Origin of the sequence: Corynebacterium sp. HMSC05D03 (assembly GCF_001807205.1) — a bacterium.
GTDB lineage: Bacteria > Actinomycetota > Actinomycetes > Mycobacteriales > Mycobacteriaceae > Corynebacterium > Corynebacterium aurimucosum.
The window spans coordinates 1-57671 of sequence record NZ_KV788178.1; the positions used below are offsets into that span (position 1 = coordinate 1).

Here is a 57671-nt window from a genome sequence, read left to right on the forward strand (position 1 = left end):
ACGCCGCAAATCCACACAAAATGTCCCTTAAGCCCGTTCATACGCACCCACTGTACCGAGGCGAAAACCCCGTGACTCACCGGTCATTTCTGACAATGTGAAACACGGGGTTTCTATTTGTGCCCGAGGGGGGACTTGAACCCCCACGTCCGTTAATAGGACACTAGCACCTCAAGCTAGCGCGTCTGCCATTCCGCCACCCGGGCTAGGGTGTTTGTTCAGCCTCTCGGCTGGGCACTCGCATACTGTATCCCGAATGGGCATAACTTCACAAATCAGCAGCTCACGCGGTGTTTTAGGCTCGTGCAGTGTGCTGAAAACACAACGATGAAACTCGCTCGCCCCAACCGAGCGCTTACTGCCGCTGTCTAGGGCAGAAGACCATTCGTCGGCATGGGTTTTAGCTTTCCGGTACAAATGAATCTATGACTAAGAACACTTCAGATTCCGTTGAGAGCTACGCCACCGATTCCCGCTTTCCCGGCCCGGACCCTTATGCACCACTGGGGGATGTCCCCGCATTCACCGTAACGTCCACTGATATTGAAGAGGGGGCGGAAATCGCAGAGCGCTTCCGCGCTCCTGAGAACATCTCACCGCAACTCTCGTGGTCGGACGTACCCGAGGGAACCAAGTCCTTCGCTGTCACCTGCTTTGACCCGGACGCTCCGACGGGTTCCGGTTTCTGGCACTGGGCTGCGTTCAATATTCCGGCTGACGTACGTGAGCTTCCTACGGGAGCAGGCTCCGCGGAAGACCTTGGGCATGAAGGTGTCATCAGCTTGCGCGGAGACTCCGGCCAGCGCGTTTATTACGGGCCCCAGCCGCCAGCTGGTCATGCCCCGCACCGCTACCTCTTTGCGGTCCACGCCGTCGACGTTGAGCGCCTCGACATCGACCCGGAGGCAACGCCGACGGTCCTTGGGTTTAACCTTTTCTTCCACACCCTCGGCCGTGCGATTACGTGGGGCTGGTACGAGGCCCACTAATACGGCCCATTAGACTCGGCACAATGACTAGGAATTCGGATACTAACCCCACGACTGACGGAGTAGATATCCCCGCCGCCCTGCGCGTGGGCGGCGCTTTCATGTTGCTGGCCGCCGTGTTAGCACTATTTGGGCTCGTATCGATTTTCACCGACGGCTGGGGCGCCACCTTTGAATGGACATGGCGCCACCTCGCCATCGTTGGTGCCGCACTGCTCGTCGGTGCATTCAGCACCCAACGCCGCGATCAGCGCGGCAGCCGCGAGCAAATCATTGCGCTAGTCCTAGCGCTGGTGCTCATCATCGCTAGCCGCGCACTGCCCAGTACGGTCCTCACCACGATGGGGCAGTACGTGGTTTTCCTCTACGCCGTGGCTGCAGGCCTGTGCGCGGTCATTATCCGCCGCACACTGCGTTAAGTGAAACGCATGAAGCGCGGAAGCCCCTCATCCGTGCTTCTCTTCATCGACAGGGCTAAGCCCCCTCGAAGACTCTTCGGGGGCTTAGTCGATCCATCCCAGACCGGAGCCAACTGCCTCCGAGATGTTACTGAGGTCGTGCGCGCGAATCTGCTGGGCAATGCCGCGGTGAATGTCGCGAATCCAATCCAGTCCACCATAAATCAGTCCGGTGTAGCCCTGCAGCAGCGAGGCACCGGCAGTAATACGTTCCCATGCCTGCTCCGGCGTGGAAATTCCGCCCGCCGAAACCAGCACCAGTTCATCGCCTACGCGGGCGTGAAGTCGCTTGAGCACTTCCATCGAACGCTCAGCCACCGGGGGACCCGACACGCCACCCGCGCCCATGGCAGCAACCTCGTCGGCCGGGGTATTCAACCCCTCACGGGAAATAGTGGTGTTGGTAGCCACGATCCCGGCCAAGCCAACTTCCACGGCCATATCCGCCACGGCATCAATATCTTCATCGCTGAGATCGGGAGCAATCTTGACCAAGACCGGCGAGGAAGTCGATTCCACCACGGCTTCCATGATGGGGCGGAGGGACTCCACTGCCTGCAGGTCACGCAATCCTGGGGTATTAGGGGAGGACACATTAACCACGACATAATCGGCCAGATCCCCCAGCACAGATGCGCACTGACGGTAATCATCCACAGCATGCTCGGCGTCGGTGACCTTGTTCTTGCCAATGTTGATGCCCACGACATCGTTGTAGCGGCGCTTGCGTAGATTGCGCGCGGCGGCCAGCGCACCCTCATTGTTAAAGCCCATGCGGTTTAGGATCGCCTTGTCCGCCTTGAGTCGGAACAGGCGGGGAGTAGGGTTTCCGGGCTGCGCCTTCGGGGTGATGGTGCCCAGCTCGGCATAGCCGAAGCCAACGGGGGTCCAGACATCAGCAGCCGCCGCGTTCTTGTCGAAGCCGGCCGCCAACCCTAGCGGACGTGGGAAGCGCACCCCAAAGACTTCCTGTTCCAATACCGGATCATTAACCGGTACCACCTTTCCCAGCGCGCGATTGAGCGGGCCACCGGCTTGGAAGATAGCGAGCCCGCCGTTGATGATTCCGTGGATTCGCTCTGGGTCGAGTTTAAACATTCCCTTCAATGCTGCCTGGTAGGCAGCATGGCGGGCGCGGTCAAGAGCGGAGTACTGCATGAAGTGTCCTTAGCTGAGGTTGCGAATGAGGTCTTTGAGACCGGATGCTAGCGCGGTGATGTGTCGAGTTGCGGATCGGTGATGAACTGGAGGCCTTCACCGGATGCGGAGGCGGTGACGAGGGTGCCGTCGCCCAGCACAGCAATAGTGCGTGCATCAGCCACAGTGTCCATGGTGCCAACGTTTTCTGGGACGCCCGCGGAAACGGTATAGGCGTGGAGATGGTTGTTATCGGTGGTGGTTACCCACGCCAGTGTGCGGCCGGCATCCCAAGCCACGCCCCACGGTGTGCCGTCGGTGTTGCCGTATTGGTGCAGGCGAATAACGTCGCTGGAAGTGTAGATAGCCACGCGTTTGCCTACGGTGTCCGATGCTACGACCACGGCTCCTTCGCCGCCGGCGATCTGGCCGACGCCCTGGCCTACGCGCAGACGCCCGCCCGCACGGTCCTTTTCCCAATCGAGAGATTGAATCGTCGAGTCTTCCCTTAAGACGCGGACGATGCCGTCCGCACCATCAGAAACGGGAACGGAAATGAGCTGATCCGAACCGGCCTCCACCGTGATGCCGGTGCTGCGTTCCCCGTCGCGGTACACGCCGACGGTGGTCGAGTCCTTTGAACCAACGAATACTTCACCGCTGGAAGCCTCCGCGGCTACCGTTACTGGCTGCTCCTCATCCACTGCCAATTCCTGGGGGGAATCCGGCTGGGATGGATCAACAAGCAAGACTTTTTCCCCACACGCGAGGAGGAAATGCTTGTCGGAAGCAGTCAGGTCGCCGCACTTCTGATCGACGGAAATCTGCGTGGCCTTTTCTTCCTCAAAGTCTGCAGCCGAACCTACAGCGAGGGAGTCCTCGGTGCGCACGGCGAGGGTATCACCCACCGCCGCGAGGTCAGTCACGGCAGTGTAGGGCACGACGGTGCCCACTGGCTCCGATGACTCTGGGGAAGAAGCGGGTTCGGCCTTGCCATAGACCGCCGAGTTGGGGTCCCCGCCAACCCCTTCCGTGGGATTGCAGGCGGCAAGGGCGCATGTGCTGGCAAGAAGGGCAGAAGAAAGCAGGACTCGACGCATTTTCACGATCCCTCATCCTAGCAGTCAGCGTGGTGGAAACCGGAAGCCATGGAGCGCGCTAGTAGGCTGTCGCGGGTGACTACAACAGCTACAACTGACGCCATGACATGGGTACAGGTCATCGTCTTGTCTCTTGTCCAAGGCCTCACCGAATTCCTGCCCGTGAGCTCTTCGGGGCACCTACGCATCGTCTCCACGCTCTTTTGGGGGCAGGACGCCGGCGCCTCCTTTACTGCCGTTATCCAGCTCGGCACTGAGTTAGCAGTGATTGTGTACTTCGCGGGAATGATCTGGCAGATCCTCAAAGGGTGGTTCATAGGTCTCGTGCACAAGGAGCAGCGTGGCCAGGACTACCGCATGGGGTGGATGGTCATCGTCGGCTCAATCCCGATTGGCATCCTAGGCGTCCTGGGCAAGGACCTGATCAGGGATAACTTGCGCAACCTGTGGATTACAGCGTCCATGCTCGTGCTTTTCTCCGTTGTCTTCATCATCGCTGAGAGGGTGGGCAAAAAGGAGCGCAGCTTCGAGGACTTGACGATGCGCGATGCCATCGTCATGGGCCTATGCCAGTGCTTAGCTCTCATCCCAGGTGTCTCGCGCTCGGGAGGCACGATTTCGGGCGGCCTCTTTTTGGGCTTGGATCGCGAGGTGGCGACGCGCTTTAGCTTCCTCCTCGCCATTCCTGCGGTTATGGCTTCGGGCCTGTTTTCGCTTGGCGACGCCTTCGGCCCCACCGTGGGGCAATCTGCCACCGGCGCCCAACTGCTCGTCGGCACGCTCATCGCGTTCGTCGTCGGTTATGCGTCTATTGCGTGGCTGCTGAAGTTCGTGGGTAACCACTCCTTCGAGTGGTTTGCGGCCTACCGCATCCCTGTCGGGCTCCTCGTCATGCTCTTGCTGGGCCTCGGGGTGCTCGCCCCTTAATAACCGGGCATGCGCCAGTTGCGGAGTCAGTACACGTTAGGATGGTGCCCATGCACTCTTGGCCTGTCCCGCACATCGATTCCGTACCTGGCGCCCCGTCGCCGCTTCACCTCTATGATTCCGCTGATGAAGAGGTAAAAAAGCTCAACATCGAGGGGGAGACCGCCACCATGTATGTCTGTGGCATTACCCCGTATGATTCCACCCACCTGGGCCATGCGGCGACCTATCTCACCTTTGATCTGATCTACCGCCAGCTGCTGGATAACGGCTACAAGGTGAATTACGCCCAGAACATCACCGACGTGGATGATCCGCTCTTCGAACGCGCCGAGCGCGATGGCGTGGATTGGCGCGAGTTGGGTACCTCGCAGATCAATCTTTTCCGCTCCGACATGGAACTGCTCTCTGTGTTTCCTCCGCAGCACTTCGTTGGGGCGATGGAAGCCATCGATGAGATCACGGAGATGGTGCAGGCGCTTCTCGACGCAGGTGCAGCCTACGTCGTCGATGACCCCGACTATCCGGACGTCTACGCATCCATCGAGGCCACGAAGAACTTCGGCTACGAATCGAATTATTCCCGGGAGCAGATGGAGACCTTCTTTGCCGAGCGCGGCGGTGACCCGGACCGCCCCGGTAAGCGTGATCCGCTAGATGCCTTGATTTGGCGTGCCCACCGCGAGGGCGAACCTGCCTGGGAATCTCCTTTTGGCCCGGGGCGTCCGGGCTGGCACATTGAGTGTTCTGCCATCGCGACCAACCGGCTCGGCTCCAGCTTCGATATTCAGGGTGGGGGTTCGGATCTCAAGTTTCCGCACCACGAGTTTTCTGCGGCGCATGCTGAGGCCGCTCGTGGGGTCGAACGCATGGCCCAGTCCTATGTGCACACCGGCATGATTGGCTTGGAGGGCACCAAGATGTCCAAGTCTTTGGGTAACCTGGTCTTCGTCCACAAGCTTGTGGAGGCAGGCGTTGATCCCTCTGCGATTCGCCTTGGCGTATTCTCCGGCCACTACCGTGAGGACCGGGACTGGTCCGACGAGGTCCTGCGCACCGCGCAGGAGCGTTTGGAGCGCTGGCGTGCGGCCTCCCGAACCCCAGGCACCGTGGAAGAGATCAAGAACGTTGTCCACAACGTGCGGCTAGCGTTGGCGGATGATTTGGCTACCCCGCGCGCTATTGCGGTTCTGGATCAGTGGGCTGAGAAGGCCACAGGGGCAGTGGAAGCGTCCGAAGAAGCATCTAACGTTCTGCGCACTGCAGTTAATTCCTTGCTGGGCGTGCGCCTCTAGGAAACTTCAGGCATGATTTAGCTCATGACGATTCGTGCAGAATTCCAGCCCACCGTTGATGAGTTCATGTCCAACCTGCAGTCCTTCGCCACCGGGGATTACCTCAAGGAAGAGGAGAAGGAGTTCTGGGAGGCACCGTTTGATGCCTCGGTGCTCCCAGACCTCCGCTCTATCTTGGAGTCCTTCCTCGAGAACCTAGATAAACTTCCAGATGATCCAGATGGTGGTCTCCTGGGAGCCGCGGTACGTCCTTCCGTCGAGAAGCTCGCAGCTTTCAACCGCAAGAACGCCGACGCTGTACTTGAGCCAGAGGAGAAGGAGGAGCTCACCGAGCTTATTCACTCGGCCTCCGCAGCAACAGGTGCAGATGATGAAGCCCTCGCGCAGCTACCGGAGCTGGATTTCTAATTGACTGATACCGATCAGACCGCACATACCTGTCGTCCCGCCGCGATCTTCTGGGACATGGACGGCACACTCACCAACTCTGAACCACTATGGGAAGAGGCCACCTTTTACCTCTCTGAAACGTTGGGGCGCCGGCTAACGCCGACGGAGCGGTTGGCCACGGTAGGCGCGACCTTCGAGGACACGCTCGCCATCTGTGCCGACAAAGCCGGCGTCGAGCTCCAGCCTGGCGATAGCGAACGCTACCGCATGCTCATGTTCGACTACGTGAGGTCACTTTTTGCCGAACGCCTCGAGATCTTCCCGGGAATTTCGGAGCTGCTTGGTGAGCTCAAGGATGCGGGAATGCCGATGATGGTGACCACGAACACCGAGCGCTACGTGGCGGATTCCGCGATCGCGGCTTTGGGCCGAGATTATTTCGTCGACACAATCTGTGGCGACGAGATTCCCAACGGCAAGCCAGCTCCTGACATGTATGCCGAGGCCGCCCGCCGGGTGGGCGCTCGACCCCAGGATTGCCTCGTATTCGAAGATTCGGCGGCAGGTATGCGCGCGGCGGTCGCCGCTGGCTGCTCCGTCATTGGTTTGCCGGAAGGGGAGCACGTTACAGTCCCCGACGAGGTCACTGTCATCGCCGAATTACGAGGCAGTGGGCACCACCACCTAGACGGTGCCACGGCGCGCGACATTTATGAATGGTTCCAGCGCTTGCGCTCACTGTAAGCGGAGAATTTCGGCCGGGGTGCAGAATTTTATGCAGCGGTGTGGAAGAATATCCCTTTGTGAAGAATTTTGAAAGCCTGTTTGAGGAACTGTCCCAGAAGATCGCCGAACGCCCCGAAGGCTCCGGCACCGTGGAAGCCTTCGATAAAGGAATCCACCACTTGGGCAAGAAAATCATCGAAGAGGCTGGCGAAGTGTGGATTGCGGCCGAGTACCAGTCCGATGAGGAACTCGCTGAGGAGATGTCGCAACTGCTGTACTGGCTCCAGGTTATGGCGCATAAGCGCGGCCTGAAGCTCGAGGATATTTACTCCTACCTTTAGTCGGCCCCTTGCCGTTCTAGTACACAGCCAACATCGCAGTCAGCGTAGAAAGTACCGCACACCAATGATCAAAATTGCCGTCCCCAACAAGGGGTCCCTGTCCGAGGCCGCCCTCGAAATCCTGAAGGAAGCTGGATACAAAGGCCGTGGACACAACAAGTCACTCAACGTCGTGGATGAGGAGAACGGAGTCGAGTTCTTCTTCCTGCGCCCAAAGGATATTGCCATCTACGTGGCGCAGGGCGTCCTGGATCTGGGCATCACCGGCCGTGATTTGGCACTGGATTCCCGCGCAAAGTTCAACGAAGTTCTAGCCCTGAATTTTGGCGGCTCCACCTTCCGCTATGCCGCACCGGCGGGGGAGGAGTGGGACGTCGCCAAGCTGCAGGGCAAGCGTATTGCCACGTCTTATCCCAACGTGGTTCGTGATAACCTCGCAGCCAATGGCATCGACGCGCAAGTCATCCGCCTTGACGGTGCGGTCGAGATTTCGATTCACCTTGGTGTCGCAGATGTCATTGCCGATGTGGTTTCCACAGGCACCACACTGCGCCAGCAGGGCCTTGAGCCCTTCGGTGAGCCCATCGTGACTTCGGAGGCTGTGGTGATTAAGCGCGAAGGCGAAGACGTCACTGCAGATGAGAACGTTGTGCTCAGCCGCATCCGCGGAATCCTCAATGCACGCCACTTCGTCATGCTCGACTACAACGTGGCAGAGGAAAAGCTGCCTGAGGTCGAAGCAGTGACTCCTGGTCTGACGGGACCGACCATCTCTCCTTTGGCCCGGGAAGGCTGGGTCGCTGTGCGCGTCATGGTTCCCCGCAAGTTGGCGAATCAAGTTATGGACAGCCTCGAAGGGCTCGGAGCAGAAGCGATTCTCGCTTCAGATCTGCGCATTGCCCGCTTTTAGGGGGATATTCCAAACATTTTATTCGCGCACCTAGCTACTATGGTGGCTGACCATCATCGTTCTTCGATTTTTATGCAAGGAGTCAGCCCCGATGGCAAAGACAACAAAGAAGGATGCTCAGCCAGAGGCCAAGGAGACCAAGGACGTGAAGTCTCAGGTCGAGGAAAAGGCCACTAACAAGTCTTCGAAGGCCCCGTCTAGCAAGAAGACGCGTACTGAGACTGATCTTCTCGGCTCCGTGGAGGTTCCGAGTGATGCGTACTACGGCGTTCACACGCTGCGCGCTATCGAGAACTTCCAGATTTCCTACGTGACCATCAACACCATCCCGGATTTCATCCGCGGTATGGTGCAGGTCAAGAAGGCCACCGCGATGGCTAACCGCCGTCTGCACGTCCTTCCTAAGAAGAAGGCAGAGGCAATCATCTGGGCCTGTGACCAGATCCTGGAAGAGGGCCGCTGCATGGACCAGTTCCCGCTGGATGTCTTCCAGGGTGGCGCTGGTACCTCCCTCAACATGAACACCAACGAGGTTGTGGCCAACCTGGCGCTCGAGTACCTCGGTGAGGAAAAGGGTTCCTACGACGACATCAACCCGAACGATGATGTCAACATGTCCCAGTCCACCAATGACGCGTACCCCACCGGCTTCCGCTTGGGCATCTACTACGCCATGGAAGACCTCATCGAGCGCATCGATTCCCTGCAGGCAGCATTCCACGCCAAGGGCAATGAATTCGTTGACATCCTGAAGATGGGCCGCACCCAGCTGCAGGACGCCGTTCCGATGACCCTGGGGGATGAGTTCAAGGCCTTCGCGCATAACCTTGCGGAAGAGCAGGCCATCCTGCGTGACGCCCAGAAGCGTCTGCTGGAGATCAACCTCGGCGCAACCGCTATCGGTACCGGCGTGAACACCCCGGCCGGCTACCGCCACCAGGTGACCGCCGCACTGTCCGAGGTCACTGGTCTAGAGATTAAGACCGCCCGCGATCTCATCGAGGCAACCTCTGACTGTGGTGCTTATGTACTGCTGCACTCCACCATCAAGCGTGCGGCAATGAAGCTGGCCAAGATCTGTAACGACCTGCGACTGCTGTCCTCTGGTCCGCGCGCTGGCCTGGCAGAGATCAACCTGCCTCCGCGTCAGGCTGGTTCCTCCATCATGCCGGGTAAGGTCAACCCGGTTATCCCAGAGGTTGTCAACCAGGTCTGCTTCAAGATCTTCGGCAACGATCACGTCGTCACCATGGCCGCTGAGGCAGGCCAGCTGCAGCTCAACGTCATGGAGCCGGTCATCGGTGAGGCACTGTTCCAGTCCATCCGCATTATGGGCAACGCCGTCGATACCCTGCGCGAGAAGTGCGTCACGGGCATCACCGCAAACGCTGATGTGTGCCGCGCTTACGTGGAGAACTCCATTGGTATCGTCACTTACCTGAACCCGTTCATCGGCCACCACAACGGTGACATGATTGCTAAGGAGTCCCTCAAGACCGGCAAGGGAGTCAAGGACCTAGTTCTGGAGAAGGGCCTGCTCGACGAAGAGACTCTCAACAAGGTTCTGTCTGTAGAGAACCTCATGCACCCAGAATTCCGCGGTCAGCTCTACATCGACGAATAAAGCTGTGCCACAGCACTAGCGTATAGAAACGCTGATGCTGCACGCCACGCGCCCGCGCTACCTTCAACGAGGCAGCGCGGGCGCGTCGTTTTCTTTCAGTGGCTGTCCATCTCTCAAGCCCCTCGGCCCTCCTTCGAGCGAAGGGGGTGTGTAAACGGACACAATCGGGCCTGGAATCTCGCTAATGCCACATAAGTAGGGCAGAATAGAGACTGTCAGTTCTCGCGCCCAGGTCGTGTGCGGACCGTCGCGCGATTCACCCCATACTGCAGATCACCTGCACATATTGGAGTTACATAATGGTTGTTGTGCACATCATTATCGTCCTCGCGGCGATTTATCTCGGTGCCCGAATTGGTTCGATCGGCATTGGCATGGCCGGCGGCTTGGGTGTCCTGCTTCTCGGCCTGAGCGGCGTTCCCGTTACACGCGAAGACATTCCTTTCGATGTCATCGGCATCATCATGACTGTTATCGCGGCCATTGCTGCTATGCAACGCGCCGGCGGCATGGACTATCTGGTCTACCTCGCCGAGAAATTCCTTCGCAAGAATCCTAAGAAGATCACGTTCTATGCCCCTGTCGTGACCTGGCTTATGACCGTTCTGGCGGGTACCGGCCACACGGCATTTTCTACGCTTCCCGTCATCGTTGAGGTGGCCAAGGAAGGCAAGGTTCGCCCATCCCGTCCGCTGTCCATCTCTGTGGTGGCCTCACAAATGGCCATCTGTGCCTCGCCCATTTCCGCCGCCGTGGTGTTGCTAGCCTCCCTCTTGGAGCCGATGAACGTGGGCTACTTGCAGATCCTCGCTGTGCTCATTCCGGCGACATTTCTTTCCATTTTCCCTGCCGCGTGGATTGCCAACCGTTCCGGGGCGGAGCTAGAAGATGATCCCGTATACCAGGAACGCAAGACCCAAGGCCTGGTAAAGATGCCGCAGGGCTCCCACAATTACAGCCCGGTACAGGGCGCTAAGACCTCCGTCATCATCTTCCTCGTTGCCATCGTCATCGTTATGCTGTGGGCCACCCTGACATCTTCTCAGGTGGGACTCATCGAAGAGCCGACTCTGCCCCGCAATGAGGCCATCATGACGGTGATGCTCACTGCCGCAACCCTTATCGTGATGATCACCAAGATCTCCGCTGGCGACGTACTTAATACGCCAGTGTTCAAGTCGGGCATGTCCGCCTGTATCTGTGTGCTTGGTGTGGCCTGGTTGGGCACCACGCTCATTAACCACTACATGGAGGACATTCAGGCCATCTCCGGCTCCGTCATCGAATCCGCCCCTTGGCTGCTGGCCGTCGTGCTCTTCTTTGCTGCGGCGCTGCTGTACTCGCAAGCCGCGACCACCAAGGCTCTCATGCCGGCTGCTCTGGCCCTCGGCGTCAACCCACTGACCGCTGTGGCTGCCTTCCCTGCGGTATCCGCTCTGTTCATCCTGCCGACCTACCCGACCCTGTTGGCAGCCGTTGAGATGGATGACACCGGCTCGACGCGCATCGGCAAAGCTGTCTTCAATCACCCGTTCATCATCCCCGGCACCGTCAGCATCGCCTTGTCTGTCCTCCTGTGCTACGCCTTCGGTGCGGTCCTGCTTTAGCATCATCGAGAAATTATCTAATGTTGCTCAAGAGGCTTCTTTAGAGCGCTAAGCTGGTGGGCATGACTACGCAACCTTCTGATGTTGACATTGCCCAAGCCCACCAGCTCGAACCCATCACAGATATTGCCGCCCGCGCTGGAATCCCAGCGCCCGCCCTCATCCCTTATGGGCAGAACAAAGCCAAGGTGGATATCACCCAGGTTGGGGATGCCCCCGCCGATGGCAAGCTGGTACTCGTCACTGGCGTCTCTCCGACACCAGCCGGCGAGGGAAAGTCCACCGTACTTATCGGTTTGACCGATGCCCTCACACAGCTTGGTAAGAAGGCAATCGTCGCGCTTCGCGAACCTTCTCAAGGCCCCGTCATGGGTATCAAGGGCGGCGCTGCGGGCGGCGGCTACTCGCAGGTTGTGCCGATGGAGGATATCAACCTTCATTTCACCGGTGACTTCCACGCTATCGCCGCGGCCACCAACACCTTGGCCGCCATCATCGATAACCACATCCACCAAGGCAACGCCCTCAACATCGATCCGCGCCGCATCACCTGGCAGCGCTGCGTTGACGTCAATGACCGCGCTCTGCGCAACGTCGTCACCGGTCTTGGCGGCCCAGCGCACGGAGTGCCGGGGGAGACCGGATTCACCATTACTGCGGCGTCGGAAATCATGGCCATCCTCGGTCTCGCTACCGATTTGGCAGACCTGAAGAAACGCCTCGGTGATATCACTGTGGGCTACACCTATGACCAGCAACCGGTAACCGCCCGCGACTTGGGCGCAGAGGGCGCACTCACCGCCCTGATGCGCGATGCGCTGAACCCCAACCTAGTCCAGACCCTGGGCGGTACGCCGGCTTTCGTCCACGGCGGTCCTTTCGCCAACATCGCTCATGGCTGCAACACACTGTTGGCCACCCAAACTGCTATGCGCTTCGGCGATATCGTCCTCACGGAAGCAGGTTTCGGGGCGGACCTCGGTGGCGAGAAATTCATGGACATCAAGTCCCGCTTTGGTGAGCTTGATGTCGCTGGCGCGGTCGTCGTGGCAACGATCCGCTCCCAGAAGTACAACGGCGGGCAGCCGCGCGAGGAGCTCACCACGGAGAACCTGGAAGCCCTGAAGAAGGGCGTGGTCAACCTCGAGCGCCACGTGGAGAACCTGCGAAAGTTCGGGCTTCAGCCAGTGGTCGCTCTCAACCTCTTTGGGAGCGATACCGAGGCCGAGCGCGAGTTCATGCGTCAGTGGGCGGCCGACTTCGACGTGGCTCTTGAAGAAGCAGAGGTGTGGGCGAAGGGTGGTGCAGGGGCGACTGCGCTGGCTGAGCGCCTTCTGGACAACCTCTCCCAAGGCTCCTCCCGCCAGCTCTACGACCCCGCTGAAGGAATTGAGAGCTCCATCGACACTATCGCCAAGGAAATCTACCGCGCCGAGCGGGTGGAGTATTCTTCCAAGGCTCTCAAGGACTTGAAGTACATCAAGGACAATGGTTGGGAGCAGTTCCCAGTCGTCATTTCCAAGACCCAGTACTCCTTCTCGGATGATCCGAGCCAGCTCGGCGCTCCGGAAGGCCACGTCCTCCACGTCCGCGAACTGCAGCCGCGCACCGGCGCTGGTTTCATCGTTGCCCTAACCGGTGACGTCATGACCATGCCGGGCCTGCCAAAGAAGCCCGCAGCGAACAACATCGACGTTGCCGCTGACGGTTCGATCTCCGGCTTGTTCTAAGCCGCGGCACGGTCTTACGCAGCGCGACGGTCTACGAGGCCTGGTCGGGCCACCCGGGATACTCGGGTGGCGTACCGCCAAAAGCCGGGCAGAGGTCTTGGAACGAGCACCAACCACACAGCTTTGACGTCTTCGGCCTGAAATCTCCGGCCTTGCCATCGCCTTCGATTTTGGCCCAGAGCTCGCCTAGGTCACGCTCGAAGTACTCGAGCTCTTCTGGCCCAGGCGTGAGGAACATTGAATCCAAGACCTTGAGGTACATCAGCCGCAGCTGCGTGGGGATGGTGCCGAGAAGCCGCCAGTACACCAGCGCGTAGAAATTCATTTGGAATTGCGCGTCCTGGGAATACCGGGGAAGCGGCTTCTTTCCCGTCTTATAGTCCACCACGCGCACCTCGCCAGTGGGGGCAACGTCTACGCGGTCGATGAACCCGCGGACAGGCACACCGTTTGGCAAGACGGTATCGACGTACATCTCGCACTCGTGGGCGTCGAAACCTTGGGGGTTTTCCATCTGGAAGTAGCCCTTGATGAGCTGGCGTGCTTCGACGAAGAAATCCAGCTCCTCGGGCTCGGGTACCAATTCACGCAGCTCCGGATCGGAGTCGAGCATCACCGCCCATTCCGGCTTGATCATCTTCACCGCGGCCGGGTACTCACGTTGCTCACGGGGTAGCTGGTGCATCTTCTCCAGCACAGCGTGGACCAGCGTTCCCTTGACCTGGGCTTTTGTCTTAGGTTCAGGCAGCTTGTCAATGGCCCGGAAGCGATAGAGCAGAGGGCATTGCTTGTAATCGGAGGCACGGGAAGGGGAGAGGGCTAGTCTTTTCGGCATAATGTTCCTCAGCCTAGCGCATAGGCAACCTCGTTCCCGCCCGCATCTCCCGACGGTCCGTGGCAAGCTAGTAGGCATGAGCACTACGCAAGATTTTCTCGATTTCATCGCCGCCAGTCCCTCCTCTTATCACGCGGCTGAGGAGGTAGCGCGCGCACTCGTTGATGCGGGTTTTAGCCGCCAAGACGAGTCTGCCGAATGGTCGGCTGCACCAGGCGGTCACGTCATGGTCCGGGGAGGTGCGGTCATGGCATGGTTCGTCCCCGAAGGTGCTAGCCCGGATTCGGATTTCCGGATTATCGGCTCCCATACTGATTCGCCCGGTCTTGCTCTCAAGCCCACTCCGGATTTCGATTCCGCCGGATGGCAGCAAGTAGCCGTGGAAGTTTATGGCGGAGTCCTTCTCCACAGCTGGTTTGATCGCGAGCTCACCGTCGGTGGTCAAGTCGTCCTGCGTGATGGCACCCGCCACTTGGTCAACACCGGCCCGCTGCTTCGTCTTCCCTCGCTGGCGATTCACCTCTACCGCAAGGATGAGTTCAAGCCGGATCGCCAGCGCCACATGCAGCCAGTGCTCTCCGTGGGCACTCCGGAAACGTCGGTGATGGGGGTCGTCGGCAAGCAGCTGGGCGTCGCCCCGGAAGATATCGCTTCCTTCAACCTCATTACCGCCGATGCCCAGCGCGGTGAGGTCTTTGGCGCCGGCGAAAAGCTCATCGCTGCTGGACGCATGGATAACCTCTCTTCCGTCCACGCCTCTCTGAGGGCTCTTCTCGCCGCCGCGCACAACGCCGATACCATGGAGCACAAGGACATCCTCGTCATGGCGGCCTTCGATCATGAGGAGGTGGGCTCCTCCTCGCGTTATGGCGCGGGTGGCCCGATTCTGGGTGATATTTTGACCCGCACCGCACGGGCGCTCGGGGCGAACGAGGAGCAGCGCTTCCAGATGTTCACGCGCTCCAGTTGCGTGTCTGCCGATGCCGCCCACTCTGTACACCCCAACTACGCGGAGAAGCATGATCCCACGCACCACCCGATCATCGGCCAGGGACCTGTAACCAAGATTAACGGCAACCAGCGCTACGCCTCCGACGCTCACACCGTGGCCCTGTGGGAATCCGCCTGCCGCCGTGCGGACGTTCCGGTCCAGCGATTCGTGGGAAATAACGACGTGCCCTGTGGCTCCACCATCGGACCGATTTCCGCCACCCGTTTGGGCATCCCCACCGTCGACGTGGGAGTCCCAATGCTGTCCATGCACTCGGCCCGCGAGCTGGTGGGCGAGCGCGACCAACTATGGCTTGGTAACGCCCTTGAGGCATACTTGGTGGGTTAATCCTTGCCACCTTCAACTATGTGAAAGGTTCCCACGCCATGGCTTATTCCGGCCCCTTCCGCTACGGCGACCGCGTGCAGCTCACCGATGCCAAGCGGCGTCACTACACCATCGTCCTCGAGGAGGGAGGCCAGTTCCATTCGCACAAGGGCATCATCAACCACGATGATGTCGTCGGCATGGATGAAGGCTCCGTCATCGATTCGACTCTGGGTAGCTCCTTCCTCCTGTTCCGCCACCTCATGGTGGACCACGTCCTGTCGATGCCACGGGGTGCCGCGGTGATCTACCCCAAAGACTCCGCGCAGATTCTGGTCGAAGGCGATATCTTCATGGGCGCACGCGTGCTGGAGGCCGGCGCCGGTTCCGGCGCGCTCTCGATGACGCTGTTGCGCGCCGTGGGGCCGGAAGGCCACGTTTTCTCCTATGAGGTGCGCGATGACCACTTGGAATACGCCGTGGATAACGTCACCGAATACTTCGGTAAACAGCCCGAATGGTGGAGTCCCCGCCTTGGGGACTTGGCCGATGTCACCGTCGAGCAGCTGGGCGGCCCCGTGGACCGCGTCATCCTAGACATGCTCGAGCCCTGGGAGCACCTTGAGAAGGTACGCGACATCCTCATCCCGGGCGGCGTTTTCATGACCTACGTGGCCACCGTGCCGCAGCTGATGAAGGTCATGGAGGGCATCCGCGAGCTCAAGTGCTTTACGGAGCCGCGGGCCTGGGAGTCCCTCGTGCGTGAATGGAAGGTGGAAGGTTTGGCCACCCGCCCGGAGCATCGCATGAACGCGCACACCGCGTTTCTGATCTGGACGCGCCGGCTTGCCGACGGCGTCACTCCACCCCGCCCGCAGCGCCGCGCGCGAAAATAAGCCCCGAGGTTAAACGTGGCGCACTGCGCGCTAGGGTGGACTCTATGAACGATGCCACTCATTCCCAGGAACTTGGCCAGCAGCGTCGCCAGATAGAGCAGCTCGCTGAACGCAATGCCAAGCTTGCTGCCCTGTTGAAGGATGCGCGCACGAAGCTTCAGCAGATGCTCGCGGAGGTTGACGCCCTTGCGGAGCCTGCCTCCACATACGGTGTCTTTCTGGGCTATTCCGGGCGCGCGCATGATTCACGCCGTGACGCCGAGGTTTATACCAATGGCCGAGCCATGCGGGTCAAGATTTCGCCGAACCTGGAGCCCGGCTCCCTGAAAGTAGGGCAGCAGGTGCGCTTGGGCGAGGGCTTCGTCGTCGTGGAGGCCTGCGCCCCGGTAAATACGGGCGCGCTGGCGACGCTCCAAGAACGTCTCGGCACCGACCGCGCCGTGGTCATCAATTCCTCTGGTGAAGAGCAGGTTGTTCTCCTCGCTGCAGCGTTGCGGGATACCGTGCGCGCCGGCGATACCCTCTTGGTTGAGCCCAAATCTGGTGTAGCCACCGAACGCGTGCACAAGACTGAGGTAGCACAGCTCACGCTGGAGGAAGTTCCTGACGTCTCCTACGAGGACATCGGCGGTTTGGATGAGCAGATCTCCCTCATCCGTGACTCCGTCGAGCTGCCTTTCCTGCACCCGGAGCTCTACCGCCAGTACGATCTCCAGCCGCCCAAGGGCGTACTGCTCTACGGCCCGCCGGGCTGCGGAAAGACGCTTATCGCCAAGGCGGTGGCGCATTCGCTGTCCGCGTCGCTGGGAGCTAGTGCCCCCAGCTACTTCCTCAATGTGAAGGGCCCAGAACTGCTCAACAAGTTCGTGGGCGAGACTGAGCGCCGCATCCGCCTCATCTTCGAGCGCGCCCGCGAGCTAGCCTCCGAGCCCACCGAGGATGGCAGCCAGCGCCCGGTCATCATCTTCTTCGATGAGATGGAGTCCATCTTCCGCACCCGTGGTTCCGGCGTGTCCTCCGATATGGAAACCACCGTCGTCCCGCAGCTGTTGACGGAGCTGGACGGTGTGGAAAAGCTCAGCAACGTCATCGTCATCGGTGCCACCAACCGTGAGGAACTCATCGATCCCGCCATCATGCGCCCGGGGCGCCTCGACATCAAGATCCGCGTCAACCGCCCGACAAAGCAGGGTGCTCGGGAAATCTTCGCCCGTCACTTCCCGGAATCCGTCCCCCACGAGGGTGATCTTTCACAGCTCATCGATACCGCGGTGGACGCTCTCTACGCCGAGCGGCCCTTTGTCACTCTGCACTTCGCTAACGCGGATCCGCGCGTGCTGCACTACCGGGACTTCGTGTCTGGCGCCATGATTGCCAACATCGTCTCCCGTGCCAAGAAGCTAGCGATTAAGGAAGCGTTGGACGCAACAAACTCTGCTGGGGGAGCGCAGCCCGCAGGCATCACCGCCGCGCACCTGCACCAGGCCATCGCGGCCGAGCAGGCAGAATCTGAATACGTACCGACTTCTGCCAACCCGGAGGAGTGGGCGAAGATCGTCGCCGGTACCTCCGCTGGCGCGCATGTCACCGGGGTCGAATTGATGGGAGTACAACCGTGAGCCGTGTTCTAGGAACCGAAACTGAATATGGGATCTCCACGCCGTCCAACCCGGCGTTATCACCGATTGTGACCTCCACCCATGCTGTTGTGGCTTATGCCGCCCTGCATACCGGTGCGCGCTCCCGCTGGGATTTTCGGGAGGAGCACCCACTGCGCGATAGCCGCGGCTTCGATCTCAAGCGCTACCACACGGTGCCCGTGGTGGACCCGAATGCCTTGGGTGTGGCCAACGTGGTGACCGCTAATGGCGCGCGTTTCTACGTCGATCACGCCCATCCGGAGTACTCCTCGCCGGAGTGCACGAATGCCTGGGATGCCCTGCTTTACGACGCCTCCGGCGACCTGATCCTTCGTCGCGCAGGGGAGGCCGTAGCATCGCTGACCGCTCAGGGCACGTCCGTGTTGGCCACGCATGATCCCTGCCCACCGCTGAAGTTCTACAAGAACAACGTGGACGGTAAGGGGGCTTCCTATGGCAGCCACGAAAACTACCAGTACTCCAGGGATACTGACTTCGATGACATTGCCCAGGGATTGATTCCTTTCTTCGTCGCTCGCCAGGTGGTCACCGGTGCCGGACGCGTGGGATTGGGTGCTGATGGTGAAGAACCTGGTTTCCAGATCTCACAACGCGCGGACTATATCGAGCAGGAGATCTCCCTGGAAACCACCCTCAACCGCGGCATCATCAACACCCGTGATGAACCACATGCGGTCGCCGAGGACTTCGGTCGCCTGCACGTCATCATCGGTGATGCCACGATGTCCCATACCTCGACGCTGCTCAAGCTGGGCATGACCTCGCTGGTACTCGATGCCATCGAGAGCGGCGTGGACTTTAGTGACCTGCGCCTAGCAGAGCCGGTGGAGGAGGTGCAGCGGGTGAGCCGCGACCTCACTGTGACTCATAAGCTGGCGCTTCGCGACGGCCGCCACCTCACCGCCCTCGACATCCTCGCCGTCTACCGGGAGAGGGTCACCGCCACCACTGAGGCGGATGAAAAGGTGCTCGCCGCCTGGGATGAGGTTGTCGCGCTTTTGGCTGATAATCCGCTCAAGGCCGCCCACCTGCTGGATTGGGTGGCCAAGTATCGCTTGATTAAAGGCTACCTTGACCGCGGCGTCGCGGCCGATGATCCGAAGCTGGCTCTGATCGATTTGCAGTACACAGACATCGACCCCGCAAAATCCCTTTACCATGCGCTCGTGCGCAAGGGACAGATGCGCACCCTGGTCAGTGAGGAAGAGATCGCAGCGGCAGCAGAGACGCCGCCCAGCGACACCCGCGCCTACCTGCGCGGCCACGCTACCCGAAAGTTCGGGGAGGATGTCCTGGCTGCGTCCTGGCAGTCACTGACCTTCCGCATCGGTGAGGCCGAGGGAGCCAACTCTGGAACCGCCTGCGTGGCGCTCGACGACACCACAAGACTCGGGCAAGACGAGGTGGGCGCTCTACTGGAATCTGCGGGCAGTGCCGCCGACTTCGTTGATAGTTTGCGCCAGCTCGGGGTGCGAATCGAGTACCCTACACTGTATTAGCGCAGCATTCTCCACTCGCGAAAGGAGCTCTCACCATGAGCGGACAGCAGTCCCAGATTAATGCCGGTGGCGGTAACGGGCAGGGAGGTGATTCCTCGGAATTCGATGCCGGACAAGTCAGCATCAACAGCGCGGGTACCGATGATCTTCTCGATGAGATTGACGGCCTCCTGGAATCCAACGCCGAGGAGTTTGTGCGCTCCTACGTCCAAAAGGGCGGCGAATAAAGGTGGAGCAGCCCTCCGGTAGCGCCCCCGTTTATGCACGGCGGATTATGGGCATCGAAACCGAGTACGGCATCACCGCGAGCGCAAGCGATGGACAGCGGGTGATGTCCCCGGATGAGATCGCCCGCGTGCTTTTCCGGCCCATCGTGTCGACGTACTCCTCCTCGAATATCTTTAGCCCCAACGCCTCCCGCCTCTACCTCGACGTCGGCTCCCACCCGGAGATCGCTACCGCCGAGTGCGATAGCCTGAGCCAGCTCATTGCCTATGAGCGCGCCGGCGATGCCATGGTCAACCGCATGGCCGTGCAGGCGGAGGAAGCCCTAGCGGACGAGGGGGAGAAGCGCGCCGTCTATCTGTTCAAGAACAACGTCGATTCTGCGGGCAATTCCTACGGCTGCCACGAGAACTACCTCATCGGCCGCCACGTGGTGCTCAAGGACCTCGGCAAAGCTCTCCTGCCATTCATGATCACCCGGCAGCTCATCTGTGGCGCGGGGATGATTAGACCTGCTAAGGGTGAGGAACCAGCGCGTTTCGTGCTCTCACAGCGTGCCGACCAAGTCTGGGAAGGTGTGTCCTCCGCGACGACTCGCTCGCGGCCCATCATCAATACCCGCGATGAACCACACGGGGATTCGAAGCGTTTCCGTCGCATGCACGTTATCGTCGGCGACTCCAATATGGCTGAGCCCACGATGGCCGTCAAAGTTGGCTCCACGCTGCTCATGCTGGAGATGCTGGAGGCCGGTTTTGAGGTGCCGAACCTCTCGGTTCTCGAACCTATTCAACACATCCGCGCCATCGCGCTCGACCCGACCGGTCGCACCCAGCTCCCGCTTGAGGGAGGCGGCAGCACCACCGCGCTCGCCGTGCAGCAAGAGCTCTGTACCGCCGCTGAGCGTTGGCTGGAACACCGCGAGGACACAGGCACGCCAACGGCTGAGCTGGCCCGTGTCGTGGACTTGTGGAAGCGCACCCTCCAGGCCATTGAGACTCAGGATTTCTCCGGTGTTGACCGCGAGATCGACTGGGTCATCAAGCGCAGCCTGCTAAACCGCTACCGCGAGCGCCTGGGCGGGGATTGGTCGCACCCCAAGCTGGCACAGATTGACCTGACCTACCACGACATCCGTCCCGGCCGTGGCCTCTACAGCGTATTGGAGCAGCGCGGCATGGTGAAGCGCTGGATCGACGATGCTGCAATCGATGCTGCCGTCGACACCGCCCCGCGAACCACCCGTGCCAAGCTGCGCGGGGAGTTTCTCGCTGTTGCCCGCGAGCTCGATGCCGCGGTAACGGTGGATTGGACGCGGATGAAGGTCAACCGGCCGGAGCCAATGACCGAGGAATTCTCCGACCCCTTTGTGTCCGAGGACCCGCGCCTAGATGGGTTGTTAGACTACATGCGTTCGCACCCAGGCTCGTAGAGCCGTAGAGCTGATCAAGGAACCTGCCACTATGCCTTCAGCAGATCGCACTGCAGCCCGGACGCCGGTCAGAGACCGCGCTATCGAAAGGCTCACCAACCTCACCTTTGCGCTGCATGGCGCCGCGCACCAAGGCGGGGTTCCTGACCGCAGCGCAGCCTGGATTCGCAGCCACGTCGAGGGCTACCAGTCTCGCAGCGACGAGGCTTTTCAGAAACAACTTTCCCGCGACATTGTGACCCTGCAGCGCGCTGGTGTTCCGGTAGTGCATAGCAGTGGGGCAGAAGGTTCGCTGTACCGGCTCGATCCCGAAAGCTACCAGCTACCTCCCGTCGATTTCACGCCACAGGAGGCCATGGTGTTGGGCGTAGCCGGCGGCATTGGCACACCGGGAGGCTTAAGCGATTTCAGCTTGTCCGCGTGGACCAAGCTGGCTGCCTCGGGCGCCTCCCGCGACTTGAGCGGAGCGCCCGTCTACACCGCTGTCAACGACATGACCAGGCTGAGCCCGGAGCTCGTCACCGCGGTGATTACCGCCGTGCGTGCAGGGCTGCGCATATCCTTTGATTATTACGCTACGCCCTCTGCCGAAGCAGTTCGCCGCCACATGGATCCCTGGGGGCTGGTCAACCACCGAGATCGCGTCTACCTTGTCGGCTGGGACGTGGACCGCCAGGCACCTCGGACTTTCCGTGCCACCCGCGTGGACAACGTCAAGCGTTCGCGTCATGCAGCCACACACCTCGAGCCCACCGCACCACTGCAAGATCTCGTTGTGGAGGCACTAAACCGTGGCGATACCGTGGACGCTCTCCTTGACGTACCAGAGGGGCAAGCTGTCGAACTTGTCGACGCCGGACGCAGGCGCGAGGACAACCTCGTAGAACTCACCGCCGTGCGGCGGGATTGGCTGGTGCGCACGGCGGCCGGTTATGCCCCGGACGTGGTCGTGGTTGAACCGCCAGAAGTTCGTGCCGACATCATCGCACTCTTGAATGTCGGCGGGAACGATACAGCGACAACGGCAACCACGGTTAAGACCATGGAGTTTAGGGAGGAGGCCCGCCATGGCTGATCAGCCCCGCAAACTGCAGTCCCTGGTTCGTTCCCTCAACCTCATCCCTTACCTGCGTAACCACCCGGGGTTGACCCCGATGGAGGCAGCGGAGGATTTGGGGATGACCCCGGTGGAGCTCAAGGACGCCATCGACCGGCTCTTCTGCTCCGGGGTGGGCCGCAATACCGAAGACCTCATCGATTTGAGCTTTAGTTACCGCGATGGCATCGAGATTTACAACGACCAGGGCCTCACCCAGGCACTACGTTTGACCCCCACCGAAGCTGGTGCACTATTGCTCACCCTGGAGTCTTTAGAAGCGATGCCGGGGCTTGTCGATGTCTCAGCGGTCCACTCCGCCGCCGCGAAGCTGCGCGAGATCATGGATGAAAAGACCGCCGCCATCTATGACTCCCTAGCCACGATTGATCCCGAAGAATCGCAGGTACAAGCAGCACTAGCGGGGGCCGTCGACAAGCGCCAGCAAGTGCGTTTTACCTACTGGAGTATGTCCTCCAACCGGACCAGCGAGCGTACCGTGCATCCGGCCCGCATCTTCATCGTGGATGGCGAGCCCTACCTCGTGGCATGGGATGACTCAGTGGGGGACCACCGCACCTTCCGCCTCGACCGCATGAGTGATGTCGAGGTACTCGAAGCTTCCGCTACCCCGCACGTACGAGAGCTGGATTTCAACCCAGACTCACCCTTTGGTCTAGATCACACTCTTGTTGCGGAGCTGGAGATTAACCAAGAATTCACCTGGCTAGCAGAACACTACGACATCACTCTAGGCGAAACACTTGAAAATGGGTTCATAGCTGCGCAGATGCCCGTCGGATCCGAGACATGGTTTAGTCGTTTCGCCCTCGGGCAAGCTGACCGTTTGCGGGTCGTGGGACCCCAGAAGCTTGTCGAGGCCATTTCGGAGCATAGAAATCGGGCGCTGGAGCGTTATACTCAACTGCCAGACTAAGAGCTCTCCTGCGTGCGCCCCGTGCAGCACTTCGTTGTGTGGAACCGTACGCTTTATCGACCTAGAAAGAAGGGGCACCCTCAATGACCGTGGGACCTTTGGAAATCGGCCTTGTCGTTCTCGTTATCGTGCTGTTGTTCGGCGCTAAGAAGCTGCCAGAGCTAGCTCGCTCTATGGGCCGGTCCATGCGCATCTTCAAGTCTGAAGTAAAAGAAATGAAGGAGGAGAACAACACTCCTGAGCAGCAGGCCCAGATTGCTGCTTCCAAGAAGAATGACGAAGACTTCTGGAATAGCCCGGAAATGCAGCCGCGTGCTTCTAAGCCGGCTGACGGAAACCAGAACTAATAATCTTTTCTCGGCAAGCAGGCCGCGCTCTGAGTTTTTCGGAGCACTAGGGCCTTGCCTGCCGCCGTGGGCTTTTCTGTGGAGGTCTTGCTGTGAGTGCCGCGAGCACACCGTCTAATGCTGGTTCTAACACGCGGAAACAAAAATGGGGCTCAAAGCTACGCCGCAAGCCCAAGAATCCGACGGGGGAGATGACCCTCGTCCAGCACCTCCAGGAGCTGCGCCGACGCATCGTCATTTCTCTCCTCGCTTTGGTGGTTGGCGCCATCATTGGTTTTATTTGGTACCAGAACGCCCCGTTTGGCACGTCACCGCTGGGCGAAATCCTGCGCGGTCCTTATTGTTCGCTTCCTGAGGAAAAGCGTGTTTCTTTCACCTCCGACGGTGAGTGCCGCCTGCTTGCCACCAGCCCGTTCGAAATGCTGTTATTGCGCCTCAAGGTCGGTGCGTTGGCTGGCGCCGTATTGTCCTCACCGGTCTGGCTCTACCAAATCTGGGCCTTCATCGTGCCTGGCCTCCACAAGAACGAACGCCGCTTTACCTTCTTGTTTGTCTCGACAGCGGTTCTGCTTTTCGTCCTCGGCGCGGTTCTTGCCTACGTCATCCTTTCCGTGGGCTTGGAATTCCTCATGGGGATGGGCTCCGAATACCAGACTGCGGCACTGACGGGTGAGCGATACTTCTACTTCTTGCTAGCGTTGCTCCTGATTTTCGGCGTGAGCTTTGAGATCCCACTACTCGTGGTCTGCCTCAACCTGATTGGTGTATTGGAGTATGACCACGTTAAGGACAAGCGCCGCATCATCATTGTCGCCATCATGATTTTCGCGGCGGTTGTCACACCGGGCCAAGAGCCCTTCTCAATGTTGGTCTTGGCCGGTGCCCTCGTAATCCTTGTCGAGATAGCTTTCCAATTCTGCCGCATCAACGACAAGCGCCAGAAGCGCCAGCGCCCAGACTGGATGGACTTGGATGATGAAATTGCCTCGTCCTTGGATGAAGGCCCGGGTGCCATAAGCGCACCAACTCCTGTATCTGCATCCACAAGCGTTTCCGCTTCTTCGCGGCCAGTATCTTCCAGGCCTGTGGCCCCGGCTTCGACTCCTGATTCTCGGGTGCCGCAGCCACAACAGACGAATACTCAGCCCCCGCAGAGCGGCTTCTTCGACGACGTTCTCTAGCCTCGTCAGCCTTCTTAGGGATCTTGTTCAATCGTTCTGCTTGGCGCCGGGGACCGGCGCGCTAGTACGCCGTCCCTGACAGGTACCCTGGGGACTTATGACACTGACGCATCTGGACGAGTTCACCCAAGCACTTCCGTACTCACTGGATGATTTCCAAATCCAAGGATGCCAAGCCGTCGAAGCCGGCCACGGCGTTCTGGTCTGCGCGCCCACCGGCGCGGGTAAAACCGTGGTGGGTGAGTTCGCCGTGTCCTTGGCACTGCGCCAAGGGACCCGCTGTTTCTACACCACACCTATCAAGGCGCTGAGTAACCAGAAATACCACGACCTGGTTGACGCACACGGTGAGGATGCGGTCGGCCTGCTGACCGGTGATGTCTCCATCAACTCCTCCGCGGACATCCTCGTGATGACCACTGAGGTCCTGCGCAACATGATTTATGCGGGTTCAGGCGCACTGGACCGCTTGACCCACGTGGTGATGGATGAGATCCACTTCTTGGCCGACGCCTCACGCGGCGCAGTATGGGAAGAAGTCATCCTCAACCTGGAGGAGCACGTCTCCATCATTGGTCTATCCGCAACGGTGTCCAACTCCGAGGAATTCGGCCGGTGGCTGACCACCGTGCGTGGTGACACCAAGGTCATCGTCACCGAAAAACGCCCCGTACCGCTGGATCAGTGGATGATGGTCGGCCGCAAAATCTATCCGCTCTTCGAACCCGACTCAGGCGGACAGGTAAACACTGAACTGGCGCGGCGCATCCAACGCCTGGAGGCGGGCGATACCGATAATGGCCGCACAGACTATGCCCAGAACCGTGCGAGCTTCCGTGCTCGCGCCCGTCACAAAGGTGGCGGGCGCCACGACCGGCACAGTGATCGGCGCAGCGGCGCGCCCCGTGCGCAGGACCGCTACCGTCCGCTTGGCAGGCCGGAGGTGCTCAAAGAGCTGCAGGCCATGGAGATGCTGCCGGCGATTACCTTCATTTTTTCCCGCGCAGGCTGCGATGGTGCGCTGTATCAGTGTTTGCGCTCCCGCATGGTGTTGACCTCCCCGGAGGAGGCCACCGAGATTAGGGCCATCGTCGATAAAGGCGTGGAAGGCATCCCGGAAGAGGACCTCAAGGTCCTTGATTTCAAGCGTTGGCGCGAGGCACTCTCGCGCGGCTTTGCTGCTCACCACGCAGGCATGCTTCCGGCCTTTCGGCACATCGTGGAGGAACTCTTCGTCAAGGGCCTCGTCCGGGCAGTCTTCGCCACCGAAACGCTTGCCCTGGGCATCAACATGCCGGCGCGCACCGTGGTGCTGGAGAAACTGGTGAAGTTCAACGGCGAGGCACACGTGGACCTGACACCGGGCCAATACACTCAGCTCACCGGCCGCGCCGGTAGGCGAGGCATCGATACCTTGGGCAATGCCGTCGTGCAGTGGGCACCCGCCATGGATCCCACGGCGGTGGCGGGGCTTGCATCAACTCGTACCTATCCGCTTATTTCTACCTTCGAGCCCGGCTACAACATGGCCATCAACCTGCTAGGCATGCTCGGCTTTGAGGACTCGCTGCGCCTGTTAGAAAAGTCTTTTGCGCAGTTCCAGGCGGATGGTTCCGTTGTGGAGGAAACCCGTGAGATTGAGCGCGCCGAGCACCGCGTTCGGGAGCTGCGCGCACAGTTGGATCAGGCCGTGGAAAACCTGGCCCCGCCAGCCACCGATGGCGAAGACCCAGCTGAGATTCTCATGGATTATATGCGGCTGCGCCGCGCACTAACTGAGGAGGAAAAGTCAACACGGGCTTCCAAGAAGGAGGAGCGCAACAAGGAGGTCGCGGCGGTCCTTGCCCGACTCCAAGTGGGAGAAGTCATCGCTATCGCCACGAAGAAGCGCCCAACGCTGGCTGTCGTCATTACCCCGGCAAACCAGACTGCTGATCCGCGCCCCTGGGTTACCACAGAGACGGGGTGGTCTGGTCGCATCGATTCGGCCGGTATTGATAATCCGCCAATCGTCGTCGGCCACATGAAGCTACCGCGCGCAGCACAAAAGAATCCGCGCCGTCATACCCGGTATGTGCAGGATGCCTTTAAGCGTGACTACTACAAGCGGCCGAAGAAGATGCGCACCGAGCCGCGCAATCGCCCCAACAAGAAGATCGCGCAGTTGCGCGATGCCCTCCGCGAACATCCGGTGCACCATTGGCCGGCGACCGACCGCGAGCAATTGGCCGGTGTGGCACAAAAGCTGGCGCGCCGCGAGAGAGAACTGGCGCGACTAGAGGCCAAGGTAGAGCGCGCCACAGATACGCTTGGCCGCACGTTTGAGCGCATCGTGGACCTGTTGGCAGAGATGGACTACGTGGAGTTCGAAGGCTATGGCGAGAACCGCGAACCGGTCATCACGGACGAAGGCGAGCGCTTGGCCAAGATCCATTCCGAATCCGACCTCCTGGTTGCACAATGCCTCAAGCGCGGTATCTGGAACGAGCTTGACCCGGCGGAGCTCGCTGGTGTGGCTTCGCTCTGTGTCTTCGAAAACCGCAAGGCCACCCGCGGCGAACCTGGCGCAGCAACCGACGAGATGGCGGACGCCATGAACGCAACCTGGCGCATCTACGGAGAGCTTGTTGCTGATGAGAAGCGCCATAACCTGCCGCAGACCCGTGAACCGGAACCTGCCTTTGCGCTCGCCATCCACCAGTGGACCGCGGGCGCCCCCTTGGCTTATTGCATGGCCGCGGCAAACGAATCCGGCGCGGAACTCACCCCCGGTGACTTTGTCCGCTGGTGCCGACAGGTCATCGACCTGCTCCAGCAGGTGGCCAAGACCGGCTACGAGGACGAGATTCGCCGAAATGCCCGGCGCGCCATTGACGCGATCCAGCGCGGCGTCGTCGCTATCGGCGCCTAGGCTTAGCGCCTAGTTTTCGGAGCCACCGCGAAGCAGTGCCGTGGCTGCCGCCGCGAGTGCTTGGCGGTGGGGCGCAACGAGTGCCACAGTGGCGAGCTTGAGGTTGCGCCCCAGCGGGTTAAGTATGAGGGCTTGCGTACCGATGACGGCGTCATCGACTACAGCTGGACCGCCCGAGTCACCTTTGACTGCCGGAATCGTGTTGAAAACAAATCCGGCGGGGGAGACAGTGGTGCGGAAGTCAATGGACCAGGTGCGGAAGAAGGGAAGGAGAAAAAGCCCACTGCGTTGCTGGGCACGGCGAGCTTTTCCGCCGTATCCCCAGGTGGTGACTGGGGCGCGGAATGGTGGGGTGCTTTTTGCAAGCCCAGGAAGGTCCCGGGGAGGGGCCGGCCGGTCTAGCAAGCACAGCGCCATGTCGGTCCCGTCAATCGTGCGCACGGCGGCCACGCGCCGCTTGAACCCGCCACTCACCTTGTAGTGATCCCCTCTGTCAAGGCCGCTGCGGAAAAAGTGCGCGCAGGTCAGAACCAACCGGGTTGCCTGCTGGGTGCGGGGGCCTAAGGACGCATCGATGAGCACTCCCGAGCAATAGCTTGAGCGATTACGGATCTTGACGGCAGCGCGATGGGAATTCACGCCTCCCAGCTTAACCGGACGAAGGCGGGCGGTAGGCTGACTGTCATGACTGATTATGCGTCCCGACTGAGCCGCTCCCGCACTATCGCCGCTGCTAAGGGCATCGACATCCTGTTAGTGGGGACAGGTGCCGAATTCGCGTACCTCACCGGTTCGTGGGTTTCCTCCCACGAGCGCCTGACCTGCTTGGTTATCCGCCCCGATGCCGAACCGGTAATCGTCGCCCCCAACACCGACATTGAGTCGCTTCAGGGCGTTGCAGCCCACCTAGTGGGATGGAGCGATGGGCAGGATCCCTATGCGCTGGCTTTGGAAGGCGTGCGCCCCAATACCGTTGCCTTGGGCTCCTCCCTGACCGCCGATCACGTATTGCGTTTCCAGTCCGCAATTCGAAGCCAGCTAGATCCGTCCTCGCCGGATGTAACGCACGTGGAATACCTTCTAGCTACTGAGGCACTGGCTGAGCTCTTTAGTCGCAAAGACCCAGACGAGGTGGCGGAGCTACGCGCTGCCGCGGCGGCTATCGATGCCGTGCACGCCGAGGTCCCGCGTCTCTTAGAACCGGGACGCACTGAGGCCGAGGTAGCGTCTGATTTGCGGGAACTCATTTTGCGCGAGCACCGAGAGGTGGACTTCATCATTGTTGGTTCCGGCCCAAACGGGGCGAACCCGCACTACGACTATGGGGACAGAGAACTTGGCGCGGGCGATCCCGTGGTGGTGGATATCGGAGGGACGCTGCCGTCCGGTTATCACTCTGACTGCACCCGCACCTATGTGGTGGGGGCAGCCCCCTCTGCGGCACCCGCCGATTTCCAGGAGGCCTACGCGGTGTTGGAAAAGGCCCAGGCTGCCGGACGAGCTGCCGCACGCCCGGGGGCGAGCGCCCAGGATATTGACCGCGCCACACGCAAGATGATCGATGATGCTGGGTGGGGCGAGTATTTCACGCACCGCACCGGGCACGGCATTGGCTTGTCCACACACGAGGAGCCCTTCATCATGGAGGGAAATGAGCTGGAGCTTTCCCAGTCCATGGCCTTTTCTATTGAGCCGGGTATCTACGTGCCGGGTAAGTGGGGCATGCGTTTGGAAGACATCGTGGTGACCACTGAATCCGGGTGTGAGTCCCTGAACCAGGCACCGCGGGGGTTACGCTAATGAGACGCACTGGTGCGCTGTTGATTCTTGGCGGGCGCAGCGATATCGGCGGCGAGCTTGCGCGTCGGCTGTGCGCAGGCCGCCCAGTGGTACTTGCCGCGCGGGGTGAGCACGGTATGGAGGAACTCACCACAGAGCTTCTCCGCAGAGGGGCGATTTCCGTGCACACGCTATCTTTCGACGCTGCGGATGTCTCCTCCCACCGCGCGGTCATCGAACAAGCCTCAGCACTCGCGGGTGAGGACATCACAACAGCAGTCGTCGCCTTCGGAATCCTGGGTGATCAGGAACGCGCCGAGCACGACGAGGCCCACGCCTTCGACATAGCACTGGTGGACTATGCAGCACAGGTATCCATGCTCACCGTGCTCGCTGATGTCATGACCACGGGCCACATCGTGGCCTTTTCGTCCATTGCCGGCTGGCGTGCGCGCAGAGCCAACTATGTCTATGGCTCGACCAAGGCAGGCCTGGATGCTTTCTGCCAGGGTTTGGCGGATCGGCTGCAGGGCAGCGACCTAGCCCTGATCACCGCGCGCCCCGGGTTCGTCATCGGATCCATGACTGAGGGGATGAAACCCGCGCCCTTGTCGGTGACCCCAGACGTCGTGGCACAAGCTGTGGTGAAGGCCATCGAGTCCTCGTCGGGTACCGGGTCCCCGTCGGATTCACGGCCGGTCTCCCGCACGCTATGGATCCCTCGGAGGCTTCAGGTGTTGGCTTGGATCATGAAGCTGGTCCCACGGCCAATCTGGCGGCACATGCCGCGCTAGTGATGCCCGAGGGCGGGAGAGTTGAGGGCGGGAGAGTTAGCGTCAAAGATGAAGCCGCGCGGGGCAAGGACTCGCAAGACGACGTCAGCATCGCCTTCGGGCAAATCGTGGATGACCAAACCCCGCCACGGCGTTACTGAAATCGAAGCGCCCAGCTGGGCGATGAGTCCTGCGTACTCCCCAGGCAGCACGCCATCCTGCAGGCCCGCACCCAGATCGACGCGGCCGGGCTCAGTGTGTTCGGTCAGCCAGCCGATGGGCAAGGTCGGCGCGGCAAAGGCAGCACGCGTCGGTGAGGGGAAGCCATCGATGGCTTCAGGGCGCTGAGCAGATAGCTCGAGCACGTAGTCGACGAGCTGAGAAATCGCATCGTCTAGTTCTAGGACCGGACCGGTAACCGCCCCCTCTCGGATGAGGCGCGCGGAGCTGGCGTCCTCGTCTTCTCCAGTGCTAGCACCGGATAGTTGGAGCCCAGCCGCCACACCGTGTGAGAGGAGATCGCCCGCGCCACCATCGATACCAAAGACTGCATCCTGGTCGAGAGCGGCGGAGGCTCCTTCGGCTGCAGCCAGGGCATCAGCAACGCGCTGCGCCACACGGCGTGCATGAAGGGAGAGGGGAGAGGCCAGCACGTGGGCGTCGGTGGTGGGCAGGGGGACATCGCCAAGCACCTGCTCATCGCGGATGCCGCGCAGGCTGATGACGCTGTGCTCCTCAAGGTACACATGGCCATCGCCATATTCCCTGGCGGCCTGGCCTAGGGCAAGCCACTGCTCGGGGGTGACAACACCGCCGGCGGGATGGAAGCGCAAGGTATCGGATTCGGGATGCTTCGACTCGGGGAGGGACATGGTAGGTCAGTCTAATCGCTCCGGGAGGGTCTCCAGCGAACCGGCAGGTCCAGCAAGTATGGTGGGCTGCATGCCGTTTCTTCTGTTCATCGCGTACATTCTCCTCGAAACCCTGGCTTTCTGGGCAGTTGCCGAGTGGATTGGTGTGCTGTGGGCGCTGCTCGCTTTGGCGCTGACCATGCTCTTCGGTATGACGATAGCCAGCTGGGAAGTTCGCCGCATGATGGTCAGCCGCATCCGCCAAACCGAAGACGGAGTCTATGTAATGGAGGATCCCACTCCAGGTAAAACAGCCGGCAACGTCGGCCTGACTATGGTGGGCGGAATCCTGCTTTCGCTGCCCGGCTTCGTCTCCACGATCATCGGGGTTCTGCTCATTTTTGCGCCAACGCGTTCCATCATCCGCACGCTTCTTGCCGCGTCGATGTTCCGGAAAATCGAAGACATGGGCGTGCGCGTTTACGAGGCCTCACCCATGGCGCAGCACCGCGACTCCTATGGATCCTTTGGAAACTTCGGTGCGGGCACTGCCGGCAGCGCCATGGGAAGCAGGGGACAAGCGGACCAAACGCACGAAGTCCTCGATGAAGATGAAATCCGCACATGGACCCAACACGTCAAGCCCGAAGACTTTGAGGACGGAAATAAATAGTGCTCGCTGTGTGTGCCCGGCTTGTCCTCGCAGCTCTTTCGGGCGCGGTCACGTATCTGTCGGTGGAGCCGCGCGGCTGGTGGGCTGCGGGAATCATTGGGGTGGCCATGTTGGTGGCTGCGTTATCTCCTTGGCGAAAGCCCCTGCATTTAGGGTGGGCGGCGCTCATCGCTGTGGTCCATAGCGCTGTCTTGTATCTATTCACCCTGCCGTGGATTGGTGAGCTCGTGGGCAACATGCCCTATATTGCGCTCGCTATCTTCCTGTCCTTGTACAGCATCCTCCTCGGCGTCGGCGGGGCAGCGTTGCTGCGCCTGAATTATGGCTTTGCACTTTTTCCCTTCTTTTATGTGGCGGTGGAAATGCTGCGCTCCTCCGTGCCCTTTGGAGGGTTTTCCTGGGTACGTCTGGCGTGGGGACAGATTGAAGGGCCGCTTGCCAACCTTGCCCCATGGGGTGGGCCTGCGCTCATTAGCTTTGCGGTCGTCTGCGTCGCCGCGGGTGTGGTGGGCCTTACGCGCGCACCACGGTTGGCCTGTGCCTTGCTGGCGGTGCCGCTTCTTGCAGGGCTCATCGCAGCGCAAGGCGTGAATCGACCGAACCACACCACAGGCACGGTCACGGTAGCCGCCGTCCAGGGAAACGTCCCGCGGCTGGGCCTTGACTTTGCAGCGCAACGCCGCGCAGTGTTGGATAACCACGTCCGCGTCACTGAGCAGGCAGCCCAGGATGGCGCTGAGCCAGACATCGTCATTTGGCCTGAGAACTCCTCCGATATCAATCCTTTTGCCAACGAGGACGCACGGGCGCTTATCGACGGCGCCGCCCACGACATCGACGCCCCCATCTTGGTCGGAACTCTCACCCGAGATAAGGTCGGCGCGCGCAATACTATGCAGGTATTCAACCCGGATGGCTCGGTGGGGCAACACCACTACAAGAAGTACTTGCAGCCCTTTGGTGAGACGATGCCGATGCGCGAATTCTTTAGGAAGATCACTGATCTGGTAGACCTAGCGGGCGATATGAAGCCCGGTGACGGGTCAGGCGTGGTGACCATGGCCGGGACTGCAGTGGGCGTTGCTACGTGCTACGAGGTCAGCTTTGACCAGGCGTTCCGAACGGCAATCGATAACGGCGCACAGATTCTCACGACGCCGACAAATAACGCCACGTTCAGCGATTCTGACATGACCTACCAGCAGCTGGCCATGAGCCGCCTGCGCGCGATAGAAGCGGACCGAGCCGTGGTTGTGGCCGCCACATCTGGAGTCTCAGCCATCGTGCACCCCGATGGTTCAGTGAGCCAAGACAGCGGTATCTTTGAACCGGCTTATCTCGAAGAGGAACTTCCGCTGCGAGAAGGGCGTACATTTGCGGTGCGTTATGGTTCGCTCCTGCAGTGGCTCATGACTATTATTGGAACGGTCTGCGCGCTGTTTGCGATCTATTCCACCCGCTTGTCCGGACGACGCAGCGCGTCTTAAAGCAGAAACCTAAAGGAGCAAGGAACTAGTGAGCTCGACCCACGAATCTACTCTAGTCATCATCCCCACCTACAACGAGATTGAGAACCTGCCGCTGATTACCGGCCGCGTGCGCAAGGCCACTCCCGAGGTTCACATCCTGATCGTGGACGATAATTCCCCGGATGGCACCGGAGAGGCTGCAGACAAGCTGGCCGCCGAGGATCCTCACCTGCACGTGCTGCACCGCGAAGGCAAGGGTGGCCTTCTCGGCGCTTATATCGCCGGCTTCGAGTGGGGCCTAGAGAAGGATTACCAAGTTCTGTGCGAAATGGACGCCGACGGCTCCCACGCGCCGGAGCAACTCCACCTCTTGCTTGAGGAAATCGAGAAGGGCGCAGATCTGGTCATTGGCTCTCGCTACGTACCGGGTGGAGAGACAGTGAACTGGCCTGCCAACCGCGAGCTGCTTTCCCGCCTGGGCAACAAGTACATTTCTGTCGCCCTGGGTGCTGGCATCAATGACATGACCGCTGGCTACCGCGCTTTCCGGCGCGAGCTGCTTGAGCACCTCGACTTTGAAGAGCTCTCCAACGCCGGATACATCTTCCAGGTGGACGTTGCATTCCGCGCCATCAAGGATGGCTTTGATGTCCGCGAGGTTCCGATCACCTTCACCGAGCGCGAGCTTGGTGAATCCAAGCTGGACGGCTCCTTTGTCAAGGATTCCCTGCTCGAAGTAACCAAGTGGGGTGTGTCTCACCGCTCTGAGCAGATCAGCGATTTCACTTCGGAGATTTCGAAGATCACCTCCCGCACGGTCAAGGACATGGAGCTTGGCCACAAGGTCACCACGGTCAAGAACGCTGTATCGGACTTCGTTTCCGAAATCTCCAACCTAGTTAAAGGCACCTTCAAGAAGTAACTCGATGCCCACGGCGCCTCATACACGCCCGTGAATAAGAAAGCTAAGCCCGGAAGCCGCAGTATGGCCTCCGGGCTTTTTGCCGTAGTGACCAGTACTAGTGCTAATGTCATAAGTAGCACTTTAGCTGGTGCACAGTGACTTAATTCACTGTTTCTCACACTACGGATCGTTCGGCACGTACCTGCCGATGGAGGAGATTTTGCTATGGCAACCGTAACGTTCAAAGATGCTTCCCTAACCTACCCGGGAGCGAAAGAACCCACCGTCAAGAAATTCAACCTGGAAATCGCCGATGGCGAGTTCCTCGTCCTCGTCGGCCCTTCCGGCTGTGGTAAATCCACCACGCTGCGCATGCTGGCGGGTTTGGAAAACGTTACCGACGGTGCCATCTACATCGGCGACAAGGACGTCACCCACGTTGCTCCGCGCGACCGAGACATCGCCATGGTCTTCCAAAACTATGCGCTCTACCCGCACATGACCGTGCGCGAGAACATGGGCTTCGCACTGAAGATCGCCGGCAAGTCCCAAGACGAGATCAATAAGCGCGTCGACGAAGCCGCCGCCACTTTGGGCCTCACGGAGTTCCTCGAGCGCAAGCCGAAGGCCCTGTCCGGTGGTCAGCGTCAGCGTGTGGCCATGGGCCGCGCCATTGTTCGTAACCCGCAGGTCTTCCTCATGGATGAGCCGCTATCTAACCTCGATGCCAAGCTGCGTGTTCAGACCCGTACCCAGATTGCAGCCCTGCAGCGCAAGCTTGGGGTTACCACCGTCTACGTCACCCACGACCAGACGGAGGCCTTGACCATGGGTGACCGCATCGCGGTGTTGAAGGATGGCTACCTGCAGCAGGTTGGAGCGCCCCGCGAGCTTTATGACCGCCCCGCCAACGTCTTCGTCGCCGGCTTCATCGGCTCCCCAGCCATGAACCTGGGCACCTTCTCAGTCAAGGATGGGGACGCCACCTCTGGTCACGCTCGCATCAAGCTTTCCCCGGAAACCCTCGCTGCGATGACGCCGGAGGATAATGGCCGCATCACCATCGGTTTCCGCCCGGAGGCGCTGGAGATCATTCCGGAAGGCGAGTCCACCGAACTTTCCATCCCAATCAAGCTCGACTTCGTGGAGGAACTTGGTTCTGATTCCTTCCTCTACGGCAAGCTGGTGGGTGAGGGCGACCTCGGATCCTCAAGCGAGGACGTCCCCGAGTCCGGCCAAATCGTCGTCCGCGCTGCGCCGAACACCGCGCCTGCCCCGGGCAGTATTTTCCACGCACGCATCGTGGAGGGTGGCCAGCATAACTTCTCGGCGTCGACTGGCAAGCGCCTTCCTTAAGCCCGCGTGCCGGCTGCCCCGCGGCACGTAATAGGTAGGGCAGTTCTAGCCACAATCAGCAGAAAAGGTGGAGTGATTCGCCATGAAAGAGTCCATGAGCATCACCTCGTCGACGTACGCGTCGGCGCTGCTGACACTGCCCTGGGATACGCCCCTGGAACATTGGCCCGATGATCTCATCGCCGCACTGCCCAGGGGTATTTCCCGGCACATCGTGCGTTTCGTGGGGATCAACCGTGGCATCGTCGCGGTCAAAGAAATTGGTGCGCGTACCGCCCACCACGAGTACAAGATGCTGCGTGAACTGCAGCGCCTTGGCGCCCCCAGTGTGCGGCCAGTAGCCGTGATCACCGGACGCCATCCGGCAGAGGAAGACTACGGTGAGCTCACCGCAGCTTTGGTGACCGAGCACTTGGAATTTTCCCTGCCCTATCGCGAGATCTTCTCTCGGCACCTCACGGTCGTGGAAGCGGAGAAGCTCATCCGCGCCCTGTCCGTGCTTTTGGTGCGGATGCATCTGCTCAACTTCTACTGGGGCGACGTGTCATTGTCCAACACTCTCTTTCGGCGCGATGCCGAAACCTATTCCGCCTATCTCGTCGATGCCGAGACAGGAGAGTTCCAGCCCAACCTCTCTGAATCACGCAGGCTTTACGACGTCGACATAGCCCGCGTCAACATCATCGGCGAGCTCATGGACCTCCAGGCGGGTGAATGCCTAGATAGGTCCATCGATGTCATCGCCCTAGGAGGCCTCGTCGAAAGCTCTTATCTTGAACTGTGGACGGAGCTCACCGCGGAGGAATCCGTCGATGCCAGTGAATACTGGCGCGTCTCCGAGAGAATTGACCGCCTCAATCAACTGGGCTTTGACGTAGGGGAGCTCAAGGTCACGAAGGACGATTCGCGGCAGGTTGTGCGCATTCGCCCTGTCGTGGTGGATCCGGGCCACTATCGTGCAGAGCTGCTGAGCTTGACCGGGCTGAGCGTCGAGGAGCATCAGGCCCAACGCCTGTTGGGCTCGATACAGGCCTATCAGGCCGTCGAATGCGGACCGCATGTGGGTCTTACCCAAGCCGCGCATCTTTGGATGACGCATGAATACGAGCCGACCATCGCCGCCGTCCCCGTGGAGATGTTAGACAAGCTGGAGCCGGCACAGATCTTCCACGAAATCGTTGACCATCGCTGGTTCCTTGCCCAAGAAAGGGGAGGGGATGTCACCCTCCCGGAGGCCACGGCATCCTATCTTGAATCCGTGCTTCCTGCCCGCCGCGACGAGGCTCGCCTCCTCAGCACAAGCCCTTCAGAAGAAGACTTGTCATAACCTCTCGCGTGCCCCAACAGCTCCTGCGATCACAAATCCTCCCTCCTATCCTCAGCTGTTTTTTATATGTATTTGTATGGTTTAGGCCCGATTGCCCCATAAATGGGGAAGGTTTCAATGTCCGAATATGGATATGGTCACAATCGGGTGTTTTGGGTCCGAATTCTTTTGAATATGTGGAATTCCTCACTAAGGTGGAAGACAGGCTAACCAGTTCATAGTCGGACTACGATCCGCTATGAAGCACTTGGTGGCGCTGGGAAGAAGCCTTCGTTGCTGGAGGTCTCCCAGACACAACCGAATACGAGCCAGGTATCCATCTCGGCTCATCATCCCGCTTTTCATCAAGAAAGATGAGGACCTCATGAAGCGTCTTACTCGCATCGCATCCATCAGCATGGCATCCATGCTCGCCGCCGCAAGTCTCGTCGCGTGCTCCGGCTCCACCGACGAGGAAGGCGATGTTTACTTCCTGAACTTCAAGCCCGAACAGGACGCGGCATACCAGGAGATCGCAAAGGCCTACACTGAAGAGACCGGTGTTAAGGTCAAGGTCGTCACTGCCGCCTCCGGCTCCTATGAACAGACCCTCAAGGCCGAGATTGGCAAGGACGAGGCCCCGACTCTCTTCCAGGTCAATGGCCCAGCTGGCTTCATCACCTGGCAAGATTACATGGCAGATATGTCGGACACCGAGGTTGCTAAGCAGCTGACCGACGATATTCCGCCGCTGACCACCGAGGATGGCGAGGTACGTGGCGTTCCGTTCGCCGTCGAGGGCTTCGGAATCATCTACAACGACGAGATCTTCGACAAGTACATCGCCACGTCTGGCGCAAAGATCAAGTCCACGGATGAGATCACGAGCTACCAGAAGCTCAAGGAAGTCGCCGAGGATATGCAGGCAAAGAAGGACGAGCTTGGTATCGAGGGCGCCTTCGCCTCCACCTCACTGACATCCGGTGAGGACTGGCGTTGGCAGACTCACCTGGCCAACGCTCCGATCTGGCAGGAGTACCAGGACAAGGGCGTCGAGGACACCAACGAGATCGAGTTCTCCTACAACAAGGAGTACAAGAACCTCTTCGATCTCTACCTTGAGAACTCCACCGTAGAAAAGTCTCTTGCGCCTTCTAAGACGGTGTCCGATTCCATGGCTGAGTTTGCGCAGGGCAAGGCCGCCATGGTTCAGAACGGTAACTGGGCATGGTCCCAGATTTCCGAGACCTCTGGCAACGTGGTCAAGGAAGACAAGATCAAGTTCCTGCCCATGTACATGGGTCTGCCGGATGAAGAAAAGCACGGCATCAACGTCGGTACCGAGAACTACCTGGGCGTGAACTCTGAGGCATCTGAGGTTGACCAGCAGGCCACCAAGGACTTCATCGACTGGCTGTTTACCTCTGAAGCTGGCAAGGAGCACGTGGTTAAGGACCTTGGCTTCATCGCGCCGTTCGAGAGCTACACCGCCGAGGACACCCCCAACGATCCGCTGGCTCAGCAGGTCGCGGAAGCTATCGCTAACAAGGATCTGACCACCTACCCGTGGAACTTCCAGTACTTCCCGTCCCAGCAGTTCAAGGATGACTTCGGCCAGGATCTGTCGCAGTACGCCTCCGGAAAGCTGAAGTGGGAGGACGTCGTCAAGCACTTCAAGGACAACTGGGCTGCTGAGAAGGAATCCAACTGGGGCTAAAGCTCTATCCCCATCTCCCTCGCCACACGCCTTCTAAGTAGCGGACGTCGGGGAGGGGAGTAGGTGAGGGTTGTGGCCCGCGTCGCGTGCTTGTCCGCGAGCGGTTACTCCACATCCTCAGCCTCCTCTCCTCGTCGCCGTCCCGCTGGGAAACGTGTGGCACCACCTGAAATGAAGGTTTCACCACCATGCAAGCAACGCTGAAGAAGTACTTCCCAGTCTTTGTCTTGCCCACCCTTCTGGCATTCATGATTGCCTTCTTGGTGCCGTTCATCGTGGGTTTCTTCCTCTCCTTCACGAAGTTCACCACTATCACCAACGCCAAGTGGGTTGGCATAGACAACTACGTCAAAGCTTTCTCCCAACGCGAAGGTTTCATCTCGGCCTTCGGTTTCACCGTCCTCGTGGTCATCGTCTCCGTGATCACAGTCAACATCTTCGCCTTCCTCTTGGCGTGGATGCTGACCCGCAAACTCCGCGGCACCAACTTTTTCCGCACGGTCTTCTTTATGCCCAACCTTATCGGCGGCATCGTGCTGGGCTATACCTGGCAGACCATGATCAACGCCGTGCTTTCGCACTATGCCACGACGATTAGTGCGGACTGGAAGTTTGGCTATGCCGGCCTCATCATGCTGCTTAACTGGCAGCTCATCGGCTACATGATGATCATTTACATCGCCGGTCTCCAGAACGTCCCACCAGAGCTCATTGAGGCTGCCGAACTCGACGGCGTCAACAAGTGGGAAATGCTGCGCCACGTCACTATTCCGATGGTCATGCCATCCATCACCATCTGCCTCTTTTTGACTTTGTCGAACTCCTTCAAGCTCTTCGACCAGAACCTGGCGCTGACCAACGGCGCTCCTGGCGGGCAAACAGAGATGGTGGCGCTCAACATCGTCAACACGCTGTTTAACCGTATGAATGTCGAGGGCGTCGGCCAGGCCAAGGCTGTCATCTTCGTCGTCGTTGTGGTCGTCATCGCTTACTTCCAGCTGCGCGCGACCCGCTCCAAGGAAATCGAGGCTTAAGTTATGACTACCAGCACTTCAGCGCAGGCTGTTCCGGCCTCGAAGAAGAAGGATCACCAGCTTCCCTCGGATAATAAGACCCGGATGTCTGGCGGCGCCAAGTTCGTGGTCTACGCCATTTTGGCGTTCTTCACCATCGTCTTCCTTGGGCCGATCCTCTTCATCTTCATCAACTCCTTTAAGTCCAAGTTCGCTATCTCCTCCGATCCTTTCTCGCTTCCCATTGGTGAAACCTGGGTCGGCTTCGAGAATTTCCTGGTGGGCTTGACCAAGCAGGGCTTCTTGGAAGCCACGTTGTGGTCCTTCGTCATCACGATCCTGTCCGTCATCGTTATCGTGTTCTTCTCCGCGATGACCGCCTACTACATCACGCGCGTCAAGACGTGGTGGACGAACCTTCTATACTACCTCTTCGTGGTCTCCATGATTATCCCCTTCCAGATGGTCATGTTCCCGACGGTCAAGATTGCAGACATGCTCCACCTCAACAACCCGATCGGCATCGTTGTGCTCTACCTCGGTTTCGGTTCCGGTCTGTCGGTGTTCATGTTTGCAGGCTTCGTCAAGTCCATCCCTTTGGATGTTGAGGAAGCTGCGATGATCGACGGCTGCGGTCCGCTCCAGAACTACTTCCGGGTAGTCTGGCCTATGCTCAAGCCAACTGCCATCACCGTGGCCATTCTTAATGCCATGTGGGTGTGGAATGACTACCTGCTGCCATACTTGGTCATCGGCCTGTCCACGCGATACAAGACCATCCCGGTGGTCATCCAGTCCTTCGTTGGCTCCAACGGTAACCGCGATATGGGCGCCATGATGGCCATGCTGGTACTAGCCATCATCCCCATCGTCATCTTCTACTTCTCCACGCAGAAGCACATCATCGAAGGTGTGGCTGCCGGTGCCGTGAAGGGCTAAACGGGTGCGATAGGTTAAAAACCATGAATCGCATGCTCGGCCCCGAATCGAAGTTCTATGCTGCTCTGAGCCTCTTCGCTGACCTAGTCATCGTCAATGTTCTCTTGGTGATCACGTGCTTTCCCGTGTTCACCGGGGGAATGTCCTTGCGCACCGCCCATGCGGTGACCGGTCAAATGGTCCGCGAGGAAGGTTCTCGCCGCGGCTCGGCCTTCGTTCGGGGCCTTTTGACGCGCCCCGGGGTCAACACCGCATGGTGGCTCATTTGCCTCACCGTCGCCGCCTTGGCCGCGTATGAATTCGCCATTATTGCAAAGGCAGACCTGGGTTCAATGGGCCTAGTACTGCGCGCAGCCTTAATCTCGGGGCTTATCGTATTGGGCTGTGTCAGCGTATGGTTCTTCCATCTCGATGCACCGGGGCTTGGCTTCCGTCAAAGAAGCACACAGGCCATCATGAAGGCGGTAGGGCACCTACCGCGTACTCTATTGGCAGTATTGCCTGGCATCATGCTTGTTCTGTATCCCATCTTTTTCCCGGCGCAGTGGGGAGGCTACCTGTTCTTCCTCGCGGTGCTTGGCCCGGCTCTCGCGGTCTATCTCGCCGAGCTAGTGCTGCAATGGCCCGAACTGAATTCGCTATCACCCGATAGCCCCTCTGCATAACGCGGTGCGCGCCAGCTGGCCCAAAGCCAGAAATAGGGTAGTGGTATCCACGTCATCGTGGAACCACTACCCTGCAGTCTTTGTGGGCTTCCTAGAAGCGCTTTAAGCTTCGCCCTCCTCCTGCGCCTTCTGCTCCTTGAGCAGACGGGCAGCCGCGCGGCGACGAGAACGCAGATTCTCGATGCGCTCGGTCAAGAGTTCATCCAACTCCTCAATGGAGCGGCGCTCGCGCAGCATGTCCCAGTGGGTACGCGGCGGCTTCACGGGCTTGGACTCGACGCCTTCGCCCTCAACCAGAGTGCCGAGCTTACCGTTCTTGCACATCCACTCCTCGGGAATCTCCGCATCGTCAGCGAAGGGCACCTCATAGATGTCGCCGTCTTCGGTGCGGTACTTCACCATTTGGCGTGGGGCCAAGTCGTGGTCGCGGTCGGTTTCGTAGCTCACTGCGCCCATGCGGCTGCCACGGAGTACGCGATCTGCCATGCAACATCATCCTTTTCACGTGTTGAGGTAGGGAAGTGATCAGGGTCGACCCATATCACCCAGAGAACTAACATTATAACGAACGGCCCACTGCCTTTGTTCCCACCCTCGGTTTAATGGGCTAAGGTGTGTGAGGTGATTGGTACACAGGATCCGCAGCCCGGAAAGCCAACAAGGCGCGGCTCGGCTACCTGCCAGTGGTGCGGCAAAGAGATCGTCCAGGGCGGCCGAGGAAGGCCACGCAAGTTTTGCTCGCCCTCCTGCAAGCAACGCGCGTACGAACAGCGCCACAACGTCGCAGGGACGCCCATTCCAGCCAACGCTGTCATCTTGACTCCGGAGAAGGCCGACCGGCTTCGTGACGGTCTCTTTGAGCTTCGATGCTGTGCCGAGGACGTCGCCACGGCGGCGTCGGAAAGCGCCAGCGCGGAAGAAATGGAAGAACTGTGTGCCGAACTAGTCACATTGGCTCGCAAGCTTGAGGAATTGAGATAGCACATGAAATCTGTACTAGGCAACCGCAAACTGATTGTCAGCATCTTCGTGATCCTGATTGTGGCCTCAACGGCACTGGCTCTTGGACCGCTGGCGTTCTCGTTGATCATGGGCCGTGGCGTGAAGACCGAGCCGATCAACGCGGATAAGGTCCATGCCGCAACGACGGACGTCGACGGTGAATGGCAGGTGACGCAAGGTTCAGCGCATAACCACACCTCAGCAGGGTTTACTATCGACGAAATCCTCCCAGCAGATAAGCGCACGACGTCTGGTTCCACCAAGCATGTCACCGGCCAGGCAACCATTCAGAACGGCATCGTCGAGAAGGCGCGCATCACCGTGGACATGTCTTCCTTGACCACGGATAAAAAGGTTCGCGACCAAAACATGAAGACGAAACTCTTTGAGGTCTCAAAGTACCCAGAATCGACCTTTACATTGACCGAGCCGACTGATGTCTCCGCTGTGCCTGACGACGGCTCACTGGTTACCGTGCCACTCACAGGCGACCTCACCATCCACGGTCAGACCAAGAGCATGACGCAGGATTTCCAGGTGGTGCGCGATGGTGACACCATCATCCTGGGCGGCGATATCCCGGTTAACCGTCTCGACTACGGAATTGAGACTCCAGAGATGATCGCCGCGCGAATCTCGGAAACCGGCGAGATCAATGTCCGCGTAACCTTTGAGAAGAAATAGACACGGTTCCTTATGAACTCTCGCTATCTCATTCCAGTCCTGTGGATCCGGCTCGTCATCCTCGCAGGATTCGGCATTTTCATCTGGGTCCAGGACATGAAGCTCCTCGCTGCCTTCTCGGTGTTACTCGTAGCACTTACTGCGGTCCAGCTGGCGATCGCCTACCGTCAGCGCTAAAACTAGCACTCGGTACAGCCACAGGAACATAGCCTAATTACGTAACTGTGACTATATTTGGGCGATAAGAGGGTGCTGGCCGTGCGACAAACGGGGGCGCAGATCGGGAACGCCAAGAGCCAACAGCAATTAACCCCGCCTGCGCCCAGCGCAATTTTTGATACCAATGAGGAGCGCACAAATGGACCACCCGGAAACTGACGGGGGCTAGCACCCACACATCTGCAGGAAAGTCTCATACCGCCAAACGGCACAATGCAAGTGCAGTGAGCATTCCGCGTTACCTACACGGCGAGTGTCCCGAAGCCTAAGCGCCAATCGGCGGCAAGGTGGAGACAGTACGCCTGCCGCAGTTTTGAAACAATCCACGGACACCGACGCCGCACAGTAAAGGCCCAAACCCGAACCCAGGCAGGTTTAGTGGCAAGACCCCGCTTGGCCTACTGCTTAAATAGATGTCCGATAATGTACATTATGTCAGATAATCGGCGTACCCACTTCCCGGCCAATACAAAACTTACTCAAGAAGAATTTTTCACACATTGAGACTTTCATTTCAATACATGAGACGGTAGTGTTTCTCCCATAACCAATCGACCTATCGAAATAATCAAGGAGGGCGCCTCTCACATGACCGCCGTCAGCACCACGCCGCCAAAGACAGCGGCCCCCGCACAGCAGCTCACCAAACGTGACCGCGTGCGTGTGGCCGTAGCATCGACCATTGGTACGACCATCGAGTTCTATGACTTCTATATTTATGCCACGGCAGCCGTAGCCGTCTTTCCTTTCCTCTTCTTCCCGAAGACCGAGGACCCCACCGTTGCTTTGCTCCAGTCTTTTGCCACCTTCGGCCTGGCCTTCATCGCCCGGCCACTGGGCTCAGTGCTCTTTGGACACTTCGGCGATCGCATTGGCCGCAAGGCCACCCTCGTGGGCGCACTCCTCACGATGGGCATTGCCACCTTCATTATCGGTGTCCTCCCCACGTATCAGACCGCGGGCATTATCGCACCGGCCCTGTTGGCCCTGATGCGCTTCTGCCAGGGTCTGGGCCTGGGCGGCGAATGGTCCGGTGCAGCTTTGCTGGCTTCCGAGACCGCCGAGGAAGGCAAGCGCGCTTCCGCCGCCATGTGGCCGCAGTTCGGCGCACCTTTCGGGTTCTTGCTCGCCAATGGCTTCTTCCTGACTCTGGTTGCCACCATGGATTACTCCCGCGGCGACACCACCGGCACCTTCATGGAATGGGGCTGGCGCTTGCCCTTCCTCGCCTCCGCCGTCATGGTGCTCATTGGCCTCTATGTACGCCTGCGCCTGGAGGAAACCCCTGTCTTCCAGCAGGCAGTGGACGAAGGCAAGAAGGTCAAGACCCCCATGGTGGAGGCTTTCCGCACTGCCTGGAAGCCGATGATCATCGGCACCTTCGTCATGGTCTCCTGTTACACGCTGTTCTACCTGGTCACTACTTGGATTCTTTCCTACGGTATCGGCGATAAGACCAAGGAACTGGGTTTGGGAATCCCCTACCTGGAGTTCCTGGAAATCCAGCTGATCTCCATCTTCATGTTCATCATCGGTATCCCAGTATCTTCCATGCTGTCGGATAAGTATGGACGCAAGCCAATCCTGGTCGTGACCTCGCTCATCATGATTGCTTTCGGCTTTAGCTTCCCCTTCTTCCTCGGCATTGAGCACGCCGACCGCAACTCGGTCCTTGGCTTCTTGCTCGTCGGCATGTTCATCATGGGCCTCATCTTCGGCCCCATGTCGGCTGTCTTGCCGGAGCTCTTCCCCACTAACGTCCGCTACACCGGTTCCGGCATCGCGTACAATGTCTCCTCTATCCTCGGTGCCGCCGTGGCCCCGTTCATCGCAACGTGGCTGGTCAGCGCCTTTAACGTGAGCTACGTGGGCTATTACCTCATCATCGTCTGCTTCATCTCCCTCATCGCTATCCTTATGATGCAGGAGCTGAAGGACCAGGATCTTTCCCAGGTTTAGGTCTTCAGACACAAGCATCTCCCCGTCTCCCCCGGTGCTGCTCACCGAGGGGCGGGGAGATTTTTGTCGCACCGTGCCTCGCCGCCTCTAAAAGTGCAGACCTGGAAGTGCAGACTCGCTGCGTCGTCGCAAAGCACTGCCTGAGCGCTCGACGACGACCACCTGCGTGAATGCACTTCCAGGTCTGCACAAATAGAAAGGGTGGCCGGCAAACATGTGCCAACCACCTATTCGGAGTTACTTGCCCGGATGGGAATCCTGTTACACAGAAACGGCCATTTTACCGGATTCCACCGCGTCGTCGATGGGCTTGCGACGCACGATGGCGGAGAAGACTGCACCAGTGACGTTGACCCACACCGCAGCGACCACACCCGGCAGCGCAGCCTCCGGGCTAAAGAACTGCAAGGCCAATGCCGAAGCAAGCCCCGAGTTCTGGGTCGCCACCTCAATTGCCGTAGTGCGCGCCGCCGCCTCGCGCTGGCGGGCTAGCTTGGCCATGTAGTAGCCAAAGAGAAATCCGATGAGGTTCTGGATAGCCACGCCGATAAACACTACGAGACCAACGGTGACCAGCTTGTCCTGGGATTTCGACACCACTGCTGTAACCACGCCGCCGATGCCGACGATAGCCACCCACGGCAAGGCCGGCAGAACCATGTCCACAGCTTTGCTGGCAATCACGCGCAGCAACAGACCCAGACCTACCGGGATGAGGACGGTCTGTACCAGCGACCACATCATGCCGGCACCATCGACCTCTGCGGTTTGCCCCGCCAACCACAGCATGAGCAGTGGTGTCATGATCGGCGAAACCAGTGTGGAGACCGAAGTCATCGCCACCGACAGCGCCACATCGCCCTTGGCCAGGTAGGCCATCACGTTGGAGGCCGTACCGCCGGGCACAGACCCGAGGAGGATGAGGCCGACAGTGGCGGCGTCGGAAAGCCCCAGCACTTTAGCCACGAGCACGGCGCTCGTCGGCATGATGGCAAATTGACAGACAACACCCAAAAAGATGGGCAACGGACGCTTCGCCACCAGGGCCAGGTCCGGGATAGTCAAGGTCAGGCCCATAGAAAACATGATGACCATGAGCAATTGCGAGGTGTATTTCCCCACCGGCTCAAAGGTGCTGGGGCTCAAAAAGGCGACAATAGCGCAGGCAATGATAACGATGGGAAAGATGTAGACGGCGAGTTTCTCGCCGGTCTCCCCTTCTGCACGCGGGTTCGTCATGGTGTTTCCTTTCCAGAATATGTCTCACTATATGAATTGAGTATCCCATATGATGAACCTCACGTACCCGGTTTGGTCGAGATTTACTGTCAAGCGATAGATTAGAAATATGTCCAAGCTATTAAGCCCCGATTCCTCTCGTTTCTCCCGCCCATCCGGCACCACGAGCCAGGCCGACGCCGTCCCCGCACGCTACAAGAACGGCTCCCCCGCCGACCTCGTTGCAGACATGGAAGCCATCGTCGGTCAAGAGAACGTGCACGGACGCCTCAGCGACCTCGTGCGCTTCTCCTCCGATGCCGGCCCCTACCGCTCCATCCCGAACATCGTGGTCTCCCCGCGCAACGCCGCGGACCTCGCCGCGCTGATGAAATACTGCGATACTCACGGTCGCCACATGACCTTCCGCGCAGCAGGAACCTCACTAAACGGCCAGGCCATGGGCGATGACATCCTCGTCGATATCAAAACCCACTTCGGCGGCATGGAGGTGCGAGAAGAAGGCCGCAAGCTATGGTCGCGCCCCGGCGTCATCTTGGGCGATGCCCAGGCAGTGCTCTCCCGCCACGGCTTCATGCTGGGGCCGGACCCGGGATCCACGTCCGTGTGCACCATCGGTGGCGTGCTGGCCGATAACTCCGGCGGTATGCGCTGCTCCTTGGAGCGCGATAGCTACCACAGCATCGAAGAGCTCATCTTCGTCCTGCCTTCCGGCACCATCGTGGATACGTCCCGTGGGGACGAGGCCTTCCGCAAGCAGGAACCAACGCTCCACGCCGATCTGCTGGCCTTCCGCGATAAGCTGCGCGCCAACACCGAGATGGTGGAGTTCCTGCGCACCAAGTTCTCCATCCGCAACACCAATGGCCTGCGAATTGATGCCTTCCTCGACGAAGACGAACCCGTGCACATCCTCAAGCGCCTGCTCATCGGCTCCGAGGGCATCTTCGGCGCTATCACGGAATCCGTCATCCGCACGGTGAAGCTTCCGCGCGTGAAGGCTACGACCTGGGTCGAGCTGCCCAATCTCCGCGATGCCGCAAACTACGTGCACCCCATCATGGAGACCGGTGCGGAAGCCTGCGAGCTATTGGTCGCCCCGGTCATGCGCCGTTCTGCCGAGCATTATGCGCACGCCCCGGAATCGTGGCGCAACCTTGATGATGACGCCGCAGCACTCCTCGTCGAGGTCGGCGGTAGCGATGAGGCTGACTTGGACAAGGCCATGGATCGCCTACGCACCGTGCTTGCCGACGCCCCACTACTCCGCCCCCTCGAATTCCTCACCACCGCGGAAGGTATGCGCGGAGCCTGGGAGCTACGCAACGGCCTGTACGGGCTGCTGGGTGCGGATCGCCCGAATGGCACGGCTTATATCACCGAGGATGTCTGCTTCCCGCCGTCACAGGTCGGCGAGGCAGCCGCGGATCTGCTCGATCTGCAGGCCAAGTACGGCTACCCGGAATCCGTGATGGGTCACGCTGCTTTTGGCAACCTGCACTTCTTTTTCACTCCGCGATTTGATGTCGAGGAAGAGCGCGAGTCCTATGCCGCGTTCTTGGATGACTTGGCCGAGCTGGTCATTGATAAATACCAGGGCTCGATGAAAGCCGAGCATGGCACCGGCGTGAACATGGCGCCCTTCCTGGAGCACGAGTGGGGCACGGAGGCCTTTGAGCTCTTCTGGGAGGTCAAGAACATGATCGATCCCAAGGGCATCCTGGCGCCGAACGTGAAGCTGACGCGCGACCAGACCATCCACCTGCGCAACTTCAAGTCCTTCCCCAAGGTCGAAACTGAAATCAACCCCTGTGTGGAATGCGGCTTCTGTGAGCCCGTCTGCCCCTCCCGCCACGCCACGGTGACCCCGCGCCAGCGCATCGTCTTGCGCCGCGAGATGGCCCGGCAGGAAGAAGGATCGGAGGTCTTGGCGCAGCTGCAGAAGGAGTATCAGTACGACGCCGTCGACATGTGCGCCGCCGACGGCACCTGCTCTATCCCCTGCCCGATTAGCATCGACACCGGTGCGGTCATGAAGCAGCTGCGCGCTCAGCAAGCCACCCCGGCTCGTGAGAAGGTGGCGCTTACGACGGCGCAGCGTTGGGAACTTGTGGAAAAGCTTGCCCGCGCCGGCATCATCTCCGCCAACAAGATTCCCCACAAGCCCCTCGAACTGGGCGCCAACATGGCACGTAACGTGGTAGCTCCCGATTTGCTGCCCACCGTCCCGGGACCGCTACCGCAGGCCGCATCGCGTCTGCCGGAAACCCCGCGCGAGGGCGCTGGCGCGCTCTACTTCCCTGCCTGCATCAACCGCATCTTCGGCCGCCCAGCCGGTGCGGCTAAGGATTCGGTCGACCTTCCGCGCGCCATCGTGGAACTCGGACGCCGGGCTGGCCAGCCGGTGTGGATTCCGGAGGACGTCGCGGGCGACTGCTGTGGCACACCGTGGTCCTCCAAGGGCTACAAGGAAGGGTTTGAATACCAGGCTCAAAAGATCGTGCGTGACCTCTGGCACTGGTCGGAGCACGGCCAGCTGCCCATCGTGGTCGATGCTGCCAGCTGCACCCACGGGTTGCTTGATTCCGTTCCTGAGGTGCTCTCCCCTGCCGACCGCAAGTTGTGGGAGGATCTGCGCATCCTCGATGTCGTGGAATGGCTTCGTGATGAGATCGCGCCGCACCTGCCCATCGTGAAAAACATGGGCAGCATCGCCGTACACCCAACCTGCTCGACGGATCACATGGGCATGAGCCAGGCCCTGGTTGATCTGGCGAACCTCTGCGGCACAGCCAAGGTCCCGGAGGGCGCGATGTGCTGTGGCTCCGCCGGTGACCGCGTCATGCTGCACCCCGAGCTCGTTGAGTCCGCCACGCGCGAGGAGCGTGCTTCTCTCGACGCGGAGCATTTCGATGCCTTCGTCTCCGATAACCGCACCTGCGAGATGGGCCTGGAGATGATCTCCGGGCGGACCTATGAATCAATCGCAGTGTTGTTGGAGCGGGCCTCCCGTCCGGTCGTCACTCCATAAGCAACGCGCCGGTGGCAATACTCCTCGTCGGGAGCTCTGCCACCGGCGCAACAGATGTGGTGGAACCGGGTTAGAGATAGTCGTAATTGATCTCGGTGTCGGGGGCGAAAAACACGCACCCGCCCTTCATCGGGCGCAGGTAGATCGTGTCGCCCTGGTGCACGTCAATGCCGCGCGGCACCTTCACCGTGATGCGGTCACCGCGGACCACGGTTCCGTCACTGGCCGACTCTTCGCGGCCACCATAGACATACAGCTCGGAGCCTAAGTGCTCCACGATATCGACCCGAACCGGTATACCATACTGTTCACCTGGCTGGTTGACGCCAACGATGTCCCAATTCTCTGGGCGCACGCCAACTAGGACGTGATCCGCCCCCACCTTCACGGCCTGCTCTTGTGGCATGTAATAGTCCAGCGCATGGTCTTTGCCGCTGACGACGCGACCGTCAACGAAGGGGACGTTGTCGATGAGAGTCATAGCCGGCGAACCGATGAACGTCGCGACGAAGGAATTACCGGGGTTCTCATACAGTGTTTTAGGCGGGGCGACTTGCTGAATAATGCCTTGTTTGAGGACACACACGCGATCCCCCATGGTCATTGCCTCAGTTTGGTCGTGAGTGACATAGACCGTGGTGGTGTTGAGCTCGCGCTGCAGTTGAAGGATCTGCGCACGCGTGGATACGCGGAGCTTCGCATCCAGATTGGAAAGGGGCTCATCCATAAGAAAGACCTTGGGCTGGCGCACGATAGCGCGACCCATGGCCACACGCTGGCGCTGGCCACCCGACATTGCGGAGGGTTTGCGATCGATTAGCTCCTCCAGCTCCAGCATTTTCGCGGCAAAACTCACGCGCTCTTCGATGGTTGCCTTGTCCACTTTGGCGTTTTGCAAGGCAAACGCCATGTTCTGACGCGCTGTCATGTTGGGGTATAGCGCATAGGACTGGAACACCATGGCTACATCGCGGTCCCGCGAGCGGGTCTCGGTAACGTCGGCCCCGTCGATGAAGATCTGGCCTTCGTCGATTGGCTCAAGGCCAGCGAGCATGCGCAATGTCGTAGATTTACCGCAGCCCGAAGGGCCAACGAGCACCAAGAACTCGCCATCCTTGATATCGAGGTTAATGCGGCTGACCGCCGGCGGCTTCTTCGGATCATAAATCCTGGAAGCTTGACGGAATTCAACAGTAGCCATGGTGTCCTTTCAAACGATCCGAAGTGTTACTTGAGCTTCGGGGTGATGTCGCGGTCGATAACGCTCTGGGTCTCCTTCTGCAGGTCACCGAATGCGGTCTCCACGTCCTCATTGCCCACAGTGATGCGGTCAAGAACTCCACCGATGCGCTGTCCACCGCCCGGCACGAATACGCGAGCGTAATCCTGCGGCTGGGTGTTCTCGTTGAGCTGTTCGATAGCCGTCTGGGCGTTCGGATTCTCCTCCAAGAACTTCTTCTCCTCCGGATCATCCAGGGCGTCCTTGCGCACCGGCATGTAGCCCGTCTTCTGGGAGAACTTGATGGTGTTCTCGGTGTTCGTCAGGAAGTCAATGAACTTGACCGCGTTAGCCTTGCGCTCATCAGAAATTCCAGCCGGCACAGCCAGACCAGCACCACCGGTGGCTGCCGAAGGACCAGGGCCCGGCAGGTAGGTGGTGATGAATGGAATCGTCGCCGTCTCCTTCAGGCCGCCCAGGGAGCCGGTTGACTCCAGAAGTCCAGAGGCCTTGCCGGAGCCAAAGGCGACGGTCGGGTCGGTGGAGATTTCGATGTGACCGGCCTTGACCTGGTCCTGCAGGAACTTACCAGCCTCGATGGACTCCTTCGACGTAAAGTTCGGATCCCACTCATCAGAGTAAGAGCCGCCGAAGGCCCAAATCATGCCCTGGAAGTACCAGTCGAGGTAATTGGAACCATCCGGAACAGTGATGGCCGGCTTGTCGAGCTTGTCCTTGATCTTGGTGGCCCACTCGTCGAATTCTTCCCAGTCCTTCGGGCCACGGTCGGTAGGAAGTCCTGCTGCCTTGAGGTCATCGGTGTTCCAGTACATCAGGTTCGTGGAGCGGGAGTACGGAACGCCATAGTGCTTGTCATTGTACTTGTAGTCTTCGCGCAGGGTGTCGACGTAGCTCTCATAGTCAATGTCGTTCATCTCCCACAGCTCATCGAGGGGCGTCGTGGCTTCATTCAGTGCGAAGTTGAACCACGTGACGTCAGAAGCAACGAGGACGTCGGGAAGGTCGCCACCTGCGAGGGCAGCGTTAAAGCGCTGTGCAACTTCCTCGTAGTTAGAGCCTGCGGTGACCAGTTCGACCTTCAGATCTGGGTTCTCCTTCTCGAATTCATCAATGAGCTCTTGTTCTATGTCACGAGAGGAGCCCGGGTGATTGGACCAGAAGGTGATGGTGTTGGCATCGCCGCCGTCCTTAGAGTCGTTCCCTGCGGTGGTCGAACCGCCTGCACAGGCGGTCAAGGACACGGTGGTGAGAAGTGCCGCGCAGGCGGCAACGATGCGAGTAGAAATCTTATGAGACATGGGGAGGTTCTCCTTGAGAAGTGAAGAATTGGGGGTCTTGTTCGAGTTGGGCGTCGGGATAGCAGGCAGGCTAGCCCTTGACTGCTCCAGCAGTCAGGCCCTTAATCATCGGCTTCTGGAGTATGAGGAAGATGATGATCATGGGCAGGGTTGTTAGCACGGTGCCGGCCATCACCGGCGCCCAGTTGGTCACGCCTTCCGCATCCTGCAAGCGGGTCAGGCCCACCGGAAGGGTGGCTGCAGCCGGAGTATCCGTAATCAGGAAGGGCCACAGGTATTGGTTCCACTCATTGACCACGGTGATCAGGACGAACGCAGACAGCGTTGGCCACGACATGGGCAAGACCACCCGGAACAAGGTGGTGAAGAATCCTGCCCCGTCCATGCGCGCGGCCTCGAGAATCTCCGGCGGCAATGATTGGAAGTGATTGCGCATGAGGAAGGCACCGAACGCCACGCCCGCCAACGGGATGATGACTCCAGCGTAGGTGTCTCTCCAACCCCATGACGCAACCAACGAGTAATTGGAAATAATGGTGATCTGGTTGGGCACCATCAGCGAGGCGATGATGAGTAAGAACAGCAGATTCCGGCCGGGGAAGCGAATGAATGCGAAGGCATAGGCAGTCAGAACTCCGAGGATTACCTCCACCACCGTGAGAATCAGCGTGATGATGATGGAGTTTTTCAGGTAGCTCGAGAATCCAGAGGTCTGCCAGACATAGGAATAGTTTTCTGCCTTGAAAGGATTAGGCCAGAAGGAAATCGGGTCCGAGTACACATCCTGGAAAGACTTAAAGCTGGTGATGAAGATGAAGTACAGCGGCACCATAATCATCAGCACTGTCAGTACCAAGGCAATGTAGCCGACGACCTTCGTTGCTGGATGACCGTGATCAACCGGCTCGCCTTTACGCTTGCGCTGGGCCTCGGTGATGACTGGTGCTGCAAGGGACTGCGAACCAGGAACCGGTGGCAGCTCTCCTTTTGCTTGCGGGAGCCCTACCTTGATGGAAGCTGGAATTGCGCGTTTTTCGGACATCTACTTATCCATCCTTTCCTGCAACTTGATCTGCAGCACCGTAATGACAAGCACGAAGAGGAACATGATGGTGGCCACGGCAGCGCCATAGCCGGCACGGTTGTTGATGAATGTCTCTTGGTACACCTGGAAAACCATCGTGGAGGTTCCGTAACCAAACGGTCCACCACCGGTCATCGCGTTGATGATGTCGAAGACCTGGAAGGAATTGAGCAGCACCGTGATTAACAGGAAAAACGTGGTGCCGCGAAGCTGTGGCAAGACCACGCGGAAGAAATGTCGCACCGCCGGGGTGCCGTCAATCTCGGAGGCCTCATCGAGGTCGCGCCGGCGCCCCTGCAAGGCAGCAAGATAGATGACGAAAACGTAGCCCACGTTCTTCCACACGTAGGTCACCGTAATCATGAACAATGCCCAGTTCTGCTGCTGGTAGAAGTTCGGCACATCGACCCCGATGAGGCCCAAGAAGTACTGGATGAGGCCGTAGTTAGGATCGAAGACGAACTGGAAGGCAACGCCAATCGCCGCGCCAGCGATGACGTAGGGAGCAAAGACCATCGAGCGCACCGCCGCGCGACCAAACAGCTTTTGGTCCAGCAACAATGCCAGCGCTAGCCCCAGAACCATTGAACCGGCCACCGCGAAGAAAGTGAAAACGACAGTGTTGAACACGACGCGCCCAGTGTCTGGCGCCTGGAACCAGTCAATGTAGTTCTGCAGGCCGACGAAAGTCATCGTCGGCGAAGAAATATTCCAGTTAAAGAAAGAGATGCGGATGTTATCGACCAGTGGTCGATAGGTGAAAACAATGAGAAGGAGAAGGTTCGGGCCAATGAGCAATGCCGCGAGGCCGATCTGTCTCCAGTCGAGCTTTTGCTTGCGTGGGTGACGCGCGTACTCCTCGGAGACGACCGGCTTCTCGGTGACTGCGGGGATCGCAGTCATGTGCCCGTTTCCCGGGTTGGATATTGCCATGCAGAGAAAGCTAGACCAAGACGGTTAACAGAAAGTTGACGAAAAGTTTTGGCCGGACAAACAACCGACAAACTTCAGGGGTGTAGCCTGCAAAAGCCCCTTATAAGCGTGCAGTACATCACAAATGTGACGGTTATAAACCTCCGGTCACACGTCGCTAAAAGAGCGACGCCACCACTTTTATAGCTAGACCTTTTAGACTCATGAGCGTAACCAATGCAGACCTGACTCAACGCTAATTAGCTGCGCGAAAGCACTTCCAGAGCCAGCTCCGGCAGGTCGGTTGCCATGAGCTCTACCCCGTTATCGCGGCACCACGCCATGTCCTTGGGCAAGTTCACCGTCCACACGTAAGACGGGCAATCAGTGTCACCAAAGAAGTCGGCTTCACTCCGTGCCTGGCGAATGGAGGGCCCGAAGCCCGAAGCACCCTCAAGGGAGTCTGGTAGTCCCGCATCCGGTTCCAAGAGAAGAAAGGAGCGCAGGGATGGCAATAGGTTTCGGAATCGCGTAATTGCTTCAGGGTTAAAGGAAATCAGACTGAACCGTGGATCGGCATCGAGATGTCGATTGCGTAGGACTTCGGCCACCGATTCTTCGAGTCGCGCCCCGAAAGGAGACGGGTGCTTCGTTTCGATAAGCAGCTGCTTTCCGGGGTATGACTCGATGAGGTCCACCAGTTCGTCGAGAAGCAGAATGCGTTGGGAATCCTCGTCGGTACCAAAGTTGAGTGTGCGCAGCTCATCCAGTGTCATGTCACCGACAGAGCCGGTGCCATCCGACGTCCTATCCACAGTCTGGTCGTGGATAACCACAACCTCCCCGTCTTTGGTCAGGTTGACGTCGCACTCCACACCGGCCACATCAAGCTTGAGAGCCTCCTCGAAGGCACGATACGTGTTCTCCGGGAACCACCCGTTATACCCTCGGTGCGCGATAATTCCTGTGCGGTCTGCCATGTTCTTTCCCTCCGGGCCGCAAAGTGGTTGTGCTTCTGGCGCCGCCCAGTGTAGACCGCTAGCGGCGGCCCCCGCGGTTGCGGTGCGTCGCCACCACGTGCACCGCATCCAGCATCCCTAAGGTGAGCAGCGCCTCACGGAGCGCGAACTGGAAAGTCCAGAGGCGGCGGAAGACCTGGTCGAAGCCCGCTGCGGCCGCTTCGCGGTGCCGCCCATCGAAGAAGCTGCGCTGGTAGCGAAGCGTTTCCAGGTAGTGGGTTCCGGTGTGGGTCTGAGCGATGATGCGCAGGTTGGAGCGCCTATCGAAGAGTCGGTGGGTCTCCTCCAGCGTCGGGTAATCCAAACCAGGCCATATATAAGCTCGCAGAACCTGAATCGCGGACTGTGCGGCCGGAGTCATCGCCTCGGTAGCAAAGAGCGATCCCAAGGCCACTCGCCCACCACTTACTAGCGAACGGTCCAGCATCTGCACATAGCGCCTACGTTCCGGAGGCGACAACGTTTCCAACTTCTCCACGCTCACTATCGCGTCATAGCGCCCACGCCATTGCTTCGGATTGGGCAACGCCGTCTCGATCCCCTGCACATGGACAGAATCAGCGGCTCCCTCAAGGAGTAGTTGTTCGTCGAACAGCGCCTGTTGCTCAGCATCCCCCGTGAGCACGTCGACTGTAGCGCGCCGGGCTACTGCTTGAACTGCTACCTGCAGGCCAGTCGCCGGATAAACCAGAAGGTGTGTTCCGGCACCGGTGCGGGTGGCATCGAGAAGCCACTGTGCAGCGCGGCGCTGTGCATCACCCAAGTCCTCACGATCCGTGTGCGTCGGCTCAGTCACGGTTGTGACGTCCACGAAGTGCTCTTTGGGTTCTTTACTCCCCACCCGCGCGCTATAGCTGCGCACCGCTTCACGCACCGTTGTGGGAACACCGCTAGCAAAGATGCCACCTGAATTGCTCAGGGAATCACCCGCATACAGCTTCACCACATCAAGAGGCAGCTCGCCGGGGCTCGAAGCTTCCACCGCCAGTTCCTTCGCCTTCGGCCGGTACCCCACCCCCAACAGCCGAAGGAGAACCTTGACGAGACGCTCGGAATCGGGAGTCGTCCACTCCCCTGCCATATAAGACTCGGCCAGGCCCAGCCAGCCTGAATCGGCGATGCGGGAGAAGAGGGCGTCGTGAAGCACGGCAACATCTGGGTCTTCGCCTTCCAATTCGACCCCAGCCTTGGAACACGCCTGCGCAAACTCCGCCTCCGCCCGGTCGCTTTTGAAACGCAACAGGCGTGGTGAAGGAACGGTGGCCACGCCCGGCCACGCCGCAGCGTCAATCGAAGCCAAGTGGGAATACACGCTCTAAACAGCCTTCCTCATCGCACACATGTGTCTTCCCAGACTAAAGCCAACGAGACCACCACGGGTGGAGGCGCGGCCCAAAAAGCCAGTTAATAGCCCATAAAGTATGCATGTACCGCTAGAAAGGTTTAGACTTACTCGGGTAAAATAATCAAGCTTTCTTCAGGAAGGTATTCAATCACCATGGCGCAAACTCCCCACCGTCCTAGTAACGGCCGCCACCACGTCGTTGTTATCGGTGCCGGCTTCGGCGGCATCAACGCCGTTAAGAAGCTCAAGGACGCGGATGTTGAGATCACCCTCATCGACAAGAAGAACCACCACCTCTTCCAGCCGATGCTGTACCAGGTAGCCACCGGCGTCATTTCCGCTGGTGAAATCGCTCCGTCTACGCGTCAGATCTTGCGTCACCAGGACAACGTCAACTTTGTCAACGGTGAGGTCACCGACGTCAATATCAAGGATCAAACCGTCACCGCGGAGCTCGATGGCTCGGTTCGCACCTACGGCTACGACTCCCTCATCGTGGCAGCGGGTGCTGGCCAGTCCTACTTCGGCAACGACCACTTCGCCGAGTATGCCCCGGGTATGAAGACGCTTGACGACGCCTTGGAGATCCGCTCCCGCATCATCTCGGCCTTCGAGAAGGCTGAGTTGGAAGAGGATCCTGCCAAGCGTGAGAAGCTGCTGACCTTCGTCATCGTCGGCGCTGGTCCGACTGGCGTTGAGCTCACCGGCCAGATCGCTGAGCTGGCACAGCGCACTTTTGCTGGCACCTACTCCAACTTTGGTTCCTCCTCCGCCAAGATTTACCTTCTGGATGGTGCCCCGCAAGTCCTTCCTCCGTTTGGCAAGCGCCTCGGCCGCAAGGCACAGCGCACCCTGGAGAAGCTGGGCGTTGACGTGCGCCTCAACGCCATGGTGACCGACGTTAACGCTGACGCCGTCACCTACAAGAACATGAAGACCGAGGAAGAGGTCACCATCGAGGCCGCGACCAAGATCTGGTCCGCAGGTGTCGCTGCTTCCCCGCTGGGCAAGCTTATCGCCGACCAGGCAGGCGTGGAGGCGGACCGTGCCGGCCGCGTCTCCGTTAACGAGGATCTCACGGTTGGTGAGTACAAGAACGTCTACATCGTCGGCGACATGATTTCCCTCAACCGCCTTCCGGGTGTTGCCCAGGTGGCTATCCAGGGCGGCAACCACGTGGGCAAGCTCATCGAAGCCAAGATTGATGAGGAGTCCACTGCTAACGAGGCCGAGCCGTTTGAGTACTTCGACAAGGGCTCCATGGCCGTCATTTCCCGCTTCAACGCAGTAGTCAAGCTGGGCAAGACCGAGTTCGCTGGCTTCCCGGCCTGGATCTCCTGGCTCGGTCTGCACATCTTCTACATCGTTGGCTTCCGCAGCCGTACCCTCGTGGCGCTGCACTGGATTCTCAACGCCTTCTCGCGCGACCGCGGAAACCTGGAAATCACCCAGCAGCAGCGCGTTGCTCGCAACGTGATTGACCGCGACCTCCACTAGGTCTTACGCGTCTTAAAAGGAGAGAGGAATTATCCTCTCTCCTTTTTCTTTACCCATGTACGGTAGACGGAAGAAAAGCCTAGATTAAGGAGAAAACAGTGCGCCAACCTGCGCTGCCCCGCGTC

The 57671-nt window shown here is 59.5% G+C and carries 53 protein-coding genes and 1 tRNA gene (1 of these 54 running past the window's edge); 40 read left to right on the plus strand and 14 right to left on the minus strand.

The window, feature by feature from the left end; translation table 11 throughout:
- Positions 1-120: 120 nt before the first annotated feature.
- Positions 121-206, minus strand: a tRNA-Leu gene (locus HMPREF3147_RS07900).
- 219 nt (positions 207-425) lie between these two features.
- Here HMPREF3147_RS07900 and HMPREF3147_RS07905 point away from each other — a divergent pair.
- Together HMPREF3147_RS07905 and HMPREF3147_RS07910 are read left to right on the plus strand one after the other, a co-directional pair.
- Entirely contained in the window at positions 426-989 is a 564-nt protein-coding gene (locus HMPREF3147_RS07905; protein ID WP_070446603.1) for a YbhB/YbcL family Raf kinase inhibitor-like protein, read from the plus strand.
- Between the two features lie 23 nt (positions 990-1012).
- Positions 1013-1408, plus strand: a complete 396-nt coding sequence (locus HMPREF3147_RS07910) for a hypothetical protein (RefSeq protein ID WP_070446604.1) — start codon at positions 1013-1015, stop codon at positions 1406-1408.
- An 84-nt stretch (positions 1409-1492) separates the two neighbouring features.
- Here the strand turns inward: HMPREF3147_RS07910 and HMPREF3147_RS07915 are convergent, their stop codons facing one another.
- Both HMPREF3147_RS07915 and HMPREF3147_RS07920 read right to left on the minus strand, forming a co-directional pair.
- On the minus strand, positions 1493-2605 hold the full coding sequence (locus HMPREF3147_RS07915) for a quinone-dependent dihydroorotate dehydrogenase (protein ID WP_070446605.1): 1113 nt from the start codon (positions 2603-2605) through the stop codon (positions 1493-1495).
- Positions 2606-2652: 47 nt separating this feature from the next.
- Complete coding sequence (locus HMPREF3147_RS07920; RefSeq protein ID WP_070446606.1) at positions 2653-3684, minus strand: NHL repeat-containing protein; 1032 nt, start codon at positions 3682-3684, stop codon at positions 2653-2655.
- A 75-nt stretch (positions 3685-3759) separates the two neighbouring features.
- On the opposite strand from HMPREF3147_RS07920, the gene HMPREF3147_RS07925 reads away from it, so the two are divergent.
- From HMPREF3147_RS07925 to HMPREF3147_RS07965, 9 genes are all read left to right on the plus strand, one after another.
- Complete coding sequence (locus HMPREF3147_RS07925; RefSeq protein ID WP_201828226.1) at positions 3760-4611, plus strand: undecaprenyl-diphosphate phosphatase; 852 nt, start codon at positions 3760-3762, stop codon at positions 4609-4611.
- A gap of 50 nt (positions 4612-4661) precedes the next feature.
- Positions 4662-5906 (plus strand): cysteine--1-D-myo-inosityl 2-amino-2-deoxy-alpha-D-glucopyranoside ligase, encoded by a 1245-nt coding sequence (gene mshC, locus HMPREF3147_RS07930; protein ID WP_070446608.1) that lies wholly within the window; start codon positions 4662-4664, stop codon positions 5904-5906.
- Positions 5907-5930: 24 nt separating this feature from the next.
- On the plus strand, positions 5931-6314 hold the full coding sequence (locus HMPREF3147_RS07935; RefSeq protein WP_070446609.1) for a hypothetical protein: 384 nt from the start codon (positions 5931-5933) through the stop codon (positions 6312-6314).
- The gene (locus HMPREF3147_RS07940) at positions 6315-7040 is read left to right on the plus strand and encodes an HAD family hydrolase (RefSeq protein WP_070446610.1); all 726 of its coding nucleotides are present in this window, start codon (positions 6315-6317) and stop codon (positions 7038-7040) included.
- A 59-nt stretch (positions 7041-7099) separates the two neighbouring features.
- On the plus strand, positions 7100-7363 hold the full coding sequence (locus HMPREF3147_RS07945; protein ID WP_010186658.1) for a phosphoribosyl-ATP diphosphatase: 264 nt from the start codon (positions 7100-7102) through the stop codon (positions 7361-7363).
- A 64-nt stretch (positions 7364-7427) separates the two neighbouring features.
- Positions 7428-8273 carry an ATP phosphoribosyltransferase gene (hisG, locus tag HMPREF3147_RS07950; protein ID WP_070446611.1) on the plus strand — a complete coding sequence of 282 codons (846 nt, stop codon included), beginning with the start codon at positions 7428-7430 and terminating at the stop codon, positions 8271-8273.
- A 91-nt stretch (positions 8274-8364) separates the two neighbouring features.
- Positions 8365-9897 carry an aspartate ammonia-lyase gene (gene aspA, locus HMPREF3147_RS07955; protein ID WP_070446612.1) on the plus strand — a complete coding sequence of 511 codons (1533 nt, stop codon included), beginning with the start codon at positions 8365-8367 and terminating at the stop codon, positions 9895-9897.
- 299 nt (positions 9898-10196) lie between these two features.
- Positions 10197-11504: an anaerobic C4-dicarboxylate transporter gene (locus HMPREF3147_RS07960; RefSeq protein ID WP_070446613.1), complete on the plus strand. Its 1308-nt coding sequence runs from the start codon at positions 10197-10199 to the stop codon at positions 11502-11504.
- Between the two features lie 62 nt (positions 11505-11566).
- Complete coding sequence (locus HMPREF3147_RS07965; protein WP_070446614.1) at positions 11567-13234, plus strand: formate--tetrahydrofolate ligase; 1668 nt, start codon at positions 11567-11569, stop codon at positions 13232-13234.
- 31 nt (positions 13235-13265) lie between these two features.
- Here the strand turns inward: HMPREF3147_RS07965 and HMPREF3147_RS07970 are convergent, their stop codons facing one another.
- Positions 13266-14069 carry a RecB family exonuclease gene (locus tag HMPREF3147_RS07970; RefSeq protein ID WP_070446615.1) on the minus strand — a complete coding sequence of 268 codons (804 nt, stop codon included), beginning with the start codon at positions 14067-14069 and terminating at the stop codon, positions 13266-13268.
- A gap of 76 nt (positions 14070-14145) precedes the next feature.
- Here HMPREF3147_RS07970 and HMPREF3147_RS07975 point away from each other — a divergent pair, with 76 nt between their 5' ends.
- The 11 genes from HMPREF3147_RS07975 to HMPREF3147_RS08025 all read left to right on the plus strand — a co-directional run bounded on the left by HMPREF3147_RS07975 (position 14146) and on the right by HMPREF3147_RS08025 (position 27572).
- Complete coding sequence (locus tag HMPREF3147_RS07975; protein WP_070446616.1) at positions 14146-15408, plus strand: M18 family aminopeptidase; 1263 nt, start codon at positions 14146-14148, stop codon at positions 15406-15408.
- 38 nt (positions 15409-15446) lie between these two features.
- Entirely contained in the window at positions 15447-16283 is an 837-nt protein-coding gene (locus tag HMPREF3147_RS07980) for a tRNA (adenine-N1)-methyltransferase (protein ID WP_070446617.1), read from the plus strand.
- Positions 16284-16327: 44 nt separating this feature from the next.
- A complete protein-coding gene (gene arc, locus HMPREF3147_RS07985; protein ID WP_070446618.1) occupies positions 16328-17902 on the plus strand; it encodes a proteasome ATPase in 1575 nt (524 codons plus the stop codon).
- On the plus strand, positions 17899-19443 hold the full coding sequence (dop, locus tag HMPREF3147_RS07990) for a depupylase/deamidase Dop (RefSeq protein WP_070446619.1): 1545 nt from the start codon (positions 17899-17901) through the stop codon (positions 19441-19443). Before arc ends, dop begins: the two co-directional genes overlap by 4 nt.
- A 35-nt stretch (positions 19444-19478) precedes the next feature.
- Positions 19479-19670 (plus strand): ubiquitin-like protein Pup, encoded by a 192-nt coding sequence (locus HMPREF3147_RS07995; RefSeq protein WP_070446620.1) that lies wholly within the window; start codon positions 19479-19481, stop codon positions 19668-19670.
- A 47-nt stretch (positions 19671-19717) separates the two neighbouring features.
- Positions 19718-21100: a Pup--protein ligase gene (gene pafA, locus HMPREF3147_RS08000; RefSeq protein ID WP_070446621.1), complete on the plus strand. Its 1383-nt coding sequence runs from the start codon at positions 19718-19720 to the stop codon at positions 21098-21100.
- Between the two features lie 31 nt (positions 21101-21131).
- The gene (locus HMPREF3147_RS08005; protein ID WP_070446622.1) at positions 21132-22175 is read left to right on the plus strand and encodes a helix-turn-helix transcriptional regulator; all 1044 of its coding nucleotides are present in this window, start codon (positions 21132-21134) and stop codon (positions 22173-22175) included.
- Positions 22168-23133, plus strand: coding sequence for a helix-turn-helix transcriptional regulator (locus tag HMPREF3147_RS08010; RefSeq protein WP_070446623.1), 966 nt, complete (start codon positions 22168-22170; stop codon positions 23131-23133). The genes HMPREF3147_RS08005 and HMPREF3147_RS08010 overlap by 8 nt, the downstream gene beginning before the upstream one ends.
- An 83-nt stretch (positions 23134-23216) precedes the next feature.
- A complete protein-coding gene (tatA, locus tag HMPREF3147_RS08015) occupies positions 23217-23480 on the plus strand; it encodes a Sec-independent protein translocase subunit TatA (RefSeq protein WP_070446624.1) in 264 nt (87 codons plus the stop codon).
- Positions 23481-23671: 191 nt separating this feature from the next.
- The gene (gene tatC, locus HMPREF3147_RS08020) at positions 23672-24661 is read left to right on the plus strand and encodes a twin-arginine translocase subunit TatC (RefSeq protein WP_070446625.1); all 990 of its coding nucleotides are present in this window, start codon (positions 23672-23674) and stop codon (positions 24659-24661) included.
- 97 nt (positions 24662-24758) lie between these two features.
- Complete coding sequence (locus HMPREF3147_RS08025; protein ID WP_070446626.1) at positions 24759-27572, plus strand: DEAD/DEAH box helicase; 2814 nt, start codon at positions 24759-24761, stop codon at positions 27570-27572.
- Positions 27573-27581: 9 nt separating this feature from the next.
- Here HMPREF3147_RS08025 and HMPREF3147_RS08030 read toward each other — a convergent pair whose 3' ends face one another.
- A complete protein-coding gene (locus HMPREF3147_RS08030; protein ID WP_246815750.1) occupies positions 27582-28211 on the minus strand; it encodes a trypsin-like peptidase domain-containing protein in 630 nt (209 codons plus the stop codon).
- 45 nt (positions 28212-28256) lie between these two features.
- Here HMPREF3147_RS08030 and HMPREF3147_RS08035 point away from each other — a divergent pair, with 45 nt between their 5' ends.
- Positions 28257-29372, plus strand: a complete 1116-nt coding sequence (locus HMPREF3147_RS08035) for a M24 family metallopeptidase (protein WP_070446627.1) — start codon at positions 28257-28259, stop codon at positions 29370-29372.
- Positions 29372-30145 carry an SDR family oxidoreductase gene (locus HMPREF3147_RS08040; RefSeq protein ID WP_070446628.1) on the plus strand — a complete coding sequence of 258 codons (774 nt, stop codon included), beginning with the start codon at positions 29372-29374 and terminating at the stop codon, positions 30143-30145. Before HMPREF3147_RS08035 ends, HMPREF3147_RS08040 begins: the two co-directional genes overlap by 1 nt.
- Here the strand turns inward: HMPREF3147_RS08040 and HMPREF3147_RS08045 are convergent.
- Positions 30142-30996, minus strand: coding sequence for a cobalamin biosynthesis protein (locus tag HMPREF3147_RS08045; protein ID WP_070446629.1), 855 nt, complete (start codon positions 30994-30996; stop codon positions 30142-30144). The genes HMPREF3147_RS08040 and HMPREF3147_RS08045 overlap by 4 nt on opposite strands.
- A gap of 70 nt (positions 30997-31066) precedes the next feature.
- Between HMPREF3147_RS08045 and HMPREF3147_RS08050 the strand changes: the two genes are divergently transcribed.
- The 9 genes from HMPREF3147_RS08050 (at position 31067) to musI (ending at position 41017) form a co-directional block, all read left to right on the plus strand.
- The gene (locus HMPREF3147_RS08050; protein WP_070446630.1) at positions 31067-31648 is read left to right on the plus strand and encodes an FxsA family protein; all 582 of its coding nucleotides are present in this window, start codon (positions 31067-31069) and stop codon (positions 31646-31648) included.
- On the plus strand, positions 31648-33135 hold the full coding sequence (gene lnt, locus HMPREF3147_RS08055; RefSeq protein WP_070446631.1) for an apolipoprotein N-acyltransferase: 1488 nt from the start codon (positions 31648-31650) through the stop codon (positions 33133-33135). Before HMPREF3147_RS08050 ends, lnt begins: the two co-directional genes overlap by 1 nt.
- Before the next feature lie 28 nt (positions 33136-33163).
- Entirely contained in the window at positions 33164-34039 is an 876-nt protein-coding gene (locus HMPREF3147_RS08060; protein ID WP_070446632.1) for a polyprenol monophosphomannose synthase, read from the plus strand.
- Between the two features lie 207 nt (positions 34040-34246).
- Entirely contained in the window at positions 34247-35377 is a 1131-nt protein-coding gene (locus tag HMPREF3147_RS08065) for an ABC transporter ATP-binding protein (protein WP_070446633.1), read from the plus strand.
- 82 nt (positions 35378-35459) lie between these two features.
- On the plus strand, positions 35460-36704 hold the full coding sequence (locus HMPREF3147_RS08070; RefSeq protein WP_070446634.1) for a DUF4032 domain-containing protein: 1245 nt from the start codon (positions 35460-35462) through the stop codon (positions 36702-36704).
- Between the two features lie 364 nt (positions 36705-37068).
- Positions 37069-38400, plus strand: coding sequence for an ABC transporter substrate-binding protein (locus HMPREF3147_RS08075; protein ID WP_070446635.1), 1332 nt, complete (start codon positions 37069-37071; stop codon positions 38398-38400).
- A gap of 188 nt (positions 38401-38588) precedes the next feature.
- The gene (locus tag HMPREF3147_RS08080) at positions 38589-39434 is read left to right on the plus strand and encodes a carbohydrate ABC transporter permease (RefSeq protein WP_010186593.1); all 846 of its coding nucleotides are present in this window, start codon (positions 38589-38591) and stop codon (positions 39432-39434) included.
- A gap of 3 nt (positions 39435-39437) precedes the next feature.
- The gene (locus HMPREF3147_RS08085) at positions 39438-40352 is read left to right on the plus strand and encodes a carbohydrate ABC transporter permease (protein ID WP_070446636.1); all 915 of its coding nucleotides are present in this window, start codon (positions 39438-39440) and stop codon (positions 40350-40352) included.
- Between the two features lie 23 nt (positions 40353-40375).
- On the plus strand, positions 40376-41017 hold the full coding sequence (musI, locus tag HMPREF3147_RS08090; protein ID WP_070446637.1) for an ABC transport system MusEFGK2I component MusI: 642 nt from the start codon (positions 40376-40378) through the stop codon (positions 41015-41017).
- Between the two features lie 102 nt (positions 41018-41119).
- Here the strand turns inward: musI and HMPREF3147_RS08095 are convergent, their stop codons facing one another.
- The gene (locus tag HMPREF3147_RS08095; RefSeq protein ID WP_010186588.1) at positions 41120-41503 is read right to left on the minus strand and encodes an RNA polymerase-binding protein RbpA; all 384 of its coding nucleotides are present in this window, start codon (positions 41501-41503) and stop codon (positions 41120-41122) included.
- A gap of 135 nt (positions 41504-41638) precedes the next feature.
- Between HMPREF3147_RS08095 and HMPREF3147_RS08100 the strand changes: the two genes are divergently transcribed.
- From HMPREF3147_RS08100 to HMPREF3147_RS08110, 4 genes are all read left to right on the plus strand, one after another.
- A complete protein-coding gene (locus tag HMPREF3147_RS08100) occupies positions 41639-41998 on the plus strand; it encodes a hypothetical protein (protein WP_070446638.1) in 360 nt (119 codons plus the stop codon).
- 3 nt (positions 41999-42001) lie between these two features.
- Positions 42002-42703, plus strand: a complete 702-nt coding sequence (locus tag HMPREF3147_RS08105; RefSeq protein ID WP_070446639.1) for a YceI family protein — start codon at positions 42002-42004, stop codon at positions 42701-42703.
- Between the two features lie 12 nt (positions 42704-42715).
- On the plus strand, positions 42716-42880 hold the full coding sequence (locus HMPREF3147_RS12855) for a hypothetical protein (RefSeq protein ID WP_168160904.1): 165 nt from the start codon (positions 42716-42718) through the stop codon (positions 42878-42880).
- 630 nt (positions 42881-43510) lie between these two features.
- Positions 43511-44881, plus strand: coding sequence for an MFS transporter (locus tag HMPREF3147_RS08110; RefSeq protein ID WP_070446640.1), 1371 nt, complete (start codon positions 43511-43513; stop codon positions 44879-44881).
- 261 nt (positions 44882-45142) lie between these two features.
- Here the strand turns inward: HMPREF3147_RS08110 and HMPREF3147_RS08115 are convergent, their stop codons facing one another.
- Positions 45143-46120, minus strand: coding sequence for a bile acid:sodium symporter family protein (locus HMPREF3147_RS08115; protein ID WP_070446641.1), 978 nt, complete (start codon positions 46118-46120; stop codon positions 45143-45145).
- A gap of 109 nt (positions 46121-46229) precedes the next feature.
- Between HMPREF3147_RS08115 and HMPREF3147_RS08120 the strand changes: the two genes are divergently transcribed.
- Positions 46230-49151, plus strand: coding sequence for an FAD-binding and (Fe-S)-binding domain-containing protein (locus HMPREF3147_RS08120; protein WP_070446642.1), 2922 nt, complete (start codon positions 46230-46232; stop codon positions 49149-49151).
- A gap of 70 nt (positions 49152-49221) precedes the next feature.
- Here HMPREF3147_RS08120 and HMPREF3147_RS08125 read toward each other — a convergent pair whose 3' ends face one another.
- From HMPREF3147_RS08125 to HMPREF3147_RS08150, 6 genes are all read right to left on the minus strand, one after another.
- Positions 49222-50352, minus strand: coding sequence for an ABC transporter ATP-binding protein (locus HMPREF3147_RS08125; RefSeq protein ID WP_070446643.1), 1131 nt, complete (start codon positions 50350-50352; stop codon positions 49222-49224).
- 26 nt (positions 50353-50378) lie between these two features.
- A complete protein-coding gene (locus tag HMPREF3147_RS08130) occupies positions 50379-51689 on the minus strand; it encodes an ABC transporter substrate-binding protein (protein ID WP_070446644.1) in 1311 nt (436 codons plus the stop codon).
- 70 nt (positions 51690-51759) lie between these two features.
- Positions 51760-52731, minus strand: coding sequence for a carbohydrate ABC transporter permease (locus tag HMPREF3147_RS08135; RefSeq protein WP_070446645.1), 972 nt, complete (start codon positions 52729-52731; stop codon positions 51760-51762).
- Positions 52732-53706: a carbohydrate ABC transporter permease gene (locus HMPREF3147_RS08140; RefSeq protein ID WP_246815751.1), complete on the minus strand. Its 975-nt coding sequence runs from the start codon at positions 53704-53706 to the stop codon at positions 52732-52734. It lies immediately after the preceding gene.
- Positions 53707-53945: 239 nt separating this feature from the next.
- The gene (locus tag HMPREF3147_RS08145; protein ID WP_070446647.1) at positions 53946-54665 is read right to left on the minus strand and encodes a glycerophosphodiester phosphodiesterase; all 720 of its coding nucleotides are present in this window, start codon (positions 54663-54665) and stop codon (positions 53946-53948) included.
- Positions 54666-54723: 58 nt separating this feature from the next.
- A complete protein-coding gene (locus HMPREF3147_RS08150; RefSeq protein WP_070446648.1) occupies positions 54724-56016 on the minus strand; it encodes a class I SAM-dependent methyltransferase in 1293 nt (430 codons plus the stop codon).
- Between the two features lie 186 nt (positions 56017-56202).
- Between HMPREF3147_RS08150 and HMPREF3147_RS08155 the strand changes: the two genes are divergently transcribed.
- Positions 56203-57546, plus strand: a complete 1344-nt coding sequence (locus HMPREF3147_RS08155; protein ID WP_070446649.1) for an NAD(P)/FAD-dependent oxidoreductase — start codon at positions 56203-56205, stop codon at positions 57544-57546.
- Positions 57547-57644: 98 nt separating this feature from the next.
- A protein-coding gene (gene thiD / locus HMPREF3147_RS08160) for a bifunctional hydroxymethylpyrimidine kinase/phosphomethylpyrimidine kinase (protein WP_070446650.1) crosses the window boundary here: on the plus strand, positions 57645-57671 show its beginning. The gene runs 810 nt beyond the window's last position; the window shows 27 of its 837 coding nt (coding positions 1-27); its start codon is at positions 57645-57647; the stop codon falls past the right edge of the window.

Excerpts from the sequence above, each read along its gene's own strand:
- HMPREF3147_RS12855 (WP_168160904.1), top strand. The coding sequence starts at position 42,716 with ATGAACTCTCGCTATCTCATTCCAGTCCTGTGGATCCGGCTCGTCATC.
- HMPREF3147_RS08025 (WP_070446626.1), top strand. The coding sequence starts at position 24,759 with ATGACACTGACGCATCTGGACGAGTTCACCCAAGCACTTCCGTACTCA.
- tatA (WP_070446624.1), top strand. The coding sequence starts at position 23,217 with ATGACCGTGGGACCTTTGGAAATCGGCCTTGTCGTTCTCGTTATCGTG.
- HMPREF3147_RS08035 (WP_070446627.1), top strand. The coding sequence starts at position 28,257 with ATGACTGATTATGCGTCCCGACTGAGCCGCTCCCGCACTATCGCCGCT.
- HMPREF3147_RS08040 (WP_070446628.1), top strand. The coding sequence starts at position 29,372 with ATGAGACGCACTGGTGCGCTGTTGATTCTTGGCGGGCGCAGCGATATC.
- HMPREF3147_RS08070 (WP_070446634.1), top strand. The coding sequence starts at position 35,460 with ATGAAAGAGTCCATGAGCATCACCTCGTCGACGTACGCGTCGGCGCTG.
- HMPREF3147_RS08010 (WP_070446623.1), top strand. The coding sequence starts at position 22,168 with ATGGCTGATCAGCCCCGCAAACTGCAGTCCCTGGTTCGTTCCCTCAAC.
- HMPREF3147_RS08095 (WP_010186588.1), bottom strand. The coding sequence starts at position 41,503 with ATGGCAGATCGCGTACTCCGTGGCAGCCGCATGGGCGCAGTGAGCTAC.
- HMPREF3147_RS08140 (WP_246815751.1), bottom strand. The coding sequence starts at position 53,706 with ATGGCAATATCCAACCCGGGAAACGGGCACATGACTGCGATCCCCGCA.
- musI (WP_070446637.1), top strand. The coding sequence starts at position 40,376 with ATGAATCGCATGCTCGGCCCCGAATCGAAGTTCTATGCTGCTCTGAGC.
- aspA (WP_070446612.1), top strand. The coding sequence starts at position 8,365 with ATGGCAAAGACAACAAAGAAGGATGCTCAGCCAGAGGCCAAGGAGACC.
- HMPREF3147_RS07970 (WP_070446615.1), bottom strand. The coding sequence starts at position 14,069 with ATGCCGAAAAGACTAGCCCTCTCCCCTTCCCGTGCCTCCGATTACAAG.
- HMPREF3147_RS07995 (WP_070446620.1), top strand. The coding sequence starts at position 19,479 with ATGAGCGGACAGCAGTCCCAGATTAATGCCGGTGGCGGTAACGGGCAG.
- HMPREF3147_RS08130 (WP_070446644.1), bottom strand. The coding sequence starts at position 51,689 with ATGTCTCATAAGATTTCTACTCGCATCGTTGCCGCCTGCGCGGCACTT.
- pafA (WP_070446621.1), top strand. The coding sequence starts at position 19,718 with ATGGGCATCGAAACCGAGTACGGCATCACCGCGAGCGCAAGCGATGGA.
- HMPREF3147_RS08120 (WP_070446642.1), top strand. The coding sequence starts at position 46,230 with ATGTCCAAGCTATTAAGCCCCGATTCCTCTCGTTTCTCCCGCCCATCC.
- HMPREF3147_RS08125 (WP_070446643.1), bottom strand. The coding sequence starts at position 50,352 with ATGGCTACTGTTGAATTCCGTCAAGCTTCCAGGATTTATGATCCGAAG.
- HMPREF3147_RS07920 (WP_070446606.1), bottom strand. The coding sequence starts at position 3,684 with ATGCGTCGAGTCCTGCTTTCTTCTGCCCTTCTTGCCAGCACATGCGCC.
- hisG (WP_070446611.1), top strand. The coding sequence starts at position 7,428 with ATGATCAAAATTGCCGTCCCCAACAAGGGGTCCCTGTCCGAGGCCGCC.
- tatC (WP_070446625.1), top strand. The coding sequence starts at position 23,672 with ATGACCCTCGTCCAGCACCTCCAGGAGCTGCGCCGACGCATCGTCATT.
- HMPREF3147_RS07980 (WP_070446617.1), top strand. The coding sequence starts at position 15,447 with ATGGCTTATTCCGGCCCCTTCCGCTACGGCGACCGCGTGCAGCTCACC.
- mshC (WP_070446608.1), top strand. The coding sequence starts at position 4,662 with ATGCACTCTTGGCCTGTCCCGCACATCGATTCCGTACCTGGCGCCCCG.
- HMPREF3147_RS07910 (WP_070446604.1), top strand. The coding sequence starts at position 1,013 with ATGACTAGGAATTCGGATACTAACCCCACGACTGACGGAGTAGATATC.
- HMPREF3147_RS08110 (WP_070446640.1), top strand. The coding sequence starts at position 43,511 with ATGACCGCCGTCAGCACCACGCCGCCAAAGACAGCGGCCCCCGCACAG.
- HMPREF3147_RS08145 (WP_070446647.1), bottom strand. The coding sequence starts at position 54,665 with ATGGCAGACCGCACAGGAATTATCGCGCACCGAGGGTATAACGGGTGG.
- HMPREF3147_RS08105 (WP_070446639.1), top strand. The coding sequence starts at position 42,002 with ATGAAATCTGTACTAGGCAACCGCAAACTGATTGTCAGCATCTTCGTG.
- HMPREF3147_RS08135 (WP_070446645.1), bottom strand. The coding sequence starts at position 52,731 with ATGTCCGAAAAACGCGCAATTCCAGCTTCCATCAAGGTAGGGCTCCCG.
- HMPREF3147_RS08065 (WP_070446633.1), top strand. The coding sequence starts at position 34,247 with ATGGCAACCGTAACGTTCAAAGATGCTTCCCTAACCTACCCGGGAGCG.
- HMPREF3147_RS07960 (WP_070446613.1), top strand. The coding sequence starts at position 10,197 with ATGGTTGTTGTGCACATCATTATCGTCCTCGCGGCGATTTATCTCGGT.
- HMPREF3147_RS08050 (WP_070446630.1), top strand. The coding sequence starts at position 31,067 with ATGCCGTTTCTTCTGTTCATCGCGTACATTCTCCTCGAAACCCTGGCT.
- HMPREF3147_RS08045 (WP_070446629.1), bottom strand. The coding sequence starts at position 30,996 with ATGTCCCTCCCCGAGTCGAAGCATCCCGAATCCGATACCTTGCGCTTC.
- HMPREF3147_RS08005 (WP_070446622.1), top strand. The coding sequence starts at position 21,132 with ATGCCTTCAGCAGATCGCACTGCAGCCCGGACGCCGGTCAGAGACCGC.
- HMPREF3147_RS08085 (WP_070446636.1), top strand. The coding sequence starts at position 39,438 with ATGACTACCAGCACTTCAGCGCAGGCTGTTCCGGCCTCGAAGAAGAAG.
- HMPREF3147_RS07975 (WP_070446616.1), top strand. The coding sequence starts at position 14,146 with ATGAGCACTACGCAAGATTTTCTCGATTTCATCGCCGCCAGTCCCTCC.
- HMPREF3147_RS08115 (WP_070446641.1), bottom strand. The coding sequence starts at position 46,120 with ATGACGAACCCGCGTGCAGAAGGGGAGACCGGCGAGAAACTCGCCGTC.
- HMPREF3147_RS07915 (WP_070446605.1), bottom strand. The coding sequence starts at position 2,605 with ATGCAGTACTCCGCTCTTGACCGCGCCCGCCATGCTGCCTACCAGGCA.
- HMPREF3147_RS07905 (WP_070446603.1), top strand. The coding sequence starts at position 426 with ATGACTAAGAACACTTCAGATTCCGTTGAGAGCTACGCCACCGATTCC.
- HMPREF3147_RS08080 (WP_010186593.1), top strand. The coding sequence starts at position 38,589 with ATGCAAGCAACGCTGAAGAAGTACTTCCCAGTCTTTGTCTTGCCCACC.
- HMPREF3147_RS07965 (WP_070446614.1), top strand. The coding sequence starts at position 11,567 with ATGACTACGCAACCTTCTGATGTTGACATTGCCCAAGCCCACCAGCTC.
- HMPREF3147_RS08155 (WP_070446649.1), top strand. The coding sequence starts at position 56,203 with ATGGCGCAAACTCCCCACCGTCCTAGTAACGGCCGCCACCACGTCGTT.
- HMPREF3147_RS08075 (WP_070446635.1), top strand. The coding sequence starts at position 37,069 with ATGAAGCGTCTTACTCGCATCGCATCCATCAGCATGGCATCCATGCTC.
- HMPREF3147_RS07935 (WP_070446609.1), top strand. The coding sequence starts at position 5,931 with ATGACGATTCGTGCAGAATTCCAGCCCACCGTTGATGAGTTCATGTCC.
- arc (WP_070446618.1), top strand. The coding sequence starts at position 16,328 with ATGAACGATGCCACTCATTCCCAGGAACTTGGCCAGCAGCGTCGCCAG.